This is a genomic window from Cellvibrio sp. UBA7671, from assembly GCA_002483145.1.
Classification (GTDB): Bacteria; Pseudomonadota; Gammaproteobacteria; order Pseudomonadales; family Cellvibrionaceae; genus Cellvibrio; species Cellvibrio fibrivorans.
Genome location: DLHJ01000018.1, coordinates 1 through 57,671, shown reverse-complemented (window position 1 = coordinate 57,671; position 57,671 = coordinate 1). Strand labels below are relative to the sequence as shown.

Annotated in this window: 52 protein-coding genes (1 of these 52 running past the window's edge); 23 read left to right on the top strand and 29 right to left on the bottom strand. The window is 49.3% G+C overall.

Annotation, left to right across the window (positions count from 1 at the left end):
* The 6 genes from B4E62_RS18900 to B4E62_RS18875 all read right to left on the bottom strand — a co-directional run.
* A protein-coding gene (locus B4E62_RS18900; protein WP_331353160.1) for a YebC/PmpR family DNA-binding transcriptional regulator crosses the window boundary here: on the bottom strand, nt 1-29 show its beginning. 715 nt of this gene lie to the left of the window's left edge; the window shows 29 of its 744 coding nt (coding positions 1-29); it begins with the start codon at nt 27-29; its stop codon lies off the left edge, out of view.
* A gap of 84 nt (nt 30-113) precedes the next feature.
* Nucleotides 114-1,919 carry an aspartate--tRNA ligase gene (gene aspS / locus B4E62_RS18895; protein ID WP_331353159.1) on the bottom strand — a complete coding sequence of 602 codons (1,806 nt, stop codon included), beginning with the start codon at nt 1,917-1,919 and terminating at the stop codon, nt 114-116.
* A gap of 77 nt (nt 1,920-1,996) precedes the next feature.
* Nucleotides 1,997-2,263: a zinc ribbon domain-containing protein gene (locus tag B4E62_RS18890; protein ID WP_331353158.1), complete on the bottom strand. Its 267-nt coding sequence runs from the start codon at nt 2,261-2,263 to the stop codon at nt 1,997-1,999.
* A gap of 172 nt (nt 2,264-2,435) precedes the next feature.
* On the bottom strand, nt 2,436-3,128 hold the full coding sequence (gene mtgA / locus B4E62_RS18885) for a monofunctional biosynthetic peptidoglycan transglycosylase (protein ID WP_310075784.1): 693 nt from the start codon (nt 3,126-3,128) through the stop codon (nt 2,436-2,438).
* 7 nt (nt 3,129-3,135) lie between these two features.
* Nucleotides 3,136-3,618 carry a DUF4124 domain-containing protein gene (locus B4E62_RS18880; RefSeq protein ID WP_331353157.1) on the bottom strand — a complete coding sequence of 161 codons (483 nt, stop codon included), beginning with the start codon at nt 3,616-3,618 and terminating at the stop codon, nt 3,136-3,138.
* 28 nt (nt 3,619-3,646) lie between these two features.
* Nucleotides 3,647-3,955, bottom strand: a complete 309-nt coding sequence (locus B4E62_RS18875; RefSeq protein WP_310075787.1) for a Rieske (2Fe-2S) protein — start codon at nt 3,953-3,955, stop codon at nt 3,647-3,649.
* Nucleotides 3,956-4,197: 242 nt separating this feature from the next.
* Between B4E62_RS18875 and B4E62_RS18870 the strand changes: the two genes are divergently transcribed.
* Both B4E62_RS18870 and B4E62_RS18865 read left to right on the top strand, forming a co-directional pair.
* Nucleotides 4,198-5,532 (top strand): flavohemoglobin expression-modulating QEGLA motif protein, encoded by a 1,335-nt coding sequence (locus B4E62_RS18870; protein WP_310075790.1) that lies wholly within the window; start codon nt 4,198-4,200, stop codon nt 5,530-5,532.
* A 15-nt stretch (nt 5,533-5,547) separates the two neighbouring features.
* Nucleotides 5,548-5,943 carry a hypothetical protein gene (locus tag B4E62_RS18865; RefSeq protein ID WP_310075793.1) on the top strand — a complete coding sequence of 132 codons (396 nt, stop codon included), beginning with the start codon at nt 5,548-5,550 and terminating at the stop codon, nt 5,941-5,943.
* Nucleotides 5,944-5,960: 17 nt separating this feature from the next.
* Here the strand turns inward: B4E62_RS18865 and B4E62_RS18860 are convergent, their stop codons facing one another.
* The gene (locus B4E62_RS18860; RefSeq protein WP_310075794.1) at nt 5,961-6,344 is read right to left on the bottom strand and encodes a hypothetical protein; all 384 of its coding nucleotides are present in this window, start codon (nt 6,342-6,344) and stop codon (nt 5,961-5,963) included.
* A 428-nt stretch (nt 6,345-6,772) separates the two neighbouring features.
* Between B4E62_RS18860 and B4E62_RS18855 the strand changes: the two genes are divergently transcribed.
* Both B4E62_RS18855 and B4E62_RS18850 read left to right on the top strand, forming a co-directional pair.
* Entirely contained in the window at nt 6,773-8,704 is a 1,932-nt protein-coding gene (locus B4E62_RS18855) for a di-heme-cytochrome C peroxidase (RefSeq protein ID WP_331353156.1), read from the top strand.
* 291 nt (nt 8,705-8,995) lie between these two features.
* Nucleotides 8,996-11,254, top strand: coding sequence for a hypothetical protein (locus tag B4E62_RS18850; protein WP_331353155.1), 2,259 nt, complete (start codon nt 8,996-8,998; stop codon nt 11,252-11,254).
* A gap of 87 nt (nt 11,255-11,341) precedes the next feature.
* Here the strand turns inward: B4E62_RS18850 and tilS are convergent, their stop codons facing one another.
* Complete coding sequence (tilS, locus tag B4E62_RS18845) at nt 11,342-12,610, bottom strand: tRNA lysidine(34) synthetase TilS (protein WP_331353154.1); 1,269 nt, start codon at nt 12,608-12,610, stop codon at nt 11,342-11,344.
* Nucleotides 12,611-12,752: 142 nt separating this feature from the next.
* Between tilS and B4E62_RS18840 the strand changes: the two genes are divergently transcribed.
* The gene (locus tag B4E62_RS18840; RefSeq protein WP_331353153.1) at nt 12,753-14,624 is read left to right on the top strand and encodes a S9 family peptidase; all 1,872 of its coding nucleotides are present in this window, start codon (nt 12,753-12,755) and stop codon (nt 14,622-14,624) included.
* A 16-nt stretch (nt 14,625-14,640) separates the two neighbouring features.
* A complete protein-coding gene (gene greB, locus B4E62_RS18835) occupies nt 14,641-15,153 on the top strand; it encodes a transcription elongation factor GreB (RefSeq protein ID WP_331353152.1) in 513 nt (170 codons plus the stop codon).
* Nucleotides 15,154-15,213: 60 nt separating this feature from the next.
* Here greB and B4E62_RS18830 read toward each other — a convergent pair whose 3' ends face one another.
* Nucleotides 15,214-15,588, bottom strand: coding sequence for a DUF4870 domain-containing protein (locus B4E62_RS18830; RefSeq protein ID WP_310075806.1), 375 nt, complete (start codon nt 15,586-15,588; stop codon nt 15,214-15,216).
* Between the two features lie 251 nt (nt 15,589-15,839).
* Between B4E62_RS18830 and metG the strand changes: the two genes are divergently transcribed.
* The 14 genes from metG (at nt 15,840) to B4E62_RS18760 (ending at nt 34,499) form a co-directional block, all read left to right on the top strand.
* Nucleotides 15,840-17,861, top strand: coding sequence for a methionine--tRNA ligase (gene metG / locus B4E62_RS18825; RefSeq protein ID WP_331353151.1), 2,022 nt, complete (start codon nt 15,840-15,842; stop codon nt 17,859-17,861).
* 189 nt (nt 17,862-18,050) lie between these two features.
* Complete coding sequence (rsxA, locus tag B4E62_RS18820; RefSeq protein WP_007644160.1) at nt 18,051-18,641, top strand: electron transport complex subunit RsxA; 591 nt, start codon at nt 18,051-18,053, stop codon at nt 18,639-18,641.
* Between the two features lie 42 nt (nt 18,642-18,683).
* Entirely contained in the window at nt 18,684-19,352 is a 669-nt protein-coding gene (gene rsxB / locus B4E62_RS18815) for an electron transport complex subunit RsxB (RefSeq protein ID WP_331353150.1), read from the top strand.
* A gap of 20 nt (nt 19,353-19,372) precedes the next feature.
* Nucleotides 19,373-21,766: an electron transport complex subunit RsxC gene (gene rsxC, locus B4E62_RS18810; protein ID WP_331353149.1), complete on the top strand. Its 2,394-nt coding sequence runs from the start codon at nt 19,373-19,375 to the stop codon at nt 21,764-21,766.
* 38 nt (nt 21,767-21,804) lie between these two features.
* Entirely contained in the window at nt 21,805-22,881 is a 1,077-nt protein-coding gene (gene rsxD, locus B4E62_RS18805) for an electron transport complex subunit RsxD (RefSeq protein ID WP_331353148.1), read from the top strand.
* A complete protein-coding gene (gene rsxG / locus B4E62_RS18800) occupies nt 22,881-23,546 on the top strand; it encodes an electron transport complex subunit RsxG (RefSeq protein ID WP_331353147.1) in 666 nt (221 codons plus the stop codon). The genes rsxD and rsxG overlap by 1 nt, the downstream gene beginning before the upstream one ends.
* Complete coding sequence (locus tag B4E62_RS18795; RefSeq protein WP_331353146.1) at nt 23,539-24,255, top strand: electron transport complex subunit E; 717 nt, start codon at nt 23,539-23,541, stop codon at nt 24,253-24,255. The genes rsxG and B4E62_RS18795 overlap by 8 nt, the downstream gene beginning before the upstream one ends.
* A 29-nt stretch (nt 24,256-24,284) precedes the next feature.
* A complete protein-coding gene (locus B4E62_RS18790; RefSeq protein ID WP_331353145.1) occupies nt 24,285-25,112 on the top strand; it encodes a mechanosensitive ion channel family protein in 828 nt (275 codons plus the stop codon).
* A gap of 176 nt (nt 25,113-25,288) precedes the next feature.
* Nucleotides 25,289-26,008, top strand: a complete 720-nt coding sequence (locus B4E62_RS18785; protein WP_331353144.1) for a peptidase — start codon at nt 25,289-25,291, stop codon at nt 26,006-26,008.
* A gap of 278 nt (nt 26,009-26,286) precedes the next feature.
* Nucleotides 26,287-29,718 carry a transglutaminase family protein gene (locus B4E62_RS18780; RefSeq protein ID WP_331353143.1) on the top strand — a complete coding sequence of 1,144 codons (3,432 nt, stop codon included), beginning with the start codon at nt 26,287-26,289 and terminating at the stop codon, nt 29,716-29,718.
* Nucleotides 29,719-29,829: 111 nt separating this feature from the next.
* Nucleotides 29,830-32,388 carry a circularly permuted type 2 ATP-grasp protein gene (locus B4E62_RS18775; protein ID WP_331353142.1) on the top strand — a complete coding sequence of 853 codons (2,559 nt, stop codon included), beginning with the start codon at nt 29,830-29,832 and terminating at the stop codon, nt 32,386-32,388.
* A gap of 13 nt (nt 32,389-32,401) precedes the next feature.
* Complete coding sequence (locus tag B4E62_RS18770) at nt 32,402-33,325, top strand: transglutaminase family protein (protein WP_310075836.1); 924 nt, start codon at nt 32,402-32,404, stop codon at nt 33,323-33,325.
* Between the two features lie 36 nt (nt 33,326-33,361).
* Nucleotides 33,362-33,925 (top strand): hypothetical protein, encoded by a 564-nt coding sequence (locus B4E62_RS18765; protein WP_331353141.1) that lies wholly within the window; start codon nt 33,362-33,364, stop codon nt 33,923-33,925.
* Between the two features lies 1 nt (nt 33,926).
* The gene (locus tag B4E62_RS18760; RefSeq protein ID WP_331353140.1) at nt 33,927-34,499 is read left to right on the top strand and encodes a flavin reductase family protein; all 573 of its coding nucleotides are present in this window, start codon (nt 33,927-33,929) and stop codon (nt 34,497-34,499) included.
* Nucleotides 34,500-34,518: 19 nt separating this feature from the next.
* On the opposite strand, the gene B4E62_RS18755 is transcribed toward B4E62_RS18760, so the two are convergent.
* The 6 genes from B4E62_RS18755 to B4E62_RS18730 all read right to left on the bottom strand — a co-directional run bounded on the left by B4E62_RS18755 (nt 34,519) and on the right by B4E62_RS18730 (nt 40,424).
* A complete protein-coding gene (locus B4E62_RS18755) occupies nt 34,519-35,277 on the bottom strand; it encodes a hypothetical protein (RefSeq protein WP_331353139.1) in 759 nt (252 codons plus the stop codon).
* Nucleotides 35,274-36,260 (bottom strand): hypothetical protein, encoded by a 987-nt coding sequence (locus B4E62_RS18750; RefSeq protein WP_331353138.1) that lies wholly within the window; start codon nt 36,258-36,260, stop codon nt 35,274-35,276. Before B4E62_RS18750 ends, B4E62_RS18755 begins: the two co-directional genes overlap by 4 nt.
* 8 nt (nt 36,261-36,268) lie before the next feature.
* A complete protein-coding gene (locus tag B4E62_RS18745) occupies nt 36,269-36,928 on the bottom strand; it encodes a hypothetical protein (RefSeq protein WP_331353137.1) in 660 nt (219 codons plus the stop codon).
* 133 nt (nt 36,929-37,061) lie between these two features.
* Nucleotides 37,062-38,036 (bottom strand): alpha-E domain-containing protein, encoded by a 975-nt coding sequence (locus B4E62_RS18740; protein ID WP_331353136.1) that lies wholly within the window; start codon nt 38,034-38,036, stop codon nt 37,062-37,064.
* Nucleotides 38,037-38,039: 3 nt separating this feature from the next.
* Nucleotides 38,040-39,485, bottom strand: coding sequence for a circularly permuted type 2 ATP-grasp protein (locus tag B4E62_RS18735; protein ID WP_310075980.1), 1,446 nt, complete (start codon nt 39,483-39,485; stop codon nt 38,040-38,042).
* A gap of 315 nt (nt 39,486-39,800) precedes the next feature.
* On the bottom strand, nt 39,801-40,424 hold the full coding sequence (locus B4E62_RS18730) for a 2OG-Fe(II) oxygenase (protein ID WP_331353135.1): 624 nt from the start codon (nt 40,422-40,424) through the stop codon (nt 39,801-39,803).
* A 109-nt stretch (nt 40,425-40,533) separates the two neighbouring features.
* On the opposite strand from B4E62_RS18730, the gene hemN reads away from it, so the two are divergent.
* Entirely contained in the window at nt 40,534-41,937 is a 1,404-nt protein-coding gene (hemN, locus tag B4E62_RS18725; RefSeq protein ID WP_331353134.1) for an oxygen-independent coproporphyrinogen III oxidase, read from the top strand.
* 84 nt (nt 41,938-42,021) lie between these two features.
* Here the strand turns inward: hemN and B4E62_RS18720 are convergent, their stop codons facing one another.
* From B4E62_RS18720 to B4E62_RS18710, 3 genes are all read right to left on the bottom strand, one after another.
* A complete protein-coding gene (locus B4E62_RS18720) occupies nt 42,022-42,951 on the bottom strand; it encodes an ROK family protein (RefSeq protein WP_331353133.1) in 930 nt (309 codons plus the stop codon).
* 351 nt (nt 42,952-43,302) lie between these two features.
* Nucleotides 43,303-44,280, bottom strand: a complete 978-nt coding sequence (locus B4E62_RS18715; RefSeq protein ID WP_331353132.1) for a family 43 glycosylhydrolase — start codon at nt 44,278-44,280, stop codon at nt 43,303-43,305.
* A 36-nt stretch (nt 44,281-44,316) separates the two neighbouring features.
* Nucleotides 44,317-45,516: an ROK family transcriptional regulator gene (locus B4E62_RS18710; RefSeq protein ID WP_331353131.1), complete on the bottom strand. Its 1,200-nt coding sequence runs from the start codon at nt 45,514-45,516 to the stop codon at nt 44,317-44,319.
* Between the two features lie 195 nt (nt 45,517-45,711).
* Between B4E62_RS18710 and B4E62_RS18705 the strand changes: the two genes are divergently transcribed.
* On the top strand, nt 45,712-46,950 hold the full coding sequence (locus B4E62_RS18705; protein ID WP_331353130.1) for an MFS transporter: 1,239 nt from the start codon (nt 45,712-45,714) through the stop codon (nt 46,948-46,950).
* Here B4E62_RS18705 and B4E62_RS18700 read toward each other — a convergent pair.
* From B4E62_RS18700 to B4E62_RS18680, 5 genes are all read right to left on the bottom strand, one after another.
* Nucleotides 46,927-47,745 (bottom strand): class I SAM-dependent methyltransferase, encoded by an 819-nt coding sequence (locus B4E62_RS18700; protein WP_331353129.1) that lies wholly within the window; start codon nt 47,743-47,745, stop codon nt 46,927-46,929. The genes B4E62_RS18705 and B4E62_RS18700 overlap by 24 nt on opposite strands.
* Nucleotides 47,746-47,820: 75 nt before the next feature.
* On the bottom strand, nt 47,821-48,474 hold the full coding sequence (locus B4E62_RS18695; RefSeq protein ID WP_331353128.1) for a TonB family protein: 654 nt from the start codon (nt 48,472-48,474) through the stop codon (nt 47,821-47,823).
* A gap of 104 nt (nt 48,475-48,578) precedes the next feature.
* A complete protein-coding gene (locus B4E62_RS18690) occupies nt 48,579-50,168 on the bottom strand; it encodes a TonB family protein (RefSeq protein ID WP_331353127.1) in 1,590 nt (529 codons plus the stop codon).
* A gap of 16 nt (nt 50,169-50,184) precedes the next feature.
* Nucleotides 50,185-50,604, bottom strand: a complete 420-nt coding sequence (locus B4E62_RS18685; RefSeq protein ID WP_310075882.1) for a BlaI/MecI/CopY family transcriptional regulator — start codon at nt 50,602-50,604, stop codon at nt 50,185-50,187.
* A 194-nt stretch (nt 50,605-50,798) separates the two neighbouring features.
* The gene (locus B4E62_RS18680; RefSeq protein ID WP_310075884.1) at nt 50,799-51,452 is read right to left on the bottom strand and encodes an OmpA family protein; all 654 of its coding nucleotides are present in this window, start codon (nt 51,450-51,452) and stop codon (nt 50,799-50,801) included.
* A gap of 194 nt (nt 51,453-51,646) precedes the next feature.
* On the opposite strand from B4E62_RS18680, the gene B4E62_RS18675 reads away from it, so the two are divergent.
* A complete protein-coding gene (locus tag B4E62_RS18675) occupies nt 51,647-52,168 on the top strand; it encodes a leucine-rich repeat domain-containing protein (protein ID WP_331353126.1) in 522 nt (173 codons plus the stop codon).
* 24 nt (nt 52,169-52,192) lie between these two features.
* Here B4E62_RS18675 and B4E62_RS18670 read toward each other — a convergent pair whose 3' ends face one another.
* From B4E62_RS18670 to nadA, 6 genes are all read right to left on the bottom strand, one after another.
* A complete protein-coding gene (locus tag B4E62_RS18670; protein WP_310075891.1) occupies nt 52,193-52,468 on the bottom strand; it encodes a PilZ domain-containing protein in 276 nt (91 codons plus the stop codon).
* Between the two features lie 137 nt (nt 52,469-52,605).
* Complete coding sequence (gene purC, locus B4E62_RS18665) at nt 52,606-53,316, bottom strand: phosphoribosylaminoimidazolesuccinocarboxamide synthase (RefSeq protein WP_310075894.1); 711 nt, start codon at nt 53,314-53,316, stop codon at nt 52,606-52,608.
* 64 nt (nt 53,317-53,380) lie between these two features.
* A complete protein-coding gene (locus tag B4E62_RS18660) occupies nt 53,381-54,151 on the bottom strand; it encodes an MBL fold metallo-hydrolase (protein WP_310075897.1) in 771 nt (256 codons plus the stop codon).
* Nucleotides 54,151-55,365: an outer membrane protein assembly factor BamC gene (gene bamC, locus B4E62_RS18655; protein ID WP_310075899.1), complete on the bottom strand. Its 1,215-nt coding sequence runs from the start codon at nt 55,363-55,365 to the stop codon at nt 54,151-54,153. The genes B4E62_RS18660 and bamC overlap by 1 nt, the downstream gene beginning before the upstream one ends.
* Nucleotides 55,366-55,402: 37 nt before the next feature.
* The gene (gene dapA, locus B4E62_RS18650; protein WP_310075902.1) at nt 55,403-56,275 is read right to left on the bottom strand and encodes a 4-hydroxy-tetrahydrodipicolinate synthase; all 873 of its coding nucleotides are present in this window, start codon (nt 56,273-56,275) and stop codon (nt 55,403-55,405) included.
* Nucleotides 56,276-56,412: 137 nt separating this feature from the next.
* Nucleotides 56,413-57,468, bottom strand: coding sequence for a quinolinate synthase NadA (gene nadA / locus B4E62_RS18645; RefSeq protein ID WP_310075904.1), 1,056 nt, complete (start codon nt 57,466-57,468; stop codon nt 56,413-56,415).
* Nucleotides 57,469-57,671 lie beyond the last annotated feature (203 nt).

Here is a 57,671-nt window from a genome sequence, read left to right as displayed (position 1 = left end):
ATGTTTGCCCATTTGGAATGTCCGGCCATTGCACAGCTCCAACTTGCAGATTATTAACGTGGGGGTAATAAAAAAGGGCGGGCAATTGCCCACCCTTTCCAGATCAACAAAAATTACATGCCATATTCAGGGGTATCTTCTGCAACAACAGCTTTTTCTTTCTTGCGCAAACGAATATGCAGGTCGCGCAATTGCAATTCATCTACAGTGCCCGGTGCATCAGTCATCACACAGGCAGCGCTTTGGGTTTTCGGGAAAGCGATCACGTCGCGGATTGAGCTTGCGCCCACCATCAGCATAATCAAACGATCCAAACCAAACGCCAAACCGCCGTGTGGCGGAGCGCCGTAGGCAAGTGCGTCGAGCAGGAAGCCGAATTTTTCGCGTTGCTCTTCCGGTGAAATTCCGAGGATTTTAAATACGGCTTGCTGCATGGTCGAAGAATGGATACGCACCGAACCACCGCCCAATTCAGTACCGTTAAGTACCAGATCGTATGCGCGGGACAATGCATCACCCGGGCTGGCAACCAGTTCGTCCGGTGTACAGCTTGGTGAAGTGAATGGGTGGTGGATTGACGTCCAGCCGCCCTTGTCGTCTTCTTCAAACATCGGGAAATCTACTACCCAGAGCGGTGCCCATTGCGTGGTGTATAGGTCAAGGTCTGCGCCCAGTTTGCAACGCAGTGCACCCAAGGCTTCGGTTACGACTTTGTGTTTGTCTGCGCCGAAGAAAATCAGGTCGCCGTTTTCTGCACCAACGCGATCCAAAATGGCCGCGCGTACTGGCACTGGCAAGTTTTTCACGATCGGTGATTGCAAACCTTCTTCCAGATCAGACTTATCGTTGACCTTGATGTACGCCAAACCTTTCGCACCGTAAATACCAACAAACTTGGTGTAGTCGTCGATTTGTTTACGGGTCAACTTCTCATTACCACCGGGCACTTTCAATGCGGTAACGCGAGATTTTGGATCATTAGCCGGGCCAGCGAATACTTTGAAATCCACTTCGGTTACCAGGTCTTTGATATCAACCAATTCCAGGGGGATACGCATGTCCGGCTTGTCTGAACCGTATTTGGCAATTGCTTCCGAGAACGGCATGTGATTGATTTCAGCAAACTCAACACCGAGCAAATCTTTGAACAATTCGCGGAACATACCTTCGGTAATTTGCATGATCTGGTCTTGCGACATGAATGAAGTTTCGATGTCGATCTGGGTAAATTCCGGCTGACGATCAGCACGCAAGTCTTCGTCGCGGAAGCACTTGGCGATTTGGTAGTAACGGTCGTAACCAGCCACCATCAGCAATTGCTTAAACAATTGCGGAGACTGTGGCAATGCAAAGAATTTACCGTCGTGGGTACGCGATGGAACCAGATAATCGCGCGCGCCTTCCGGAGTAGCGCGAGTCAGGATTGGAGTCTCAACATCGAGGAAGCCATTGCGGTCCAGATAGTTGCGGATCACGCTGGTCACTTTGCTGCGGAAACGCAGATTTTTCTGCATTTCGGTGCGGCGCAAATCGAGGAAGCGATACTTCAAACGGGTCTCTTCACCCACGTTGGAATAGGAATCCAAGGGGAAAGGCATGGTTTCCGCTTCGTTCAGAATAGTCAGCGCAGTACCGTAAACTTCGATTTCACCAGTGGCCATATTTGGGTTAACGGTGGAAGGTGCACGAGCGCGCACTTTTCCGGTCAGCTGCAGCACGTATTCGCCACGCACTTTATCAGCTAAGGCAAAATTCTCTTTTGCATCTGGATCGAACACCACTTGCACAATACCTTCGCGGTCGCGCAGGTCGATAAAGATCACACCACCGTGATCACGACGACGATCAACCCATCCACAGAGGGTCACTTCTTGATCGATAAACGAGGCATTTAAAGCGCCACAGTATTGGCTGCGCATAGCGAGTTCCTGATGTTTTAAGAAAATATTTATAAGAAAGTATGTGTAAATTGTTATCTAACAAATGGCCAGCTTGTTTAACTGGCCGTTGTTGTAGTGCTTGAAGTAGCACTTGACACGCTGCTGGACGATCCGGCATCGCCCGCGAGATTCTTTCTCTTGCCCGATTTGAAATCGGTCTCATACCAGCCGCCGCCCGACAAGCGGAAACCCGCTGCTGAAATTTGCTTTTTGAGGCTGGCTTTGCCACATGCAGGACAATCCACCAAAGGAGAGTCACTTAACTTTTGTAAAGCCTCCAGCGCATGGTTACAGGATTCACATTGGTATTCGTAAATAGGCATGCAACTACCCCGGATTAACAGATTAACGTCTAAACATCTAAAAGGATGCGGACACCCTAAAAGAAGGGTCGCGATTGTATCGTAAAAGCCATGGCGCGAGAACCACGCCTGCAGGATATGGGCACACCGACCAGAATTTAAAGTCGTACTCACCTAAAAGTGATTGCTTGAATCACGGAATCTGTGAATGACGCATACGCGCTTGCACTCGCGATGCATGGCGCACCACCCAAGCTGGCATTGCGTTCTCGTATTTACGCGGATTGGGCAGCATCACGGCCATGCGCGCTGCTGCTGATGGACCTATCTGCGCTGCCGGAACGCGATAGTAATGCCGCGCCGCCGCTTCCACACCGAAGACACCATTGCCCCACTCCACTACGTTCAGATACACCTCTAATATGCGGCGTTTATCCCAGAGCAGTTCGATCATCAGTGCGACTACCGCCTCTTCCGCCTTGCGAATATAGGAGCGGGAGGGCGACAGAAACAGGTTTTTGGCAAGCTGCTGAGTGATGGATGAACCACCGGCGACGGATTTGCCTTTGCGCTGGTTCTTTTTTAAGGCCTGTTCAATACCGCGCAAATCAAACCCTTGGTGCTGCATAAAACGGTCGTCCTCCGCTGCCACCACGGCGCGTTTCAAATGGGATGAAATCTGCGCATAGTCCACCCATTGGTGCTTCAACTCTGCTTTCGGGTTTTTCTCGCGCAGTTCATCCAGCCGGATCGACATAAAACTCGTTTCATCCGGATTCACCCATTTCCACACCAGAATATGGGCGAACAGCCACAGTTGGTAGGCAAGCAATAGCAGCAGTAGCCATTTGAGCATTCGCCCGGTAGTGCGCCAGAATGTTTTCATGGCTGGATCACTGAATTTGCTCTTGTTGCTGTACGCGTTGTTTCATGGCTTCAGCCGCCGCACGGGCTTTATCGAGGGCAGATTCCTGAACAGTTGCGGGCGCTACATCTTGCTGATCGGCAATAGGGGCAGATTCTTCCGGCGCGGAAATAGCATTGCGAACATCGACTTCAATTTCTTCAGCATCGCGGGCAACTGGCTTATCACCAAAATGCACCTGACCATTGGCATCCGTCCATTTATAGACTTTGGTGGAGGCAACTGGCTCAGGCTCAGAAACCTTATCCGATACACTTTTCACCGCTTGTTTAGCATCGGCGGCCAACTGGTCAGGTGAAAACAACTCCCGTAAATCGACCAGCCAATCATCACCCATTCGTTCACGCATATCGCGCAGCGGCATCTGCCCGGTTTTGAGATAGACGAGGTAATTGCCAATAAAAAATACCAGCAACAGCACAACCACGGATTTAAATAGCAGACGAAACATAAAACTCCTTAATTAAGTAATCCAATTGTTAACGGAGATCAATACCAATGCTGCTGCCTTCATAGATAAGCTGAAAAAATTGCAGCGCATTAGCACAAACAGGGCTGCGCGAGCGCCCAGTGGTTAAATCAAACTCTATCCCGTGCATAGGACAGCGCAGGACATTATCGCTACAGGTTGCATGCGTTAACGGTGCCCCCGCGTGCGGACACTGGTTTCTGATCAAACAGGTTTTGCCATTTTCGTGTAGCAATAGAAAATCCTGGCCGACAAGTTTGACCGGTTTGCGATAACCATCGTGGAGCTGGTGTATTTTTTCCAGAGCGACAAACGGCATGACACATCCTCATTTGTACAACTTATCAGGCGGCACCCATTCTGGCGATTTATCCGGCAAGACACCAGAGCTGCAGACTTATCCGACAAATTCTAGCCACAAATGCCGTGCAAACAGATAGAATGGCGCCATCTACTTGCATAAATACCCAGCATCGTTTGCCTGTGCTTTATTGTGCTTGAGTACACGATTACCAGAGAGCTATTCGGTAAGTTTTTGCACCTTTATGCGGCAGCCTTGTTATGACTGATCCACTCTACCTGGAGCGTTTAAAACAGTTATCGACGCGCCTGGTATCTCTGCAAAAGCCCATTCGTATTCTCGATGCCATCAAATGGCCACAGGGAATTGAGCAGCGTTTTCGCGAGCAACAAGGTAGAGAGTTACCGGCATTGGGCGCTGATTTTTATCAGCAACAAAAACTCGGGTTTGAGCCGGATACGGTTAGCCAATTATTAAAAGAATTAAAAAGTGATGTGCGGCGCCAATTGGGGCGCGACGATGCGCTGGGTAAAATCCTGCAAGCTACCATCGACCAGTACCAAATCGTAATCGAATTATTGCGCTACCGCGGCACTGGCCAGTTTGGCCATTTCAGTCGTCAACTCTATGGTTCAGCGAGCGATAATTTGCGCGGTGATCGCAAAACCCTGCGTCAGATGGGCGAGCGCTTGTGCCATATTTTTTCGCTGCCGGCGGTGGAGCATTTAAATCGCCCTTATACCAATCACATTAGTTCGGAAGAAGCAGTCACCATTTTACGCGCGCGAATGACCGATTATTTCGGTGCAGGTGAAGTACGGGTACAGATTAGCGACGATATTGTGTCGGACGCTTCCGCTGGTGGTGACTGTATTAAAGTGAATCGCCGCGCCTCATTTTCTGAACTGGACTTGCAGGTATTGGAGGTACACGAAGGCTGGGTGCATATAGGCACTACACTCAATGGCCGAGAGCAGCCATGGGCAACCTGGTTGAGTGTTGGATCACCGAGGATTACTGCGATTCAAGAAGGAATGGCAGTATTATTGGAAACGCTAACCTTCAGCTCTTTTCCACAGCGCGCGCGGCGCATCAGCGACCGGGTTGTCGCTGTGGATTTGGCAGAGCAAGGCGCTGATTTTTGCCAAGTGTATCGCCACTTTATAGACAGAGGCGTGAGTGAGCACGACAGCTATCGCGTAACCCAACGTGTTTTTCGTGGAGGAACACTGACAGGCGGCTCAGTGTTCACCAAAGATATTTCTTACGTAAAAGGATTTGTCGAAAATGTTAATTTTATTCGCAGTGCAATTCAATCCGGCGTACCGGAAGTTATACCTATGCTGTTTGTCGGCAAGGTGACGCTGGATGATTTGCCACTGCTCTACGAGCGTCATTTGGAGGGCGTAATTGCTGCACCTAAATATCTGCCGCCCATGTTTAAAAATTTAAATGGTCTATATGTGTGGTTTGGATTTTCGAGCGGCATGTCAGTGATGAATATCGCGCGCGTACAGCAGCATTTCAGCAAGCTGTTCGATAAAATGCCAACCCCTGCCCCCCAAGCCGCCGACACAGATGCCGAAATCGATTGAGTTTGATTGTAAATTATGACGTATTACAAAGTTGTACTCTCAGGTGAGAATATTTTTTTTGAAAACGCGAGCCGCATGGATAGCGATGCGCCGGAGCCGGTTATTGGTTTTATTGCCTGCAAGCTAATAAAAACTGATAGTGAAGAATTGGCGGTTGCTATCGCCAAGCGAGATCTGCTAGTACATTGGAACCACAGCTTCAATTCAGACCGAAAATTAGGTATGCCCAAGCTGGCAGTGGAATATATCGGCGAAGTGCGCGGCTGGTTTAAACCCAAAAGCACCAATGACTACTACTGGTTTACCGATAACGACCACAAACAAACGCAGCTGGAAAAATTCACTCAGCCCCCGCGTCAGTGGTTTTGGCGCAGTGCAACGCAAAAATCCACAGAACAAAACGACGAGTGAAATAACAACAAGTAAAATCAGGCTGTCGCAGCAACCACTTGGGCAGGATCAATCAGCTGCAAGAGTGTTGCGCGCAGACCAGGAGAATTGATTTCTTCACTTCGCGCAGAAAGCGGTGAATTACCCACCCACTCAAAACGCCAACGCAATAAATGTGTTGCACCATCCACGTCACGCACTTCAACCAACTCAAAGCGGCGTGCGTCCAGAGCAAATTTTTCGCGCAACTGGAAGGCAAAAGGTTCGGCATTTTTGCCGACAAAACTGGAGGCTTGCTGGGTAGGTGCGGCGACGAATACGTAATCGCGCCCCTGATATTGCGAGTGACAGACACCGAGGCGGACTTCTTGCCCAAGACGATTGTTTAACGAAGTATCCACAAATAAAGGATTCATCAACATACAAGGTTCCGCTGCGCTTTTTATTGTTGAGTTGATGCCCAATCGCTACACCACTCACTGGTTGATTTTTCGCCACCCGGTTCCAAAAAGTCCCTCTGCTGCGGCGAGGCGGCAGTCTACGCACAATTTATGACAGTTCAAGCAAAAGCTATGATTGACACTTTGGCGATAGGATCGGGAATAACTTTGTTACTTTATTGCCAAGCGAAGGAAACACCAGTGACAAATCCTCCGGTTTGCTATGTATCTGCGCAAAGGCAATCTGCTAAAGTTGAATACTAAGGCTGTAAGCAATCTGAATAGTTCCTTAATTCATCTTGCTCAGGGTAAATTATTTTTGCTTATTTTTAGCCGTATATTTTTCCATCGACACGTACCAGCCCTAATCACAATCGCACCACAGCCATACAGATCAGAAAGGAATAATCATGACACTAACGCGCCTGCGCACTGCATTACGCTCACTATTCTCCTGTGCTTCCCTAATAGTTCTCATCACCATTTCCGGCTGTACTTATGTTTCCCAGGGTGTGCTGGTCGACAGCGATCGCCACGCAAAAGTGGCCGAACACGACAGCTTTGGCGATAGCGCCGAGCGCGTGGTCTACCCGGAGCAAAATTGGAGTGGCGCAGATAGCTTGTGGTTTTACAACGTAACCCAAGGTTCCAACCTGCTTCCCTACGAACTTTTTTTACATCTCGAAACCGCCGACAGTGAATTGCTATTCCGCAGCGACGAGAACATGAATCGCCTGCGCTACCTGCCGCAAAAAGAGAGCTTTGCAAACCCGGACGGTTTACCCGTGGGCTGGGTAAAAGATGAGCATAAAGGTCAAGAGTTTATTGGTTTTACCTGCGCAGCCTGCCATACCAGCCAAATCAATTATCAAGGTGTTGCCATCCGCATTGACGGCGGTGCAACGCTCGCGGATATGGAACAAATGCTGAAAAGTTTGGCAATGGCACTACAGGCGAGCCTCGAGCAGCCGGAAAAATTTGATCGCCTCGCACAAAGAGTTCTCAAAACAAAATACCCGGATGATAAAGAAGCCTTCCGCGTACAACTTGCGGAGGCGGCGCAGCAAATCGCCAGTTACAACCAGATTAACGACCCACGCCACGGCGACCAATCTGTTGCTTACGGTTATGGCCGGCTGGATGCGTTTGGCCGCATCTACAACCGTGTACTCGCCCATCTCACACCTAAAGAACCTAACTTTAATCCTGCCTGCGCACCCGTGAGCTACCCCTACCTGTGGGACACTCCGCAGCACGACTTTGTGCAGTGGAATGGTGTGGGCGACAACGAATTGGCTGGCCCTCTGGGGCGCAATACCGGCGAAGCGCTTGGTGTGTTTGCGCAATTTGACCTAGATAAAAAGAAAGGTGATATCGGCTATCGCTCATCGGTGGCGGTACGCAACCTTACGCGGATGGAGCGCCATCTGGAGAGCCTCTGGTCACCGAGCTGGGAAGAGTTGGCAAAACAAAATGTATTGCCACCAATCAATCAGGCGCTCGCCGAGCAAGGGCAGCAGGTGTTTATTGAGTACCAGTGCCATACCTGCCATGAAGCCATCGACCGCACTGACCCCAATCGTCGCATTATTTCGCAGTTTGCGAGCCTGCAGACCATAGGCACCGATCCTTATATGGCGATGAATGCACTCAAATACAGTGGCAAGATGGGCTACTTCGAGGGCGGACGAATCAATCCATTCAAGCCCGACCCGCGCTTCCAACCGTCAGGAGCCGTATTGCCAGCCTTGAGTGGCGCAGTGGAGGGTGTGTTAGTCGAACCCGATCACGACAAGCTGTTTATCCGCCGCTGGGCGGAAAAGCTCTACGATTTGATCGCCTCTATTTCCGATAACCCCATCAAAAAGACCGAGCGCCATCTGGATTTTGAGGTGGTCAATAAAAACAATCCAGCCACGCTCGTCGCCTACAAAGCACGCCCACTCAATGGTATCTGGGCAACAGCGCCCTATCTGCACAACGGCTCGGTGCCCAGTTTGTACGAGCTGTTTATGCCAAGCTGTAGCGATGCTGAAATTGCCAGCGGTAAAACCTGTCGCCCCAATCGCTTCACTGTGGGCGCGCGCGAGCTGGATGCCGTCAATGTCGGTGTAGTGCAACGCGACCCGGCGCAATATCCGGAGTTGTTTGTGTTTGATACCAGCCTGCCCAGCAACTCTAATAAGGGACATGAATACGCAGCCGGTGTTACTCCCGTGTTTGTTCTGGATGCCAACGGCCGCCCGGTTAAGGATGCGCAGGGCAAGCCCAAAATGCGGACATTGCAGCCGATTAGTAATCATCAACGCTTGGCCTTGGTGGAATATTTAAAGACCCTCTAATCTTCCTCAACCTCATCGCCCTCTCTAATGAGGGCGATGAGGTTCGTGATAAACAGCTCCAGCCTTCACAATTGCTCACAACTTCTTTCACGTAATTCCACTAAATTACCCGCGCTGATCAAAATCACTGAACCAATCCTCTGCTTTGACGGTCTTTAAGCCACCTCACTATGAGCGAGAACAAAACACCCGTGCCTGGTCTGTGCCCGAATAATGCTGGCGATTTGATTGACACCAAGCGCCGCGACACACAGAATCACCGACCAGTTTTAAACCTCAGGAACCTGCTGAATGAATATTGATCGTTTCTCACCGCTGCTAAAGCGCACCTCCCTGCTTCTTTCACTGATGGCAGGCTCTTTTTTACTCGCCGCCTGCGGCGGTGGCAGCGACAAAAAATCCTCGGCAAGCTCGTCATCTATCAACAGTTCATCCTCACTGCGCAGCAGCTTCGCCGCTGCGTCGGTGCCAGCCAACGGCTCAGGCATCTGGCCAAGCGTAAAAGTAGAAGCGCAAAACCCTAAAGTACTCACCTTTCAATGGAGTGCTGTCGAAGGGGCAACCTCCTATAAACTTTATAAACGTGATGCGGCGACGGGTGGTGTAACGCAAATCGGCGGCGACCTGACCAACACCCAGGCAACCGATGAGATAGGTGTGCATGTTCACGACTGGGTCAACAACTATTATTACGTTGAAGCCTGTAATGCAGGGGGTTGTGCACAACAATCCGGCCTGGTCTTTACTGCTACAGAAATGATTAAAGCGATTGGCTATCTCAAAGCCTCCAATACCGATGCCAACGATTTATTCGGATGGAGCATTGCACTCTCAGCGGATGGTAAAACACTTGCAGTAGGTGCCCCTGCTGAAGACAGCAAAGCCATTGGCGCTAACGGTGAACAGGCAGATAACGACAGCACCAACGCTGGCGCTGTCTATGTATTTATTAAGGAAAATGGTGTTTGGGTACAACAGGCTTACCTGAAAGCCTCCAACACCGAACAACCAAATATAAACACCGCGCGCATGCTGCCCAATGACCGTTTTGGATTCAGGGTGTCCTTATCAGATGATGGGAATACCCTCGCTGTTTCGTCGCTTCTGGAAGACAGCCCTTCGACCGGTATTAACTGCAATCAAGACAATTATGAAGTAACCAGTTATGCCTCTTCGTCCGACCCATCTGACGACTTGATTTTAGCGAATGATTACAACACCGGCGCAGTCTATGTCTTTACGCGCAGCGCTAGCGAGTGGACTCAGGATGCCTACGTAAAATCCAGTTATTTCAAATCTGAATTGCGTTTTGGCGAGACTATCGCTCTCTCCGGTGACGGTAAGACCCTCGCCGTGGGTGCCACCAGCGACAGCCTTGCGATAAGCGGCATTCTGAAATACGCGGCATCTTCTATGCCAGAGTGTTTTGAATACTACCCATCGAGCAGCTCATCAATTAGCAGCACCAGCTCATCCAGCACCTCAAAGTCAAGCTCATCCTCTTCATCCAGTACTTCAAGCTCCAGCTCAACCAGCTCTTACAAAGGCGGCACCAACTCGGGCTCGGTACATATCTTTGTTCGCCGTGCGGATGGCTGGATGCAAGAGTCATTTGTTAAAAACTCCAACGCTCAACAGGGCGATGCATTCGGCACCAGTATTGCGCTGTCAACTGACGGCAACACTATGGTAGTTGGCGCTATTGGGGAGGACAGCCAAGCCAAAGGCATTAATGGCAACCAGGCTGACAACTCCTGCTACTACCCTGACAGAGAGTCGCTCTATGTACTGGATCTCACTTGCGCCGACGCCTTCTACGAAACTTACGGCATAAACAACGGCGCAGCCTATGTATTTACACGCAGCTCGGGTGACTGGGTACAAGAAGCCTACCTCAAACCGGCCTCGACCTTCTTCACCACCCTGTTCGGTTCGAGTGTCGATATTTCGGGTGATGGCAACACCCTTGCGGTGGGAGCTAAAGGCGACAGCGGCGTAGTGATCAATACCGACGACCCCAAAAATATTGATAAGGCCGCAGTGCAAGAGGCAGCCAAATTGCTGGGTTCCGGCTCAACGTATGTATTTTCGCGCAGCGGCACAACCTGGACGCAACAGGCGTACCTCAAACCATCAACTGTTAGTGTTGCCAGCGAGTTTGGTGGCGACGTGAGTTTGTCGAACGACGGTAACACTCTTGCTGTTGGCGCCTTCCGCGAGGCTAGCAATGCCAAAGGTATCAATGGCGACGAAGGGGATACCAGTGCTGCGCGCGCCGGTGCTGTGTTTGTATTCACTCGCGACAACACGGTGTGGACACAGAAGAGCTACGTCAAAGCCAGCAACACCGATACCGATGATCGATTTGGCTTGAATGTAGATTTGTCAGCCGATGGTAAAACAATGGCTGTTGGTGCGCATCGCGAATCTGGCCGCGGTTATGCAGCTGCATCCAGTGGTGCCAGCACTAGCTCAACCGCGAGCAGTAGTGGGGCATTAGATCAAAACGACAATTCCGCTGAAGCAGCCGGTGCGGTCTATTTGTTCTAAAGCTTAACAAGCGATTAAAAAAAACGGGATGCAATTGCATCCCGTTTTTTTTGGCCGCTTTTTAATTGGCGCGCAATTTTTACCGCACTAATGTTGCCAGATTAGCGTATATCCGGTTTCATTTTCTGCTGCAACAAACTCTGCGCACACCCATAAATCCCCCACTGCTACCAACTTATCGCCGCTAAATACCAGCGGTACTTTGTCGCGCAACCAGGGCTCAAGCTCGTACTCCTGCAACAATTTTTTTAATGTTTGCGAATGCATTCGGTCTGCTGGCTTGCAGCGCTCGCCGCCCTCACGATAGCCGATGCGCATATTCGGCAATCCGGTTTTCAAACGCGGTTTTATATCGCGCTCAACCAATTGCATGTGCAATTCCAATTCCGGCAATTGCAGCGGCAAGGCATATAAACGTTCGCGATAGGTTTGCAGCGCAACATTGCCCCAAGCCACACGAGTTTGTGCATCCTCGCGGCCACCAAAAATTTGCTGTTCGATCTGCTGCCAATGCAATTGTTCAGGGGTAGTGTGGTTAATCAAGCGCAGCCAGTAACGCAATACATTTTGCTTGCGTGCGGGCGATAACCCCAGCAGCGCATTTAGTTCAATGCTCTGCCCCACACGCTCCGCCAAGGGTTCAGCGCGCACCAAATCCTCGCGCGCAATTTCTTCCATCACACTTTCTTGCTGCGCGCACAATTCAGCGGTCTGCTGCCATTTACGTTTAAATTCCGGCCAGCGGCTATGCAACAACGGCATAACTTGATTGCGTAAAAAATTGCGGTCGTAATCGTCATCCAGATTACTTTCATCATCCACCCAACGGAGTTGATGAGTCAGCGCATAGGCCTCTAATTCCGCGCGCGTAAAATGCAGCAGCGGCCTTGCCAACCATCCTGCGCCGAGTGCGCGCACCTGCGCCATAGCCGCCAAACCGCGCGGGCCAGTGCCGCGCATTAAGCGCAGCAAAAGTGTCTCGGCCTGATCATTGGCGTGATGTGCTGTTAACAGGTAATCATTAGGTGCGATATTTTTTTCAAATACTGAATAGCGAGCCATACGCGCCGCATCCTCAATACCTTTGCCGGTATTTTCCACGCGGACTTTTTCGGCGTGAAAAGCAATTGAGAGCTGCGCACAGAAATCCGCGCACTGTGTTTGCCATGCATCAGCGTTGGGGGAAATCTGGTGATTGATATGCAGCGCGCGCAATTGCACCGGCAAGTGCAATTGCGCCAAGGCATGGAGTAACACGGTAGAATCCAGACCGCCGCTAAACCCTATCCACCAGATAGCGGACGGTGAAGTAAGGATGGGTAGATAAGTGCGCAATTGTTCAGAGGTAAAAGCCATAACAACAGCTGCCCATAAATAAATCAGTGAATGCACACATTAAAGCGGAAAGCATAACAAATAAAAACCCTGCCTTGCCCCTGCTTCCCACTGAGAGGCAAAATACCACTCTATTTGTTATTGACTCAGGCGCAGCCAACACATGACAAGCATCCCCTTCGGCCGCTGGCCATCGCCCATTACTGCCGAATTGCTCACCGCCCAGGGTGTACGCATCAGCGAGCCGCAAGCCGTTGGCGATTGTATTTACTGGCTGGAATCACGCCCGCAAGAAAAAGGCCGCACGGCACTGGTGTGCAAATCTGACGGAGTAAGCACAGATTTACTGCCCACGCCGCACAGCGTTCGCTCCCGTGCACATGAATACGGTGGCGCGCCCTACCTCGCCACAACCGACGCAATTTTTTATGTATTGGATAGCGACCAGCGTATTTATCGCTACGACTTCGCCTGCAAAGAAACGCACGCGATTACGCCAGAAGGCGCATTTCGCTATGCCGATTTTTGTTACGACCCTGCACGCGCGCGTTTAATTGTTGTACGTGAGGATTGCACCCTGGACACACACCACCCCACGAGCGCTATTGTGGCATTGAAGTTAAACAACCGTGAGAGCCAGATTCTCGCACAAGGTGCCGATTTTTATTCCAACCCGCGTTTATCTTCCAACGGTAAACAACTCAGTTTTTTGCGTTGGGATCACCCGAATATGCCCTGGGATAATACTGAATGTGTACTCGCACAATTAAATCCGGATGGCGATATTGTTAGCAGCACCGTTATTGGTGGCAACGTAGAGGAATCAATTTTTCAACCGCAATGGTCGCCTGCAGGTGAATTATTTTTTGTGTCAGACCGCAGCAACTGGTGGAATATTTATCGCTGGCGCGATGGAAAAGCAGAAGCCGTATACGCACTCAATGCCGAATTTGCCACACCCCAGTGGGTGTTTGGCATGAGCACTTATGGATTTTTATCACACCAAGAAATTTTCTGCTGTTTTAGCCAAAACGGTTTTTGGCAACTGGGCGTCATTAACACAACAACTAACACATTGGCAAAAATATCAGCAAATTTTCGCGATATATCTAACATCCATTGCAGCAACGGTAAGTGTTATTTTATCGCCGCCAGTGACGCACAAAGCGCGCAGCTCTGGTGTTATGACAGTGGAGAAATTAAGGCGCTGACAAATACTACACAATCTATTGATACGCGATTTTTTTCTGTTCCCCAAGCAGTGGAGTTTCCCACCCGTGATGGCGAAATCGCCCATGGATTTTTTTATGCACCGAAAAATCCAGAAGTGATTCAATTAGCAGGCCAATTACCACCACTACTGGTTATGTGCCACGGTGGCCCAACCGGTGCCACAGAAAGTTCACTCAATTTAAAAATCCAATTCTGGACTAGCCGTGGTTTCGCTGTGCTGGATGTAAATTATCGCGGCAGCACCGGTTACGGCAGACAATACCGGGATCGATTGAAAAATAATTGGGGCATCACCGATGTGATTGATGTGTGCAGCGGTGTAGATTATTTAGCAGCGCAACAACTCATCGATAAAAACAAAGTCGCCATTCGCGGCTCTAGTGCCGGCGGTTACACGGTGCTCGCTGCGTTGACGTTTAGCGATGTGTTCAAAGCCGGAGCCAGTTTATATGGCATTGGCGATTTGGAAGCGCTTGCGCGCGACACCCATAAATTTGAAGCACATTATTTGGATTCGTTAGTGGGTGAATATCCTGCACAGAAAAATATTTATCAGGAACGATCGCCAATTCATCACATAGAACAACTCAATTGCCCGGTAATTTTTTTACAGGGGCTGCAAGACAAAGTCGTGCCGCCTGCGCAGGCAGAGGCTATGGTCACTGCCCTGCAGGAAAAAGGCATAATGACAAAATATGTAACCTTTGAAGAAGAAGGGCACGGCTTCCGGCAAGCGCACAATATCCAGCGCGCACTCAATGAAGAGCTGGAATTTTATTTAACTGTATTTAGCAAACACTAATGGTTGGAGATCACTGATGGGACGTTGGCGACCACCCAGCGAAAAAGGTTCGGCCTATATTACTGCTGCCGGTTTTAAACGCATGAAAGATGAAGTCACCCAACTGTGGAAAATCGAACGCCCGCAAGTGACACAAGTCGTGCACGAAGCAGCAAAAAATGGCGACCGCAGCGAGAACGGGGACTACATCTACGGCAAGCGCCGTCTGCGCGAAATTGATTCGCGCGTGCGGTTTTTATCCAAACGAATGGAAGCCGTAACTGTTGTTGATCGTTTACCCGAAGACCAAAGCAAGGTTTTTTTTGGCGCTTGGGTGACACTGGAAGATGACGACGGCAATGAAAAAACCTACCAGATTGTCGGCCCCGACGAGTTTGATGTTGCACGGCATAAATTAAGTATGGATGCGCCCTTAGCACGAGCAATGATGGGAAAACGTGTTGACGATGATATAGTGCTGAAAAAACCGGAGGGTGAGGAATTTTTTTATATCACCCGCATTGAATACAAACCTTATGATCAGGATTAATTAAAACAATTTATCTCAACAAAAAGGGCAGAAATTTCTGCCCTTTTATCTGCGCAAAAATTATTTAATCAACCGCAACGCATAGGGAACACGGAAAGGTTTACCGCTCGATGCAGCGATCACCCCCAAAATGCAGAACACCAAATGGCAGATACCCACTGCGAACATCACAAATACACCAATCACAATAATCGCCAAAATCATCCCGGCGACATAACCGATCAACGCGGTGATTGACCAGTTGAGCGCTTCTTTACTCTGGTCAAGGATATAGGCGTCGTCCTTTTTAACCAGATACATTACCAAGCCGGGAATAAACCCGAAAAAGATGGTGCCCAACCACAATAATAACGCGAGGTTTTTTGAATCCTGTGAAACGCTGAGCGATACATCGGTAGTTGATGTCTGTTGATTTGAGTCTTGGTTATTGTCCATCGCATTCCCCTTCAAAGATGTGATTTGTAAATTGAGCGGCAGTACCCGGTACGCCGGAAAGCGCTGCGCGCTCCATGCTCCCAATACCGCTTGCCGATTATGCAGCAGCCATCGCTCAAGAAATAGCCATCACTGAAAAATAGCCGCTATAGTTCCGGCCTGATTGCGTGCGCGAAAAATGCTATAGTGCGCCCCATTTTTTCGGCTGGCCGCTACCGGCCATAGACTCCAGCTTTGACAGGTTTTAATCCATGACTCAATCACCCCGCAAGATCCTGGTTACCAGCGCCCTGCCTTACGCCAATGGTTCGATTCACCTCGGCCATCTGGTGGAATATATCCAGACCGATATTTGGGTGCGCTTCCAAAAACTGCGCGGTGTGGATTGCACTTACGTGTGTGCGGACGATGCGCACGGTACGGCGATCATGCTCAAAGCTGAGCAGTTGGGTCATTCGGCGGAACAGCAAATCGCCAATGTGAAAGCCGAGCACGAGGCTGACTTTGCCGCATTTAATATCGGCTTTGATAATTACCACTCAACTCATTCGGATGAAAATCGCGAGTTGTCGAACATGATTTATGGCCGTCTGAAGGCCAACGGCCATATCGCCAGCAAGAGCATTACCCAAGCTTATGATCCGGAAAAGCAACTATTTCTCGCTGACCGCTACATCAAAGGCACTTGCCCGAAATGTAAAACCGAAGACCAATATGGCGATAACTGCGAAAAATGCGGTGCAACCTATTCACCAATGGATTTGATCAACCCCAAATCCGCCATTTCTGGCGCAACACCGGTTGCCAAAGATTCCGAGCACTTCTTTTTTACCCTGCCCGAATTCAGCGACTTTTTGAAAGGCTGGACCCGCGCCGGTCATTTACAGGATGAAGTGGCAAACAAAATGGCGGAGTGGCTCGACGCCGGGTTGCAGTCTTGGGATATATCCCGCGATGCGCCCTACTTCGGTTTTGAAATTCCCGGCGAGCCGGGCAAATATTTTTATGTCTGGCTGGATGCACCCATCGGCTATATCGCCAGCTTGAAAAACTTGCTCGATAAAAAAGGCGAAGATTGGTATGAGTACTGGAAGCCGGACTCCACCGCTGAGGTGTATCACTTTATTGGTAAGGACATCGTCAACTTCCACGCCCTCTTCTGGCCAGCAATGCTGTATTCAGCCAATTTGCGCACACCAACCAAAATCTGTGTGCACGGATTCCTGACCGTGAACGGCACCAAGATGAGCAAATCGCGCGGCACCTTTATTAATGCGCGCACTTACCTCGATCATTTGAATCCGGAATACCTGCGCTACTACTTCGCGGCCAAACTGACCAGCAATGTGGACGATATCGACCTCAATTTGGAAGACTTCATTCAGCGAGTGAATTCGGATTTGGTGGGCAAGGTAGTGAACATCGCCAGCCGTACTGCCAAATTTATCAATAACGCCGGTGGTGTGCTGACAAGCGAGATTGCCGATGCTGACTTGTGGCAAAAGTTTGTGGATGGCGGCGAGACTATCGCCAATTACTATGAAACTCGTGACTACAGCAAAGCCATGCGCGAAATCATGGCGCTGGCCGATGCCGCCAACGAATATATCGCCACGCAAGAGCCTTGGAAATTAGCCAAGCAACCGGGCGCAGAAGCGCAAACCCAAGCGGTTTGTACCCTCGGAATTAATATGTTCCGTGCGCTGCTGACGTACCTTAAACCGGTATTACCTGCGCTGACTGCCGATGCTGAAGCCTTTTTGGGTGAAACACTTAACTGGGATGCGCCAATCAGTTTCCGCGCGGGCGAGAAAATCAACGAGTTCAAGCCACTGCTCACCCGCGTTGAAAAAGATAAGGTGGATGCAATGATCGATGCCAGCAAAGAAGCGCTCGCCACTGCTGCTCCCGCAGCAAAAGCGGAATCAGCCGCAGAACCTATTGCGGCAGAAATCGACTTTACTGATTTTGCCAAGGTGGATTTACGTATAGCCCTGATCGCCAATGCTGAACACGTGGAAGGCTCCGACAAGCTGCTGCGTTTGACGCTGGATTTGGGCGGCGAAACCCGCAACGTATTCTCGGGGATTAAAAGTGCTTACGATCCGAAAGACCTGGTCGGCAAGCTCACCGTGGTAGTTGCCAATCTCAAGCCGCGCAAAATGAAGTTCGGTATGAGCGAAGGCATGGTGCTGGCTGCAGGCCCAGGCGATAAAGAGATTTATTTGTTGGAACCACATGCGGGAGCAAAACCCGGCCAACGCGTGATGTAAAAATCCTACGGACACAAACACCTCCCCTGTTGAGGGGAGGCGTCAATCAGGGGAATAGAATAAGGATATAGATAAAGCCAATAAGGCTTTATGTCATTTTTATTGAGAATGCTTTTCTACTTGCCGATAATACGCCGCCCTCTCAATCGGGTTTTCACTTACGCGGCCTTCCTTCATTGGACAATCATCATGAGTTTCAGCGAGTTAGCGATCATTTTGCTCAGTACGGTGCTGGTGAATAACTTCGTATTGGCCCAGTTCCTCGGCCTTTGCCCATTTATGGGCGTATCCAACAAGCTTGAGAGCGCTATTGGAATGGCAGGCGCAACAACGTTTGTGATGACCCTCGCCTCCATCTGTACCTATCTGGTCGATACCTGGGTGCTGGCGCCGCTGGAACTGCAATATTTACGCACTATCGCCTTTATTCTGGTGATTGCGGCGGTGGTTCAGTTCGTAAAAATGTTTATGGAAAAAACCAGCCCGCTCCTCTATCGCGTACTTGGCGTGTTCTTGCCACTGATTACCGTGAACTGCGCTGTGCTCGGTGTTGCCCTGCTCAATACGCAAAAGGCACACAGCTTTTTTGAATCCACTATGTATGGTTTTGGCGGCGCCCTCGGTTTTGCGATGGTGTTGGTATTGTTCTCTGCGATGCGCGAGCGTTTGGCCGTCGCCGATGTCCCTGTGCCATTCAAAGGCGCGGCGATTGGCATGATCACCGCCGGTTTAATGGCGCTGGCGTTTATGGGCTTTGGTGGGCTGGTCAGCCTGCAATAACGGACAACCTTTGGCACTTACACCAATAACTCTGGTACTGGCATGATCGAATTTATTCTCCAGAATCCCATCCTTAGCGCCCTGCTTGCGCTCGGTGGCCTGTCGGCGGCATTTGGCGCGGTGCTGGGTTTTGCGGCGGTGAAATTCAAAGTCGAAGGCGATCCTATCGTCGATCAAATCGATGCGCTCCTTCCGCAAACCCAATGTGGCCAATGTGGCCACCCCGGCTGCCGCCCCTATGCGCAAGCCATCGCTGCGGGTGAAGAGATCAACAAATGCCCGCCCGGTGGCCAGGCGACTATTAATGCCTTGGCAGATTTACTCGATGTAGAAGCGCCTAGTCTGGACGCCGAACACGGTGAACATCTGGATGTAAAACGCGTCGCTTATATCCGAGAAGACGAGTGCATCGGGTGCACCAAGTGCATTCAGGCCTGTCCGATGGATGCGATTCTCGGCGCCGCCAAACATATGCACACGGTGATCGCCGATGAATGTACCGGCTGCGACCTCTGTGTCGAACCCTGCCCGGTGGATTGTATCGATATGATCCCTGTGGAAACTGACCTCAAAACCTGGAAGTGGGATTTGCCTGCGACCAACCAAACTCCTGTATTCCATGTAGTCGCCCACGAAGTGAATTTGATCGCCTCCGACCTCGGACGCGGCCAGGCCTTTGGCGATCAGCGCGACGGCGACAAAGCCGCGTAAATGACGAGACAGCTGCCGAAATGACAAGCCTGATCAAAGTATGGGAACTGCCCGGCGGCGTGCATCCGCCCGAGCACAAACACCAATCCCTGCAATTGCCGCTGGGCACAGTGCCGCTGCCGCCGGTATTGGTGATTCCGCTCAACCAGCATATGGGCACACCTGCGCAACCAGTGGTGCAAGTAGGCGAACGCGTGCTGGCCGGGCAACTGATCGGCGCCGCGGATGGCACCTTTAGCGCCAACACACATGCTTCAACCTCGGGCACCGTAATTGCCATTGAAGAGCGAGCGATTCCGCATCCATCGGGCATGAACAGTGAATCGGTAGTGATAGAACCGGACGGCAAAAACGAGTGGATCGAACTGACCGCATGCGGGGATTACCGCAGCCTTGATCGTTTAGCGCTGCTCGATAAAATCCGCGCCGCTGGTGTGGCTGGCCTCGGTGGCGCGGGTTTTCCGACCGCGGTGAAACTCGCACCCAAATCGACCCAAGTGATCGATACATTGATCCTCAACGGCGCCGAATGTGAGCCCTACATCACCGCTGACGACATGTTGATGCAAGTGCGCGCCGCCGAATTGGTCGCGGGCACGTTGCTACTGAGCCATATCTTGCATCACCCTAAAAACCTGCTGATCGGTATAGAAGACAACAAACCCAACGCCATAGCCGCCGTAAAAGCCGCTGTGGCGGGTGCCGCCGTCAATGATCCGGAAGCGGCGAATATTCAGGTCGTGGTATTCCCTACCAAATATCCCTCCGGTGGTGCCAAGCAATTAATCCAGATCCTCACCGGACGCGAGATTCCCAGCGGTCATCACTCAGCCGATATAGGCGTTATCTGCGTCAACGTGGGTACTGCCGTCGCTGCTTGGCGCGCGGTGCGTTTCGGTGAGCCGTTGGTGTCACGCGTTGCCACTGTTGTGGGTGAATCGCTCACCACCCAGCGCAATATTGATGTGCTGTTCGGCACCCCTATCAGCTATGTACTTGCCCAGCACGGCTTTAACGCCACCAACGCCTCGCGCGTAGTGATGGGCGGGCCGATGATGGGCTTTACCTTACTGGATTTGGATGCTCCGGTCATCAAGACCACCAACTGCATTCTCGCCCCCAGCAAGCAGGAATTACCCGAGCCACTACCCGCGCAAGCTTGTATCCGCTGCGGTATGTGCGCCGAAGTCTGCCCCGCCAGCCTGCTACCGCAACAGTTGTTCTGGTATGCGCAGGCGGAAGATTTTGACCGGCTCGAATCCCACAACCTGTTCGATTGTATCGAGTGCGGCGCCTGCTCTTATGTGTGCCCGAGTACGATTCCGCTGGTGCAGTACTATCGCGCCGCCAAAGGCAGTATCCGCCTGCATGAAATCGAAAAAGAAAAGTCTGACCGTTCGCGCCAGCGCTTTGAATTCCGCCAGCAGCGCATCGCCAAAGAAGAAGCCGAGAAAGAAGCAAAACGCGTAGCGCGCCAAAAAGCAGCAGAAGAAGCCAAGAAGAAACTGGCTGAAAAAGCGGCTGCACCCGCTCCATCAAGCAATGTCATTAGCGCTGCGGCAGCCGTCTCCAGCGCAGTACAGGTCGCGCCCGATGAGCAAAAAGCCAAGCTTGAACGGCTGGTGGCTGCCGCTAAAAACACCTTGGAGTTCCAGCAAAAACCGCTAGTGCCCAATAAAACCAATCCAGTCATTAGCGACGAGCAGCTGGTCAAACAGCAAGTGCGTATTAAGCAGGCTGAATTAAAGCTTGCCGAAGCCGAGAAAAAGCTCGCCGACTTCTCGGCACAAACAAGTAGCACCGAATCAGCGGCAACTTCAGCTCCGCTTACCGTTGCAGCCGCCGCAGTAGCACCAGCAGTCGATATGAACGACCCGGTTGCCGCCGCTATCGCGCGCGCGCAAGCCAAGTTGACTATGTCACCGGAAGACAAAGCCCGCGCGAATCTGGAGTCCTTGCGTGCGCGCTTGGCCAAAGCGGAAGAGAAAGTCGCCGCTGCTAAAACGGAAGGCAGCGCCAATTTGGATGCGTTACAGCAAGGCGCTGAAAAACTGCAGCAAAAAATTACCGAGGCACTCGCCGAGCTGACGGCATTGGGCATTAAAGATGAGCCTATCGCAGTGCCTGAACCTGTGGCACCAGTTGCACCGGTCGCAGAACCTGTGTCCGCAGAACCTGTGTCCGCAGAACAAAGCGCCGCCCAAGCGGCGATTGAAAAAGCCAAAGCCAAGGCGGCAGCGATGGCAAGCATGAGCGATGAAGAAAAACGCGCGGAGCAGATCCAATCCCTGCAGACCCGTCTGACCAAAGCACGCGAGCGCTTAGCCAAAGCCGAAGCAGAAAACGACGCAAATATAGAAGCCTTCCGCGCAGGTGTGACGAAGCTGGAAGAAAAACTGAATGAGCTGGCATAGTGCAGCTCTGCTGCACAGTGGTTTAACGAGATAACAGCATGGCGTTATTAAATATCACCTCGCCCCATACCCACGGGGCCAATCGCACCGGGCGCATCATGCGACTGGTGGTTTACGCCACTATTCCCGGCATAGTCGCACTCACCCACTTTTTCGGGATTGGCGTGCTGATCAATGTGCTGTTGGCAAGTTTAAGTTGCATCGCATTTGAAGCGCTGGTGATGAAACTGCGCGCGCGCCCGGTTATGTTCTATTTGCGCGACTGCAGCGCACTGGTAACGGGGGTTTTGATTGGTGTTTCCCTACCGCCCTATTGTCCTTGGTGGCTTGTAATCAGCGCGAGTTTTGTCGCCATAGTATTAGCCAAGCAACTCTACGGTGGCATGGGTTTTAACCCCTTTAATCCGGCGATGGTCGCCTATGTATTGCTGTTGATTTCCTTTCCCGTGCAGATGACCCAGTGGGCGACTCCACTGCCGATGTTGGCCGATGGCCAAACCGCACCCAGCCTTGTTGCTGCATTGGATAAAGTCTTTTTCTCTACACCAATCGACGCTTACAGCTCTGCCACTGTCCTCGATGTGATGAAGCAAAACTCCGGTCTGACACTGGATGACCTCTACCAACAGCAACCCGTATTTGCCGAAGGCCACTGGGCGGGCGCTGGCTGGGAGTGGGTGAATATCGCGTTTTTGCTGGGCGGAATTTATCTGCTCTACAAAAAAGTCTTTACCTGGCATGCGCCGATTTCGATGCTGATTGCACTAGTCGTAATGGCTACACTCTTTTACGACAGCGGCAGCTCCAACTCCGGCGGCTCACCGATTTATCACCTGCTCTCGGGCGCGACTATGCTCGGTGCATTTTTTATCGTGACTGATCCAGTCAGCTCAGCAGTAAGTACACGCGGCCGTATCGTTTACGGCGCCTTGATCGGTGTATTGATTTATGTGATCCGTGCTTGGGGCACCAGCTATCCGGACGGCGTAGGTTTCGCAGTCTTGTTGATGAACTTTGCTGCGCCCTTTATCGATTACTACACCACGCCGCGCACCTACGGCCACAAAAAACCGCGGCGCGCGACTGACGCCAGCAAACAAGATGGAGGTCACTGATGCTCTGCCAATCCATTAGCAAGAACAGTTTTATCCTCGCAGCTTTTGCGGTGTTTACAGCTGGCGCGTTGGCGCTGACCAATCTCGGCACCCAAGAACGTATCGCCGCCGCTGAACGCGCTGCACAACAGCGCGCCCTGTTTGAAATAATTCCACTGCAAGATCACGATAACGATTTGCTCAACGACACCATCCCCGTACCCGATAGCGCATGGGAACCTTTAGGTACCGGGGCAGACAGCAAAATTTATCGCGCCCGCCGCGGCAATGAAATCACTGCGCTGATTATTCCCGCCACCGCACACGATGGTTATTCAGGCGATATCAGCATGATTGTCGGCGTGAAGCGCGATGGCAGCATCGCCGGTGTACGCGTGTTGCTGCACAAGGAAACACCCGGTCTGGGGGATAAAATCGAACTCAAAAAACACCAGTGGATTTTAAGTTTCAATGGCAAAAACCTGAACGTGCCGGTGATTGAAGAATGGAAAGTGAAGAAAGATGGCGGTGTTTTTGATCAATTCGCCGGTGCCACTATCACACCACGCGCAGTGGTCGGCCAGGTAAAACGTGTATTGGAATTTGTCGCAGCCAATAAGCAAAATTTGTTTATCGATACCCAGCCACTTGCCCAAACGGTAACTAAAGGTGAAGTCCATGAGTGATGTCAATTACAAAGAGATTACCCAAAAAGGCCTGTGGAGCAACAACGCGGCGCTCGTTCAAGTGCTCGGCCTCTGTCCGCTGCTGGCAGTGAGTTCGACTGTCGTTAACGCACTGGGGTTGGGGTTGGCAACGCTGCTCGTACTCACCACCACTAACTCTGCTGTTTCACTGATCCGCTCTTATGTGAGCGATGCAGTGCGCCTGCCCGCGTTTGTGATGATCATCGCCTCGGCCGTAACCTGTATTGAATTGCTGATGAAAGCCTTCACCTACGAGCTGTATCAAATTCTCGGTTTATTTATCCCACTGATCGTGACCAACTGCGCCGTACTCGGCCGCGCTGATGCCTTTGCCAGTAAAAACAAATTAATTCCTTCTGCCGTTGACGGTTTTATGATGGGAATGGGTTTCTTGCTGGTACTGGTCTGTGTCGGTGCGGTGCGCGAATTGCTCGGTACCGGCCATTTATTTGCCGACATGCAACTCTTGTTTGGCGAATCAGCCCGCAGTTGGCAACTCAATGTGTTTGGTGAAAGTTTTCCCAATGTGATTTTCGCGCTGCTACCGCCCGGTGCATTTATTGTGGTGGGTTTTTTAATCGCCGGAAAAAATGTGATCGATGCAAAATTAAAAGCGCGTGCCGATGCCGTTAAAGAGCAGGCAGCCAAAGGCAGTAAACGCGTGCGTACTACCGGCAGTGTCGCTTGATAAATATTGCCCGATAAAGGAAAAGAAGAATGTTTGAGATTGATAAAGCTGAATTAATCACGTTTTACTCCAAATTTATTGCGCCCTGGAGTATTAAAATCCTGATTGCACTGCTGATTTTTTTCATCGGGCAATTGGTTGCCAAATTCATCGCACGCATACTCGGCAAAGTACTTGGCCGCACCAAGCTGGATAGAATTCTGGTGGAATTTATCCAGTCGCTGGTGAATGCCCTACTGTTGGTGTTTGTGATTGTCGCCGCACTCGATCAATTGGGCGTGAACACTAATTCCGTTATTGCCGTGTTAGGTGCAGCCGGATTGGCCATCGGATTGGCACTACAAGGCTCACTGCAAAACTTTGCTGCCGGTTTCATGTTGTTAATCTTCCGCCCATTCAAAGGTGGCGATTTTGTCGAGGCAGCGGGCACCGCCGGTGTTATCGAAAAAATTGGTATTTTTTCAACGACTCTGCACACCGGCGATAACAAAGAAGTGATTATTCCCAACAGTGCCATCTACAGCAGCAATATCGTTAACTACTCAAAGCGTCCTACCCGTCGCATCGATATGGTTTTCAGCATTGGCTATGAAGACGACCTGCGCGCTGCGCGCGATATTATCGCCGCTATTATCAAAGATGAGCCGCGCATATTACCGGAGCCGGACACCCTGATTGCCGTGGGCGAGCTGGCTACCAACAGCGTGAATTTTTTTGTGCGCCCCTGGGTAAAAACGGAAGACTATTGGGACGTAAAATTCGCCCTCACCGAAAAAATCAAACTCGCCTTCGATGCCAATGGCATCACTATCCCTTTCCCGCCCATCCATATCCACAGTAGCAAAGCCCCTGCTTAGCTATCCAAATCAGTACCCAAGGTTGAGGCGACCTATCATCATGAGTGTCGTCTGGCTTTGGGGCGGATTGAAGGGTGAATTAGAACTCTTTGTTTAATGCGCCAAATTAGCCTTGACGCATCCCCCCCCTGCTCTTAACCTAAGCGCCCTTTTTTTCCTGAGCCTTGGTTGCTGTTATGACCTACTGCGTTGCGATCAAAGTTGATGCCGGCCTGATCTTTTGCTCAGACTCGCGCACCAATGCGGGTGTTGATCAGGTCAGCACCTATAGCAAGATGTATCACTTCGGCATTGAGGGCGATCGCCAGATCGTGATCAACTCGGCCGGTAATCTTGCTACCACCCAATCCGTGATCGCGAAAATTCGCAAGGACATCAAAGACGGCGCCGATATTAGCCTCGCCACACTCGATAGCATCCATGATGCCGCCGACTACGTGGGCGAAATCAGCATTGCCATTCAGGAAAAGCACGCCCAGCACAACAGTAATGTCAGTTTCGAAGCGAGTTTCCTGTTGGGCGGGCAAATTAACGGCGATTCACCAGCGGTTATGTTGATTTACCCGCAGGGCAATCACATCACCACCTCCAAACAAACACCTTATTTACAGATTGGCGAGAGCAAATACGGCAAGCCGATCCTCGATCGTATCCTAAAACCCGAAACCGGCCTGGATACCGCAGCGCTTTGCGCCTTGGTCTCCATGGATTCCACTATGAAGTCCAACCTTACCGTTGGCCCACCCATTGAGCTGATGACCTACGCCACTAACAGCGGCTACATGAAGCACTCTGTGTTTGAGGCGGATAACCAGTACCTGCGCGAGCTGACCAAATCCTGGGATTGCCTGATCGTAGAAGCTTTTTTGCAGTTACCGCCACCGCCGCAAAACTAATTGCTCATCACTGAATACCCTGAAAGCGCCAGTATCCAACCGATACTGGCGCTTTTTTGTTTCTGTCAGACCCATTTTTTACCTTAGGGCACTTATGGTGCAGTTATTGCCTTACTAATAGCAGCAAAAATAGTAGGCAAGTTAAGCGGCCATCACCGCGACCTAAATAGCGTAACAACCGACGGGGATGATAATAACTTGCCCTTTTCCCAGCCTGGTGCACACTTGAGTGCACCAGCATGATCCATAAACCGCACTTTGAAGGAAGGAATTAATTTATGGCTATCCGCGTTGCCATTCATCACAAGACAAAATATGAATTTGATCGCCTGACTTCACTCTTTCCCCATGTACTACGTTTACGCCCAGCGCCCCATAGCCGCACCAAAATTCACAGCTACTCCCTCAAAATCGAACCCGCTGATCATTTTATTAATTGGCAGCAAGATCCTTTTGGCAACTTTCAAGCGCGTCTGGTATTTCCCGAGCAGACCAAAACCCTGTCGATTGAAGTCGAAGTCGTCGCCGATATGACCTCCATCAATCCCTTCGATTTTTTTGTGGAGGACTACGCGCAACACATCCCATTTGATTACGACGAGCAATTGCAGCGCGAATTAATTCCCTATCTCGAAATCAGCGAAAACGGACCGCAATTGATGGAGATAGTAAATAAGATCAAAGCCGATATCCGCCACCGCCAGCTGAGTGAAAAACCCTGGGCGGTGAACGACTTTATGGTGAGTATCAACCAGCTGGTTCAGCAAGCGATTGGTTATGGGGTGCGCCTTGAGCCCGGTATCCAAACCTGTGAAGAAACCCTGACACTCGCTAAAGGCTCCTGTCGCGACAGTGCCTGGTTACTCGTACAAATTTTCCGCCGTTTAGGTTACGCCGCGCGTTTCGCTTCAGGTTATTTAGTGCAGCTCACTGCCGATATCAAAGCGCTCGATGGCCCCAGCGGCCCGGAAAAAGATTTCACTGACTTGCATGCATGGACTGAAATTTATATTCCCGGCGCTGGCTGGATTGGTCTCGACCCAACTTCCGGTCTGCTCGCGACCGAAGGCCACATCCCACTCGCCTGCACTCCCGATCCGATTTCTGCTGCACCTATCACCGGTGCTACCAGTAAATGTGAAGTGGAGTTTTCGTACAGCAACGAAGTGTTCCGCATCCTTGAAGACCCGCGTGTAACCAAACCCTACACCGAAGACCAATGGCAAACTATCAACGCACTTGGTGCTGCCGTTGATAAAGAATTAATTGAACAGGATGTGCGCTTGACCACCGGCGGTGAACCCACGTTTGTGTCAATTGACGATATGGAATCCGAGCAGTGGAATACGGGTGCACTGGGCGCCGATAAATTGCGTCTCGCAAAAGATTTGTTGCTCCGGATGCGCGAAACGTTCGCACCGAATGGTTTACTGCACTATGGCCAAGGCAAATGGTACCCTGGTGAAGAAGTACCGCGTTGGGCGCTCGGCTGTTTCTGGCGCACAGATGGCCAAGCCCTCTGGAATAATCCGCATTTACTGGCGCGCGCTGATAAAAGTTATGGCCTCACCCATATCGATGCAAAAAAATTCGCGCAACTCTTGTGTGAAAAAATCCACGTCAATAGCGATCATTTAATTCCTGCATATGAAGATGTGCTCTACTACCTCTGGGCGGAGCAAACACTACCGCCAGATATCAATCCACTCGAAGCCGATTTAAAAGATGACCTGGAGCGTCGTCGTATCGCAAAATTATTATCGCGCGGATTAAATACTGAAAGTGGCTATGTATTACCGATTGAATGGAACTATAGCCAGAACCAAAACTATACCAATCAAAGCTGGCTGACCGGTCGCTGGAAATTACGCACCGGCGAACTCATGTTAGTACCGGGTGATTCTCCTCTCGGTTTACGTTTACCATTAAATTCACTCGAATTCCCCAAACATGAATACGAGCGTTACCAACCGGAAAGTGATCCACTCGGCCCGCGTGAACCACTTGCAACCAAAGGCCAGCAGGCAACGGCGCTAACGGCAGAAAAAAGCGGTGCGGTCAAAAATACCATCGCACAAAAAATTGCCGAACAAAAAGCTGCACTGGGCGGCGCACCAAAGCCGAATTATATTGAAGCGGGATATGTGATTCGCACCGCCATGTGTTTTGAAGCACGCGATGGTCGTTTGCATTTATTTTTGCCGCCGCTGACTTATCTTGAACATTACGTCGCGTTAATCGAAGCGATTGAAGATACCGCCGCGACCTTGAATATGCCAGTAGTATTGGAAGGTTATGAACCACCAAAAGATTATCGCTTGAAGAAATTTTTAATTACGCCCGACCCAGGTGTAATTGAAGTGAATATTCATCCGGTAGAAACCTGGGCGGATTTAGTCAACAACACTGAAGCACTCTACGAAGACGCGCGTCAGTGCCGCTTGGGCACCGAAAAATTTATGCTTGATGGGCGCCACTCAGGCACCGGTGGCGGCAACCATGTCACCTTCGGCGGCTCAACACCTGCGAACAGTCCATTTTTACGGCGCCCTGATTTATTGCGCAGCCTTGTCACTTATTGGCAACATCACCCCGGCTTGTCGTATTTATTTTCCGGTTTATTTATCGGGCCAACCAGCCAATCGCCACGCGCCGATGAAGGCCGCGCCGAAATGTTGTACGAATTGGAAATCGCGTTTCAACAAATGCCGGAAGGCATAGTCGATCAACCCTGGCTGGTAGATCGCTTGATGCGCAATTTACTAATCGACATCACCGGTAATACCCATCGCGCCGAATTTTGTATAGACAAATTATATGCGCCCGGCACCGCCAGCGGACGCCAAGGAATTTTGGAATTCCGCGGTTTTGAGATGCCTCCCCATGCGCGTATGTCGCTAGTGCAAATTTTATTATTGCGCTGCTTGATCAGTCGCTTCTGGAAAGAACCCTACAAAAAACCGTTGGTACGTTGGGGTACGCTGCTGCACGACAAATTTATGTTGCCGCATTATGTGTGGGAAGATTTGCGCGATGTAGTAAACGATTTAAATGAACACGGCTATCCCTTCCAACTTGAATGGCTGGCAGCATTTGAAGAATTCCGCTTCCCGCATTATGGTCGCGTGCAGTTGGATGATATTGAAATCGAATTGCGCTGGGCGATAGAACCCTGGCATGTGCTGGGTGAAGAAGTCAGCAGCTTTGGTACATCGCGCTATGTGGATTCATCGCTCGAACGTTTGCAAGTCAAAGTCAGCGGCTTAACACCAGGGCGTTATATACTCGCGTGTAATGGTCGCCGCGTGTGTTTGAATGCAACGGGGAAACACGGTGAATTTGTTGGCGGCGTGCGTTATCGCGCCTGGCAGCCACCATCAGCTTTGCATCCAACCATCGGCATTCACTCACCGCTGGTGTTTGATTTGATTGATACCTGGAACGGCAAAAGCATTGGCGGTTGCACCTACCACGTCAGCCATCCCGGTGGCCGCAGTTATGATCGCTTCCCGGTCAATGCCAATGAAGCGGAATCGCGCCGTGGCAACCGCTTCTTTGATATCAACCATACACCCGGAGCCTTGCCGATTACACCGGCAGGAAAAATCTTGCGTGAGTTTTTTGAACACAAACATCCGCCCAGACCTATGGCACCACCGCCAGAAGAACCGGCCGATGAATATCCGCACACATTGGATTTGCGCAAGTAATTAATGCTTGACACACCTTACTCCCAAGCCCTGCTTGGGAGTGTATAGGTTGAGCACAACAAAATCGGGTTACAATGGGCGTCATACGTATAACAATGACAAATTATTTTTATGAATCCTTATTCCACGCTTATGGAAAATCCGGTCGATCCAGCCAACATTAAGGACTTTATCTATCCCGCGCCGCAACTTGGTGTGGACGAAGCCTATGACAGCGAAGGCAGGATTCGCCCCCATTGGCGGTATTTGCTCCACAGCTTGCAAAGCCTGGGGCATGATGCGATTGAAGAGCGCCAGAAAAAAACCCGCCGCATTTTGCGCGACGATGGCGCCACCTACAAAATTTACGACGAGCCGGATGCAAACCAAAGCTGGCAACTCAACCCCATTCCGCTGCTGATCAATAGCGATGAATGGAACCAGATAGAAACTTCGCTGGTTGAACGCGCCGAGTTATTTAATTTGTTGTTGCAAGATATTTACGGCGAACGCAAGCTGGTACGCCAAGGCATAATCCCGCCCGATTTATTATTTTCCCATCATGGTTTTTTGCGCCCTTGCCAAAATATAAAATTGCAAGGCAGCCATCAACTCATTTTGCACGGCGCCGATCTGGTACGCGCGCCCGATGGCAGCATGCAGGTAATGGCCGACCGCACCCAGGCACCGTCAGGTGCGGGCTATGCATTGGAAAATCGCACGGTGATGAACCGCGTGTTCCCCAGTTTATTCCGCGATAGCCATGTGCATCGCCTGTCATTATTTTTTTCGCGCCTGCGTCAGCGTTTGCATGAATTAAATCCCAACGGCGGCATTGCACGCATTGTGGTGCTCACTCCCGGTATTTATAACGAAGCCTATTTTGAACACGCCTATCTCGCCAATTATTTGGGTTTCCAATTAGTGCAAGGTAGTGACTTGAGTGTGCGCAACGGCTATGTGTGGATGAAGGCACTCGACGGTCTAAAACGCGTCGATGTAATCTTGCGCCGCGTGGACGATATTTATTGCGACCCGGTAGAATTAAAAGGCGATTCGCGTTTGGGTGTACCGGGTCTATTGGAAGTCGCGCGGCTCGGCCATGTTGCCATCGCCAATCCGCTCGGTTCGAGCGTATTGGAAAATCCGGCGCTGCTGCGTTATTTGCCGGAAATTTCGCAGGCGCTTTTAGGGCGCGACTTGCAAATGCCTTCCGTGAAAACCTGGTGGTGTGGCAATAGCGATGATTTGGAATACGTGTGCAAAAATTTAAAACACTTATTAATTAAACCCACTTATCGTCGCCCCGGTTTGTATGAAGTCTACGGCGCAGATTTGGACGATAAAAAATTACAAGCCTGGCAAAACCGCATCCGCAAAAACCCGCTGCAATTTGTCGCGCAGGAATATGTTGTGGGTGCACAAACACCAACCTGGCATCAAGGGCTTATCCAGCCCCGCGCCTCGGTCTTGCGCACCTTTGCGGTTGCGAGCGAAAGCTCCTATTCGGTGATGCCCGGCGGCCTTACCCGTGTGAATCTCGATGTTGATAAAAAAATTATTTCCAACCAACGCGGCTCTGTTTCCAAAGACACTTGGGTATTGGCGTCGGAACCGGAAAAACAAATCAGCCTGCGCCCGCTCGATACACAACCCGCAGCCGAAAGCAGCAACGCATTACCCAGCCGGGTGGTGGAAAATTTATTTTGGATGGGGCGCTACGCAGAACGCGCCGAATCGGCAATGCGTTTATTACGCACGGTATTTATCCAATTAAATAAAACCGAAAAGTTACCCGACGCAGTGTGCCGCACACTATTAAGTGCCATCACCCATGTCACCGCGACCTACCCCGGCTTTACCAGTTTGCACACAGCACTGCTGAAAAATCCGGAACCGGAAATGATTTCTATTATTTTGGATCAACAGCGGCTCGGCAGCGTTGCCAATAATTTAATGGCAATGGTTCACTCAGCAGAGCAAGTCAAAGAACAATTATCCAGTGATACGCAACGCGTCATTAACGATATTGGCGATGAGCTTGAGCAATTAAAAATTGCACTGGAACCCGATGCACTCTCCGCACCGGAAGAAGCATTGGCGCCACTCATTACCACTCTGCTCGCCTTTGCCGGATTAATCCATGAAAGCATGACGCGCGGCAGTGGCTGGCACTTTATGGAGATGGGGCGCCGTTTGGAGCGCGCGCTGCAAATCGTCAACACTCTGCGCTCACTGCTGGTCACCAGTTTTGATGAAGTCGAACAGGAAACATTAATTGAATCCAGCCTGCTCTGCGGTGAAGCGTTAATTCCTTATCGCCGCCGCTATCAAAACGGCATTCGCATCGACCAGGGATTGGAAATGATTATGCTCAACAGTAAAAATCCGCGCTCGTTGATTTATCAGCTGACACAATTGGAACATCACTTTGCCGATCTACCCGATAACCGCGATGAATTCAGTACTGAACATAAATTACTGCTGGAAGCGACTACCGCGTTAAAGTTAAGCGATATTAAAACGCTCGCCAAAACCGCTAATGGTATTCGCGGCGAATTGGATCAATTGCTTTCGCGCCTGCAATATTTAATCGGCACCGCCGCCAAAGCCATTGGCCAGCGCTATTTTGATCACGCTGAGGGGCCGCAATTATTGGTCAAAAATAGTGAATGGCAGGATCACTTATGAGACAGGTGTTTGTATGAAATACAGGATTATACACAGCACTCGCTACCGCTATGCGCTATCCGTAAGCAATTGCTATAACCTTGCTTATGTACTGCCGCGCTACACGGAAAAACAGCGTATCGATTCAATCGAGGTAAAAGTCTCGCCGCTTGCCACAACACGCAATATGCGCACGGATTATTTTGGCAATCAATTCCTGCAGTTTTCAATAGAAAAAGACCACACCGAATTGGATGTCAGCATCACCAGCGAAATTACCATTAAAGATACCGCAATCAATATCAACCTGGATTTCGGTAATCCCTGCACCTACGTGAAATATTTACTGAAGCACAGTAAAGATTGGGAAACCCTGTGCGCACGCGAATTTATGCTGGACTCCCCGATGGTACAGCAGCATCCTGATCTGGCGGAATACGCAGCCGCATCCTTCCCGGATGACCGCCCATTTTTATCGGCAGTGATGGAGTTAACCCAGCGGATTTTTACCGATTTTATTTATGACCCGGAATTTTCCGATGTCGCTACCCCACTCGCCGATGTGCTCAAATACAAACGCGGTGTATGCCAGGACTTTGCCCATTTTGCGATTGGCTGTTTGCGTTCCTTAGGCTATCCCGCGCGCTACGTCAGCGGCTATCTGGAAACACTGCCGGCACCGGGGCAAGAGAAATTAATCGGCGCCGACGCTACACACGCCTGGTTTGCTGTTTATTCCCCCGGCGAAGGCTGGTATGAATTTGACCCCACCAACAATAAAATTACCGGCGAACAACACATCACCACCGCATGGGGGCGCGACTACTCCGATGTAGCACCACTCAAAGGTGTAATCTTCGGCGGCGGGCATTCACCACAATTATTTGTATCGGTTGATGTGCGAAGAATAGAAGACGACTTTATTCCCACACAAAGTCAGAGCCAGAGCCAAAACTAACATCTACCCGTATACCCTTTCATAAAGGAAAACATTATGAAGCAGATGATTGCTTGCATTTTATTTTCGCTGTTTACACATGCCACGCTTGCACAAAATGATGCACCCTTTGTACTGCAACTCAAATATTCCCCGCTAGGCATTATCGACGCCGATGAGGATGAATTTGATCGCGGCGACCGCAGTTATGAAAAATACGATATGGAATTTGAAAGAACCCTGGGCGCTAAAATTATATTTTCTCCCATTCCCATTTACCTCGGCGTGCAACAAAGTATTACCAATCTCGACAATTCCATGCCCGATGCCAAAGTAGAGACACTTGCCGTTGGCTTTGGCGGTTTGACTTACGACGAATTTGCCTATGACTCAGGAATTTATTTAATGGGGAGCGTAGGTGCAGGGGCAGGCCGATTTAAATTCAAACAACCGGAACTCGATGATTGGGAAGCACTTGTTGAAGGGAATGCTGAAATCGGTTTACGCATACACGAGCATATGTTGTTAGGTGTGGGCGTGGATTATCAACACTTTGGTGAGCCGGGCGAAAGCAAAGCCAACTTCTGGAATTTATATGTCGGAACAGGGTTAACCTTTTAACATGACAAAACACATTTCTATCCCGCTCAAAGACAGCTACAAATTATTTAACCATGGCCCCGTCAGCATCGTCACGAGCGCGTACGGAAACCAGCGCAATATTATGGCCGCGTCATGGACAATGCCGGTAGATTTTTCACCGGCTAAAGTTGCAGTGGTGATCGACAAAAATACCTACACACGAGAATTGGTTGATGCCAGTGGTGAATTTGCGTTGCAATTTCCCATGCGAAAAATTGCAAAACTGACGTTAGATGTTGGCGATATATCTGGCCGCGATACAGATAAATTTGCACGCTACGCGATAAAGACCTTTCCCGCCGCACAGATTAGCGCACCCTTGATTGAAGACTGCATCGGCTGGCTGGAATGCAAAGTGATCAAGCAAGGCGCTGAGTCAATGGATGTCATCGTCGGCGAAGTTGTTGCCGCTTACGCAGACGCCGAACAATTTATTGATGGCCGCTGGCATTTTTCCGCCGATCCGCAAAAACGCAGTATCCATTATATGGCGGGTGGGGAGTTTTATATGACGGGCGAGGCGTTTAGAACAGAGAGTAGTTACTCTGAATAGAATACTCAAACGCAAATCATCACGGCCGGTAAAAATACGCAGGCAAAATACCCGTTGTAATCAACGACTCCAGATTTTTACCTTGCAGGGATGATTTTTCAATCAACCCCGCCAAATAACCACTCACACCGGGCAACACAATAATGAGTTTTAATTGTTGATCTTGTTCGAGCAATCCAATCTGGTTGGGGAACCAACTATCACCACCTTTTACCCACACTGACAGCAATTCATTATTCTGCCCCGATTGCTGCCGGGGTTTGCCCCATATTTTTGTAAGCGCAGCAACGGAGTTTGCTTTGGGCAAATCAGCCAAATGGCTGACGTAAAGCTGTAACGTTTCTGTTAACCAACGGTCACTCACCGGCTTTATCGATTTTGTTTCCGCATTAAATTCACGCCATTTGCTTTCGGTAAGCACAATTGCATTTGATGGTTCACCATCACACGCCACTTCACCATACTGAATAAATTCCTGCCGCCCGATATTGACGTTATTGCCTGCGATGGGCACATACATATCAAAATTCAGGACTTGTTTTTTGTTATACAAAACCTGAAACCCACCGGGGCATAAATGCCCGGCGGTGGTGTTCCAGTAGGTTTCGGCGAGTTTTGCGTGTTTGAGGTAATACTCGATGCGGTAGTGATTTTCGCCTGCGGGAACTACCACGTAACCTTGGCCGTTTTTTAGGGGGCGTTGGGTTGGGGTGCAGGCGATTAGTGATAGAAAAAACACCAGTAAAGAAATTACTTTAAATGTGGCCAATATTTTCACAGCAACATTTGCCAATCACGAGTTTTCGCAGCATTAATCACTGCATCAAAATCCGGAATTACCTCACGCGTTTTTTTCATAACTTGATGGAGTTCATCTGGAAGCTCAATTGTTTCGATAGGTTCGGGAAGCCTATCAAATGGCGGTTCTGTTAACCGGTGTTTTATTTCCGGATTGGCAAGCCCACGCCACTCGCGCAAGCGCATAATAAAATGTAAATCGATTGGATACTGTTCGGCGTGAGCCGCAAAATCCCTACTACCGTCTTTATTGTTGCGGCTTGCAGTGAAGGTATGGCGGTTGGCAAGCTGAATAAGTAGAGAATGAATCAGCTCCATATCTTCCGTATCCCAGTGTTGCCACAATTCAGCAAATAAAGGTTCTTCGGTAAATAAATTAACTGACCATGGCTTATTTTCAACCTCCCAATCTCGCGGTGATATTCCGATAAATTTTTCAGCAAGCCGGATCATAAACAGAGGGGCGAGCGGCTTTTCAGTGCCGCTGACCGCACCAATATCAAACTGATCTAAAACAAATTTTACACAGTTATGAAAAAAATTTTGGTTAGCAAATACCGCTACAAAAGCGACCAATTGACCTGAGAAAAAAATAGTGGTTGGTCGCATTCGATTATCTTCACCACTCTGAGATATGAACCCTTGCCGTTCAAAATTGAAAAAACTCACTTGAGCAGATAAAAAATATTTCATCAACGCGAGATGAATTTCCTCCGTCTTCAATTTTTCATCAGACAAACTGACTGCAAACTGATACCGCAAATCAGCCAACGTCAAAGTATACAATCTACCAACTATACCTAGAACGTCATAAAGCGTCCCACCTTTTGAAATTAATTGCTTAATAAGCATTTCATGTCTAGAGTGTTCTCCTCTAGAAGCAATGTTAGCGGCCTCTTTCTGCCACTCGTTTATATAAGCCCGTCTTGATCGAAACCTTGGTGCCACTTCGTTGTAGTTCATAAGGTCATTTACCATACATTAACAATCGCATTAAGCTGCTGAACGCCAGAAGAATCCAATTTAGGAACCTCAACCTGAATCCAAATGCCTTTAACTGGAGCAGTTAGGTCTTGGCGTAACGTTTTCAACTCTTGAAATGTATCAAGAGCTTCCGAGCCCGCATTTGCATATTTACCCGCCTCATAATCAGCAATCCATTTATCCAATCTTGCCGTTGCAGAGCCTGTGGGCGCTTTCGCTGCATCTGCGCCATTGATGGATGATTTGGCTTCAGCTAAAAAAATTGTGGCTGGATTAGTGGATTTATCAATATATACACCATCTGGGCCATGGCCACTGAGATTTTGCATTGGCGTAAATTTTTTCCCTGTAGTCCCTTCAAGCACATCTAACATCACCGCTTCGCCAAGTTTTCCATCATTGTACTTTATAAAATCGCCCTCTTTGTAATTGTGAAACTTGCCCATTACAGAGATTCGGACTGGAGCTGACTTTAAGTCATTATAAAGAGCATCAAGCGAAGGCCAGAAATGATGGGTGCGACCAAATTCATGATGAATATTATTGCCATGCTGATTTCCATTTACGTAGATACTATTGGAAGTATTGGTTCCTTTTGCACCGGGCAACCCTATAACGTTTGAAGCCAGCCAGGTTAAACCATCCACCCACTCGTTTACGTCATAAGCTAAATCAGGATTATTCGCCGGATTATCATAGGCATCCTTAGGACAAAAAAAGACCCGCTGGGCGGGTCAGAGGTCTCAGAGAGACAACATGCAAGACAAATCAATAAAGAGTTTATGCAGACTTTTGCTCCTGGGATTGCGCCATGACTACGGGCAGGAACCAGGTTTCGGCGATTTTGAAATGCAGGTTGCCGATTTCCAGCTGCAGCTCATCGATATATTCATGCAGGCCGGACTTTAATAACTCATCCAGATCCGCCTCATCCAATTTGTGCTGAATATTGACGATAGAAGCCAACACTTTTTCGCTGTTTGGCAATGCCCACAAGCACTGCTCCAATTGTTTTAAGCAGTGTGCAACGGCGCGAGGGAAATCTTCGTTTTGCAATAAGAAAGTCACTACTGCATTGGCGTTGACACGGTCGCGCACATGTTGGCGATACATTTGGTAAGCACTCAACGAGCGCAGTACGCTCATCCACAAAATATTGTCGTAGGGTTCCAATACTTCTGTACCGCCCGCCGATAAGTGCGGCAAAAGATTGACCAAGCCCGCATCCACAATGCGCGTACTCATATCGGCACGTTCAAGATTGCGGCCAATACGAATTAAATCGTAGGCGTTATTGTGGCTCATACAACCAGCAAGCAAACCGGTAAACTGCTGCACACTGCTGATCACGTGGAGCAAAATAATGCTACGGTCGCGGCGCGAGGTGACTTTGTCGGCGCGGTCGCGGATGTAGTGATACAAATCGTTAATTAATTCCCAGGCTTCCATCGGCATGGTCTCACGGGTGATGCGGGAATTTTCGCGCGCAAAACTGAGTGAGTTAATTAAGGATGCCGGATTCTTTTTGTCCGCCAGAATAAAGTTAACAACGGTTTTTTCGTCGGCGAGTTGAGTATCGCGCTCAAAGTAACTGCCGGTACCGCTGATATCGATCAGCGAACCCCAACCGACACGCACACCGGCGGGCAGATCCAACAATAAATTTGAGTTCACATTCACAAGGCGCGCAATATTTTCACTGCGCTCCATATAGCGACCTAACCAATAAATTCGTTCAGCTACGCGTGACAACATGCTTTAGTCCTCCACCACAATCCAGGTATCTTTACTACCACCACCTTGCGATGAATTCACCACATAGGAACCTTTGCGCATAGCAACACGCGTCAACCCACCGGGTGTTACGCAGTGATCTTTACCCTGCAACACAAAAGGACGCAAATCAATATGGCGCGGCTCGGCATTACCGTTAGTGAGAATTGGTGCGGTCGATAACGAAATTAACGGCTGCGCCATGTAATTACGCGGATCAGCTTTAATGCGCAGCGCAAATTCGTCCAATTCTTTTTTGCTCGCTTGCGGGCCGATAATCATGCCGTAGCCACCGGATTCGTTGGCTGGTTTTACGACAAGTTTGTCGAGATTAGCGAGTACATAGTCGCACTGCTTTTTATCCACACACAAATAACTCGGCACATTCGGCAGGATTGGCTCTTCACCTAAATAGTATTTGATCATTGCCGGTACAAAGGTATAAATCACTTTGTCATCGGCCACACCGGCACCCGGCGCGTTGGCGAGTGCGACGTTTCCTTTTAACCAGGCGCGCATCAAGCCGCGCACACCGAGTACTGAATCCGGATTAAACATATCCGGGTCCAAAAATAAATCGTCGATGCGGCGATAAATAACATCAACACGCTTTAATCCATCAATGCTGCGCATATACACGCAGTCATCGCTGTCCACTACCAAATCACTACCCTCAACCAATTCCACACCCATTTGTTGCGCGAGATAGGAATGCTCGAAATACGCAGAGTTATAAATACCGGGAGTAAGCACGACTATTTCAGGGCGATCCGCTTTGCGTGGTGATAATGATGCGAGCGTATCAAACAATTGGTTGGGGTAATCGGTGACCGGGACAATGTTGTGGTTTTCAAATAATTCAGGGAATACACGCTTGGTCACTTTACGGTTTTCCAGCATGTAGGAAACACCTGAAGGTACACGCAAATTATCTTCCAGCACAAAAAATTCGCCTTTGTCATCGCGAATTAAATCGCTGCCGCAAATATGCGACCAAACACCGTAGGCCGGTTTCATGCCAATGCATTCTTTGCGGAAATTCACTGAGTCTTCGAATAAGTACGCGGGCACAACTTTGTCTTTGATAATTTTGCGGTCGTTGTAAATATCGTTAATAAATAAATTCAGTGCCGTTAAACGCTGGATTAAACCGCGCTCGGTTTTTTGCCACTCACGCTGCGGAATAATGCGCGGAATAATATCGAACGGCCATTCACGATCAATGTTGCCTGCGTCGCTGTAAACCGTGAACGAGATGCCCATGGTTTTAATGGCTAATTCTGCAGAGAGTTTTCGGTCTTGAAGTTCCTGCCCGGACAAAGAGGCGAGATATTGGGCGAGGTGTCGTGTTTCTGGGCGGGGTTGGCCTGGCGCGCTGATCAATTCATCGTAGAAGTGGCCAGAATGATAATTCTGCCAATCTATTTTCATTTCACTCATGGTGACTTCCTTCAGCATCGCGGCCTCACTTTGATATGCATTCTTAGCATTGTTATAGCGCCTGCTGAAAACGCATCCCTGGTTTCCATTTCTCCCGTCCCAGAAGAATTTCAGCAAGCTACATCCAACTACTTGCAAATTCGTTGCCAACAGCCGCGATTCTTTTGCCGGCAACAACGCTCACAGGCGAACGCCATGTGTATTGGCTCCCTCAAGCGCTGGCGGGTACTGTTATGGTGATACAGACCGCCACCGTGAAGGCATTTTCCTCAGATAAAAGAGAGTTATGACAATTTCGCAGACTATCTACAGGGCCTTGATGCGAAACCACCCTGCGATGCTCTGCCGGAACTGTTTGGCGGGCAACACTTCGTGTGGGAAATCCTCACTCAAAAAAATCACCAACCTGCCACATTGTGGTGCAAGACGAATCAATTCATTCTCACCCGCTTCATCATAGAGCACCAATTCGCCGCCAGCCATTAAATCCCAATCGGGGTTCAAATATAAAACGGTGGAAAGTTTGCGCCCCGGCTGCCCTCTGAAGGCGTCGCGGTGTTTTTGGTAAAAGGCACCCGGGGCATAAACAGCATAGTGGCTCTCGTAATCAAACAGTCCGAGAAATAACCGCTGGTTGATCCCCAACCTCAGTTTATCCATCCATGATAAAAATTCTGTGACAGCAAGATCGCCCGGCTCGAGCCATTGAATAGCGTCGCCGCGAATATCCAGATTGCGCTGGTAATCGCCCTGACGCCCAACGCCAGCCGGCGCCAGTGCCGCTTGCTGTGCGCGCAAATGTTCAATCAAGCCTTGAATCAGGGATGCGGGCAGCGGCTGATCGAGAACCATAAAACCCGGCCCCGTAAGAGCGTCTGCTATTTGATCCAGCAGGAGTTCTGAAGGATATGCGCTTGTTGTGTCCATCATAAAAAACCACAGGCTATCAACGAGCCGCCATTATAGGCTTGATCCACATCAATTCAGCGCGGCGCGCAAATTTTTACCATAGGCAGACACGCCAAGAGGAAGCCCGCCTATGTCAGCATTCACACAACAGATTGAATGGGATAATAACCTGATCAACCGCTATGACTTGGCCGGACCCCGTTATACATCCTACCCTACTGCCCCGCAATTTCAGGAGTCGTTTACGGAGACCACGCTACTCCATGCAATCACCCGCAGCAATCAAGCGCAGCGCCCTTTGTCACTCTATTTTCACATTCCGTTTTGCGACAGCCTTTGTTATTACTGCGGCTGCAACAAAATTGTGACCAACAACAAAAGCCGTTCACTACCTTACATCCACCGCATGATTCAGGAACTTTCGCTCTATGCGGATGTATTTGACAACCGCCGTCAGGTAAAACAATTGCATTGGGGTGGTGGCACGCCCACGTTTATTAGCGATGACGAAATGTCGCTGCTAATGCATGCGACGCGCCGACTATTTCGCTTGGCTGATGATTCCGAGGGTGAGTTTTCGATTGAAATTCACCCGGGGCGGGTCAGCATAGATACAATGAAGCATTTGCGTGACTTGGGTTTTAATCGCGTGAGCATGGGCGTGCAGGATTTTGATCCACGCGTGCAGAAAGCGGTAAATCGCTACAACACATTTGAGCAAGTTAGCGAATTAATGCAAGGGTTGCGCGCGCAACATTATCAATCGGTGAGCATGGATTTCATTTACGGCCTGCCACTGCAAACCCTTTCCAGTATTAAAGAGACACTGACAAAAATTATCGATTTAAATCCGGATCGCTTGTCGCTTTTTAATTACGCGCATATGCCCCATCTTTTTAAAAGCCAAATGCTTATCAGCGATAAGGAACTACCCAGCGCAGCTGAAAAATTGGATATTTTACACTTTGCGATTCAAACGTTGGAAGCGGCGGGCTATATCTACATCGGCATGGATCACTTTGCCAAACCGGAAGATGAACTGGTGCGCGCACAGCAAGCAAGAAAATTACAGCGCAATTTCCAGGGCTATTCTACTCATAAAGACTGCGATCTAATTGCAGTGGGCGTTTCCTCCATCAGCATGATTGACAATATCTACGTTCAAAATGCGAAAGACCTCAATGCCTATCAACAAAAATTGGATTTGGGTTTACTGCCTATCGCACGCGGTTTTACCTTGAATGACGAGGATCAGCTGCGGCGTTTTGTTATCAACAGTTTGATTTGCCACTTACGGTTAGATTTTGCCGAACTGGAGCAGGCATTTTCCATCAACCCCAGAGACTATTTCGCCACAGAAATTGCGCAGCTTGCCCCCATGATTGAGGATGGTTTAATCACAGTTGATGACAGCGGTATTCGCGTGCACAACAAAGGACGCTTATTAATTCGCCGTGTGTGTATGGTGTTTGATGAATATTTGCAAAGGCCAGTGCAGAGCGGTAATCAGATCCGTTACTCTAAAATCATTTGAAAAAAAGCCCGCCGGAACCCGGCGGGCGAAAATCTGGCGAGTTTTTGCCAGATGCTTGCGGAAAAATAACAACCCGTTGAAATCTTATCTGCCAGAAGACTCTTCTGCGCGTTGCGACAATGCTAGCTCTGCAATGCCCAAAATAGCGGCCATACCATTCAAGTTAGTTTTCACTATGTAGCTCTCAGTTTGCTCCAGAACGACAGCGGGACCATAGCCATTGAGGCACACCAAAAAGTATTCGCGGATCATCTGCAACAATTGCGGCTGCTCCATCACACCGCCACCCAAAATAATTTTTTGTGGTGCCAATAACTGCGTCAGATTGGCACACATCAGCGCGAGATATTGCGCCTCTAACAGCCAGGCAGGATGATCCGTTTTCAAAAATTTTCCGGATACTCCCCAGCGCGATTCAATCGATTTTCCGGATGCCAAGCCTTCAAGACAGCCCAAATGAAACGGACAGCAACCCGCATAGTTATCCATTAGCTGATCACGCGGCATCAACATGTGACCCACTTCTGGATGTCTTATGCCATGCACCAGCTCGTTGTTAACTACTATGCCCGCACCGATTCCCGTGCCCACGGTGACATAAATAAAATCGCTCAGGTCGCGTGCCGAGCCCGCTACTTTTTCACCCCAGGCCGCACCATTAACATCGGTATCAAAAGTAATGGGAACATTTAATTCGCGCGCAAAATAGCCGCAAATATCGGTGTTTGACCAATCAGGTTTGGGCGTATTGGTGATGTATCCATAAGTCGGAGAATCTGCCATCAAATCGACCGGACCAAAACTTGCGATACCCATCGCAACCAACTGCACATCGTGCGCCGCAACACTCTGACAAAAAAAATCGCGCACAGCGGCAAGAGTGTGTGCAGGTGTTGTAGTCTCAAATGCTGCCTGCGCAATCAGATTGAGTTCAGTATCAAGCAATGCGCAATTGAATTTTGTCCCGCCCGCTTCAAGTGCAGCAATTACATTGGCGTTGGATGGGCTTTGCATAAAAATTCCACCAGCAACTACCCCCAAATCATCAGGGGCAGATGAGTTAATCAAAAAATAAAAAGAGCCGGGAAAATTCCCCGGCGATAAGCACTGCTAGAACGTAGAACGCAATGTCTTTCCGATGCTAGTGATTAATTGTTTTGTTATCTAATCGCTCAGGCTCAATTAATTAAATCACTGTGAATTAATAATATCAAGAAAATTAATTGATCTTTTTTTCATCCTATTGTGGCTCCATAGATCTTTTAGGATTAAGAAGAGTGGTCACAAAGTGCGTAAAGCAGCAAAAAGCCCCTCTCGGGAGCTTTTCGACGGTGATTCTGCTACGCGGGAGAACAGTGAGGAGCGTTAATCTGCGAGGGACAAACTGCCATCATCAGCCTGACGGACAGGAATGGGGTCGATAATTACTCCCTGAAACACGCCCTGATCATCGTTACCCAGAAACGCCATGAAGTACCAGTTGGCGTCCGGCCCTTGAATAATACGGCCAGCATAAAGGCCATCCTGTTCAGGGCGAGTGAGGAACCCATTTCCAATGACGTCATACGGCCCCATGGGTTGTGCAGATGAAAAATATTTAACGCCGGTTTGCGGCACAACACCTTGCTGCGCTTTGTGCGCGGCCGAGTGGAATCGGGTGGAGACAGAGCAAAATAAATAATAGCGCTCACCGATTTTTTGTATTTGCGGTACCTCCATTTCACCAAACCAACCGGGCGCTAAAAAGGCATCGCCCACTTGCCAATCAATTAAATTGGCGGAACTTGCGTAGCCGATCGCACCGCGCCCATCCGGTTCACCGCGATTGACACGGCAGGTTACCAGCATATGGTAGAGCGGATCGCCCGCCGAATTTTTATCGACAATTATCCAGGGATCACGCCAGGAAGCATCGTGCCAATACTCCAGTTTTAATCCGTCATACCAGCGTTCATCCAATTCCACGATGGGATTCTTATCGTGTTTTATCCAATGAATTAAATCGGCAGAGCGCGCCAGGCAGACACGCTGCACCAAACCTTTTTCAGCGCGCTTGGTGCCAGTGTAAAACATCAACCACTCGTCGCCATGGCGAATAACACTCCCCGTCCAGGTAGTGAAAGAATCAGCTGCATTATCATCGCCACTCGTAGGTGCTATAGCATCAGGCAGAATTGTCCAGTTTTTTAAATCACGGGAACAAGCGTGCCCAACCGACACATTCCAATGGCGCAAATCCGGATTACCCAGCGATTTATTCGCTTGCAGATAAAACAAATGGTAGTCATCACCATCAACTGCAAACCAAAAATCCCATACCCACTTGTCAGTTAACTGCAGCATAGAGCCTCAAATCCCCTCACGGGTTAACGTAAAAATTTAATCGCCGGATAACATCACATTTTTATCAGGCGAAAAGTTCGCGTAAAACGGCAATATCGCACCACCAATGGCGCGCGCATCCTGCCCGATACTTCCGATTAACACCTGCGGCGCCAGCACACCGGTGGGTGTTAATAAATTGACTCGCTCTGCCAACTTATCCACCAGAACCTGCACCAGATCGCGCGGTAAATTCGCATCCAGAACAATCGCCTCCAAATCCAACACGCCGGTGGCAGAAAAGATAACAAACGAGAAAGCATCAACCGCATCCTCAATCCACTCATCCAATGCAGCCTGTGCAGCGGGCAACAGCGACGGCAACTGGGAGATATTATTAATCGGAAATCCGCGCGCATTCAGATGGCGGCGCAATGCATAAATCGATACACGATTAGCAAGAGTTTCAAAGGGCCCCGTAACCAGTGGCACCGTATCCAGCGACGACGAAGTTACCGGCATGGACGCCAGAGCGCCTGCGTTGCCATGTACGCCGGATTCAAGTTCGCCATGCAAAATCACACCGCCACCTACAAAAGTGCCGATAAAAATATACAAAAAATTATTGATGCTATTCCCACAACCTAATTTTAATTCTGCCGCAGCAGCGGCAGAGCAATCATTCTCCACAAATACCGGGAGATGAATTTTCCCTATCAATTGTTCGCGCGGATTAAATGCATTCCACCGCTGGGCGAGCTCATCATCCATATTTAACTCGCGCTGCCAAGCGCCCATAAACCAGGGCATCGCCAAACCTACACCCACAATACGCGGCTGTAACTCCGGCGCTAAACTACCCTGCAAATAATTCACGCCCTGAACCACTTTATCGATCAAAAAATCCGGATCAGGTAACGTAAATTCGTGGGCGACTTTACTCATTACATTGCCGCAAAAATCCATCAGCAAAATTTGGATATCGTTGCGCCCAGCATTAACGCCAATTGAAAATGCGCCTTTAGGATTTAACGCATACATTGTGGACGGCTGGCCTAACCCACGTTGCACTTTGCCACGCTGCACAACCAAATCGGCCTGCTCCAGGTCGTCAATAATACGTGTCACTGCCTGAGGCGTGAGGTTGGCAAGCTTGGCCAGCTCAAATTTGGAGGCCAAGCCAAGGCGGCGCAGCTCGCTGATGAGCACCCGCTCGTTATAGCGACGCAATCCACTGGAATTACTACCTTTACTCATGAAACCCTCTGATTTTGCCCCACACAACCGCAGCGGGAGGCGTAAATTGCAGCTCGACAGTTGACTTAATTAAACCACTGTGAATAAATAAGTCAACCGGTTTTCGTGATCCTAATCATTTGAGCGCCAAAATGAAATAGGGATCTGCCGGTACTAACGGGTTTCATAACAACAATTTCCCCCGAGGGCAGCACCATGTCCAATGTGCACGAGACTCACAATCTGCGGCTGATCCGTTGGTTGACCTTTTTAATGTTCACCATGTTTGCCATGACCACCGACGCGGTCGGCGTCATCATTCCGGAAATCATTAAAGATTTCGGGCTGAGCCTCACGCAGGCCAGCGCTTTTCACTACGCCCCTATGATCGCCATCGCATTTAGTGGTATCGCATTTGGTTTTCTCGCGGACAAACTCGGGCGTAAATACACAATTCTGATTGGCCTTGGAATTTTTGCTGTTGCTTGTTTTTTGTTTTCATTCGGCAAGCAATTTGAATTTTTCGTCGCGCTATTGTTGATATCGGGATGTGCGATAGGGATTTTTAAAACCGGTGCGTTGGCATTGATTGGCGATATTTCGGCAAACACCCACGAACACACACGCACTATGAATACCGTGGAAGGTTTTTTTGGAGTGGGCGCAATTATCGGCCCTGCACTCGTTGCCTATTTATTAGCGGCGCAAGTGTCCTGGACCTATTTGTATTTGGTTGCTGGCGGCGTTTGTGTGTTGCTGATGTTGATTGCGGGTCGCGTGCAGTATCCGCACACTCAGGTTAATGCATCTAGCCAAAAAATTAATGTACGACGCACACTGACTATGCTGCGCAACCCCTACGCGACGGGCTTCTCACTCATGATCGCGCTCTATGTTGCCACCGAAGTTGCTATTTATGTTTGGATGCCGACCTTCTTAAAAGACTATAGCGGCGACTGGCAATGGCTCGCTACTTATGCGCTCACCATTTTTTTTGTTTTGCGGGCGGGCGGGCGTTTTCTCGGCGCCTGGATTTTATTGCACTGTGAATGGTCATTAGTGATGGCCATCTTTAGTGGCGCGATTTTTTTATGTTTTCTTGGCAGCGCAATCGGAGGACCCGAACTGGCGGTGTTTCTGTTTCCCTTGTCCGGCTTGTTTATGTCAATGATTTATCCAACACTCAATTCAAAAGGCATCAGCTGCTTTGATAAACATGAACACGGTTCTGTCGCTGGCGTTATTTTATTTTTTACTGCCGTTGCCGCAGCGCTTGGCCCATTATTGATGGGGTTCACTGGCGATCTTTTAGGTCATGTCAAATATGGCTTTTATTTGGCAACTGGATTTGCAGCATTACTGTGTATCGCACTCTGTTACAACTTGCTCTACAAACCCGCAGAAGCAAGATTGAACCGCACACAGCTATCATCAACTGACGAGATGGTCAGGTAATTTCTTTACCGTGTAAATATCAAACCGGCTGGACTTACCTTCCAGCTGATAAGAGGGAACTTGACCATTGAGGAAGGGCGCTTTGCGAGGACGCTTAACAACCACGCGATAATGGACATGCGCAAGCGCCAGAGGCAAGAGCGCGTCGGCATCTTCATCTTTACCAACAATTGAATGGAAGGCTGCCATTTCTTTTTTGACATCAGCCGTTTTTTGTCGCTCGGGAAACATAGGGTCCAGATAAATAACATCGGGAAACTCTTCTGCGGTGAGCGATTCCAAATAAGTGCGACTATCCTGCGAGCGCAATTGCATCCGCTGAATCACTTGAAGCAATTCAGCATCTTGTTCGCGAGCAAAAATTTGCGCGCGCAGCAAACCATCTTGCAATAACAGATGCACAAGCGGCGAACGCTCAATCATGGTGAGCTGACAACCCAGGGTTGCGAGCACAAAACTGTCTTTGCCCATGCCTGCCGTCGCATCCAATACTCGCGGATAAACACCGGCCTTAACACCAACCGCCTTGGCAATCATCTGACCTTTGCCACCACCGAACTTACGCCTGTGATCTACAGCGCCCTCAGTAAATTCGACCAAAATCGGCCCTGGTGCTTTACGCCCGGTTTGTTGCAATGCAATATCAGCCGGGGAAAACATCACCACAAAGCCATAATCGACAACAGTTTCCGGAGCCTGATCGTTTAACAAAGGCAATTGTAAACGGGCAGCAAGCTGCTCTGCTTGTGCAAAGCGCTCCGGATCATTACAAAGAACAGCAAGAATATCGGGCATAAAAAATACTGGGCAAAAATAGATGTAGCATTATCTATTCGTTACCCAGTGCTAGCAATCTTTTGTTATCTGGTTTTATTTTTCCATGGTGAAGCGAATGCGGTCTTTCACATCAACGGTTCTCACCGCAACACCATCAACTTCATTGGGTTTGTATTTCCAACCTTTCACCGCTTTAATCACACTTTTATTAAACACAGCAGAAGGCACGTAGCCAATAATGCGAATGTTATCGGTAGCGCCTGATTCAGTAACATCAAACATCACATCCACATAACCTTCAACACCTTTACTGGCTGCAGCAACCGGATATTGCGGTGCAATTTTAATAAACGGAACCATTTGGCCACCCATGCCAAAAGCACCTTTAATCGGCGGTTTGACAATATCAACGGGGCCACCAAAATGCATACCATCACCATCAATACTCACTTCCGGCGGATCAAACCGATTTACCGGTGGAGGTGATTGTTGTTCTACCGGGCGAGCGGGCGGCTCATCTTCTCTTGTCACTATGGGTGGTGGTGTATCCATAATAAATTGAGGAATTGGCGCAACGGGATCATCGTCTAAGACCGGATAGTCATTGTGTATTAAATAATGCATCGCATAGAGCAATGATATGGTCATTAATAATGCCGCGGGAATCGCACTCATCGTGCGCACGGCAGGTGACCCGCCATTGGTATCGACATAATTGTTTTTATCGGAAACGATTAATTTATTCATAGCGAATTCCTCAAATAACATTTTCCAGGCAATAAGGGGCCCCGCCCGGTAGAGGGTCATTTACAACAGGGATTTAACGCGTGAAACTTAGAGAGAGACGAGATTTATCGTCGGTGTTTATCGATGACAACTTCTTGTGGATTGGTGGAGAGAGTGAAGCGGAATAATTCAGTGACGCCTTGCACAACTACCGGTTCACCATTTAATAATTGTGGGCGGTAGCGCGATTTTTTTAACGCAGTTAACACTGCTCGATCAAATATGCGCGAGGGCGAATGGCCAATAATGGTCGGCTGTATGATGGCGCCATTGGTATCTATCGTAAATTCCACTTGTACCCATCCTTCTATGCCCTTATGCAAAGCGGCAGCGGGATATTCAGGTGTTGCCATTTCAATCGGTAAAAAACCTTCAACACGAATATCGGGAACCAGTTGTGTGTTTTCATTAAGGAAATTGTTTGTGTCTTGTAGCACCGCTAGTTGTTTGAGCTCAACGGCGGTCGGTTTGTTAACCTGTATACTCAGAGCTTCAACACCCACGGGTAAATCAATGTGCGATGGCTGTGTATAAGCGGCTGGTTTTAATTGTTGTAATAATTCCCAACTGAATTGTTCGGTACGCGGCGCACTTTGAGCTGGCGAGGGCGTATTTGGCTGAGGGAATTCGATGTGTAAAAACTGGATTTTTTGACTGCGCCATTGTTGCTGCAACGGCATCAATTGCACACCCGCAACTAACACCAATAAAAATCCACCGCAGATTAACCAGTATTGTGCCGCTTCCATTGGTACAGATTGATGCGGGCGCTGTTGGTCCAATATCGCCATAATACGCTGACCAATTGGCGATTGACCGCGCATTTGCAAACCCTGATTTGCGTGTTTATGACTCGTTTCGCTACTGGCAATTGCTAACAAATTTTGCGCATAGGTTACTTGTTTATTGTGCAATTTATAAATGTAATCATCGCAAGCCAACTCTGCTTGCTGATAAATTTTTTGCGCCATCCACCACAGCGGCAGCAAAAACCAAAAGCAGGCGCAGGTAATTTTTACTAATAAGGTAGTCAACCAATCCCAACGGGCGATATGGCCTAACTCATGGATAAGTACACTGAGTTGCTTATCTTGATCCCACAACAATGCGTCGTGCGGCAGCATGATTACCGGGCGCAATAAACCCCAGGTTTGCGGTGACGACACTGAGCGCGAACTGACAAGATCAATCTTGCGAGAGACATCTACCAATTCACGCAATTCATCCAGCTGAGAGATTAACCCGGGTGAACTCACCTTCTGTGCGCGACAGGTTTGCAATGCAAGCCCAATAATTCCAAGCAATAAATAAAATAATAGCCACGTAGTAACCAGTAGATATATTCCAGCTACCATCAGGAAGTTTTTCTGGTTGATATGATTCTGTAACCAGATGTTAATTTCTTCAAACCAACTGACGGGAACCAGCATAATGTTTGCCAGCGATGGAAATCTCGCCCATTCAATGTGAGGCAATGCTCCCGCGCAGAATGGCAACAATAGAATACTGACAACCCCCAGACTTAATACGAAGTGTTGCAAAGCAGCTGATTTTTTACGCAACAATATCCAGAGCACACTCATCACCAACAAGATCATTAGTGGTTTGAGCAAACCGGTAACAATCACACTGATAAAAATAGACGCGCTCATCATACCGCCTCGATTGTTATTATTTCTGTCTCGCTGAAGCGTCAGCTTGTGCTGCCTCATCGATTGCCTGCTGCAGCTGATTTATTTCTTCTGCACTCAGCTTTTCTTTATTCATTCCCAATAATGCATTCACTGCTGCAGCAGTTGATCCGCCAAAAAATGTTTTGAGCATTTTTTGCAGTGCAGAAGTTCGCGCCTCTTCCTGTGCTACTACCGGAAAATAAATATAGCGCGGGCCGTCTTCGCGAAAATCGACGATCTTTTTTTCCACCAATTTTGCAAGCAAGGCGCGCACAGCTGAATAGCCAGGCGCATCGGGAATAGCGGCACGCACATCCTGAGCCGATAACTCACCAGCCTCAAACAAGGCATCCATAATTTGCCGCTCACGTCGGCTGAGTTGCGCAGCAGCAGTTTTATCCACATCATTCAAAGTCATACGCTTTACCTACATCAAATTTACTTCAATGCTGTTTTTTTAGCATCATGCTAATAATTTAGCACCAGCCTCACTTTCGTCAAGCGTTAAATGCTAAAAAATAGCACATAAGCTCAAATCTTTGATTTTTAATATTTTTTTCAATAAAAAAGCCGCTGCGGTAAACCGAGCGGCTTTCGTGAACACGAGAATACTTATTCGTTAGGCACCAGCTCCAATTCTACGCGACGGTTTGCTTCACGCCCGGCCGCTGTATCGTTGCTGGCCACCGGGTAGCGCGAGCCGTAACCATACGACTGGATACGTGCACTGCTAACCTTCTGGCTGCGCAGGTACATAGCAACACTATCGGCGCGGCGCTCACTGAGCGGTTGGTTGATAGAATCGCTGCCGGTAGAGTCAGTATGTCCACTCACTTTGATTGAGGTTTGGTTAAACTCAGCCAAAACCTTGGCAACTGAATTTAGCACATCGAAAAAATCTGAGCGGATGTCGGCATTACCCGTGCTGAAAGTGATATTACCTGGCATCACCAGATACAGGTTATTACCTTCACGTCTCACCTGCACACCAGTGCCCTGCAACTCCTGGCGCAACTTGGCCTCTTGACGGTCCATATAGTTACCTGCGCCACCGCCGATTACACCACCCAGTACAGCACCTTTTAATGCGCGGTCGCGGCGATCTTTTTTATCGTCGCCCGTCGCTGCGCCTAGGACGGCACCCGCAATTGCGCCTATGCCTGCGCCTTTAGCGGTCTTACTGGTTTTTTGTTCGCCAGTATAGGGATCGGTTGTGGTACAACCAACAATGGCAAATGACAACAAAATAGCGAGGATATATTTCATACTAAGACTCTCCAATAAAACAAAAAAAACGAGGGATAAAGAAATAAACATGTTGTGTGGTGATTGTTGAATAGCGGAACTGAATAAATACTGAATTCTATGATTGCTGCCGAACAGATATCTGATTACAGTGAATGCATTATTCGCATGAATTATGCGAGACGATTTTCCGCCCCAACCTAGGGAAACTCCATATGCACAGTAAATCTTTGTTACTTTTTTGTGGGCTAGTCACCAGTTTATTGACTGCTGGGTGTAAAAATTATTCCGTAAGCGTCAACGAAAATATTGTCTACACGCCGCCATCGATATTTAAGGATTATCAAATCACCGATGCAAAATTGCGCGACTGCGTGGAGCAAACTATTTACGATTTGCATATTACCAGCGCGGAGGATTTAACACGGCTGAACTGCAGTAATGCAGGTATTAAATCCCTTGCTGGATTGGATAAATTTTTTGCGTTAAAAGAACTTAATTTGGCGGACAATCAAATAGCGGATATTAGCGAAATCGAGCAATTAGGACGCTTGGAAAGATTGGTGCTGACAAATAATACCATTAAAAATCCTGCACCACTTTTACACTTGTTGCACCTGACACAATTGCATCTTGCCAAGAACCCGCTGATGACATGTAAAGATTTAAAACAATTGCAACAAAACCTGAACAATCAAAAACTGGATTTTATATCACCAGAACAGTGCATCAACTAACGTGAATTAACCTCGGGGCGCTGATTACACCGCGCCCCGCACAAACATTAACCCAATAGTGTTACGCAACTGGTGCACCACTCGCATACGCACAGGCTCTGCATTAATCGCGCCTACTGCTTTTTTAAATTTGACTGAAACTTCTGTGCCTACAGGTGGGCATACCTGATTTTCAATTTGCACCTGTGCACCACCGTCAGAAATATCCCGGGCAAAACCGATAATCGTACCGAAACTCGGGTGGGACATTTCAACACGCACCGAGGTGGAGGTGCGCTCAAACACGCGGCGTTCGTTCACTATAGATTCCCCATGATTTTAGTAGCCATTTTTGGCTCTGCCAGAGATGTATTGCTTGAGTATAGATACTAATTGTTAAAATTCACCTGCAATAAAAAAGGGGCCTAAGCCCCTCTCTGCCTGCGCAGGGCACTTTATTAGAAAGTTAACCCGAGGCGCTGACCGACCATTTCGTAAGACTCAACAACATTGCCGAGGTTTTGACGGAAACGGTCTTTATCCAATTTCTCACGGGTGTCTTTATCCCACAAACGGCATCCATCTGGTGAGAACTCGTCCCCAAGAATCACTTCGCCTTTATGCAGACCAAATTCCACTTTGAAATCCACCAGCAACATATTGCCTGAGGCAAACAAATCCTTAAGTATCGCATTGATTTTGAAGGTCAATTCTTTCATGCGCGCCAACTGCTCGGGCGTTGCCCAACCGAACGATTGCACGTGCGATTCATTGACCATCGGATCGCCAAGCGCATCGTTTTTCAAGAAGAGTTCAAAGGTGGGTGGATTCAATTCAATGCCTTCCTGCACACCCAGGCGACGCACTAGTGAACCAGCTGCAAGGTTGCGCACTACGCACTCAACGGGAATCATCTGCATGGTTTTTACCAATACTTCGGTGTCCGACAGCAACTTCACAAAGTGTGTGGGGATGCCTGCTTCCTGCAATTTGGTCATGATGAACGCATTGAATTTGTTGTTTACCATGCCTTTGCGATCAAGTTGCTCGATACGCTTGCCGTCAAAAGCGGATGTATCATTGCGGAATAACATAATTACATGATCAGGGTCATCAGTTTTGTAGATGGATTTGGCTTTGCCAGCGTAGAGTTGTTCGCGCTTTTCCATTGATAGGCCTGCTATTCAAAAGTATGTATTGAAAAATAAAAAAACAGAAAGTAAAAAACGGTATTTAAGAAACCGACAACCAGTCAAATCCCTGGTTTTGACACGCAAAAGTCACCTGCTTGACCTCCGCCGTGACGGGTGCCAAAGCAGCTTGTGCCAACTCCAGAGAATTATTTTGTTGGCTGATATGCGCCACTACTAAATGCTGCAACCTTGCGCAGTTAAGGCGCTGTAAAAATCCTGCCGCCTGTTGGTTGCTCAAATGCCCCCACAACCCTCCTACCCGCTGCTTCAACGAAGGGGGATAGGAGCCTGATGCGAGCATTGCCGGATCGTGGTTTGCCTCCAGCACCATGGCATCAAGATCTTGGTAATGGGCCTCAACATGGGCGGTGATGCTACCCAGATCAGTCAATATCCCCAACCGTAACCCCGCAAATTCAAACACAAACTGGGTTGGCTCACGCGCGTCATGGGGTACTGCCACTGGTGTAACGTGCAAATCATTCAACACAAACGGAGTATAGGCTTCTATCAAGCGCAGATCCGGCAATTCACCCAGATTGCGGCTGTGATAGGTACCCGGGGTCATGTACACCGGCAGATCATAGCGTCTGGCCAGAGTGGCAACTCCTTTGATGTGATCTGCATGCTCATGGGTGACCAGTATGGCCATCAGATCTTCAGCGCGCTTGCCCAAGCGCTCAAGCCGCTGGTTGGCTTCCTTGACACTAAATCCACAATCAATCAGAAGGGTACCAGCGCTCCACTCCACCAAGGTAGAGTTGCCGCGGCTACCGCTACCGAGTGATGCAAAGCGCAACGGAGCCAGCACTAGATCAGATTTCTCCGCAATATAGTCAGTAACTCACGCGCTTCGTGTGGGGTTAAACGCTTGCCATAAGGATCGCGAACACGCACAACAAAGTTACCCTCAGTACCCGTCACGACAATCAGGTAACCGGGCGCATCAGGCAATACTTTTTCTTCATCACGATCCGAGCGCGGCGCTTTTTCAAACGCATCACCTGTCAACATATTGGTTTTGACTTGCGCCAGAGTATAAGGTGATGTTGGCGGCTTGGGATTCAAACCTATACGGAAAGTACGTTTGAACCAACCCGGCTTGGCTTCTTCAGGATCTATGTAGTGCACGTAGAAAAGGCCAGCATCGGCATCTGCATCAAACGTCGTAAAACCATCGCGCTTGGCGGCGTATGTCAGGGTCGCAAATGCCCGCTGGCGATCCAGCTTGATTGTCATGATCGGCTCGCTGCGGGATACCCCCAAATTGGCTTTTACCGCGCCACCAATTGCCTGGGCCAACAGAGAAGTACCACCCTCAGCCGTTTCACTCGCCAGCGTTGCCGCCAACTCGTCGAGCATCCACTTTTCACGCTCGGCATTCACCGAGCGTCGCGGCCAGCCCATATCAGGTGCTGGCTTTTCCGCAACGGGAACACTCATGTGGGTAATATGAATTTCAGTGGTTTCCGGTTGCACACCTTGGTCGATCTGCAGGCGATAGCGATCGTAGGTTGTTAAATCCGTTTTGAATTGCAACCAGCTGGTTTCGATGATGCCCTTGCCGATATCAGCTTTGCTTACCGCCAGGGTATTCACATTGAGGAAGTTGCGGATACGCGGCCAGACTTCACCCGGCGCTGCATTCAATAGAATCCAGCTCTCACTGCCAACGCGCTGGATCTTGACATTTTCCTGCTCCAGATTTGCCGACAAAGGCATAGGGCGCGGAATTTCATAATCATCGGCGGTTGGGTCGTAACCAAAGTCAGTCGCGGTAATCGGCGGGATAGGATAAAGCTCGCCCATGGTTTCCGATTTTTTACCCGCCGGTAATACCAACGGGGGAATATTGTCGGCCTTAACGTAATCGCCTGCGCGATTGCGGAATACACCCTCATCGCCAAAAAACATGCCGCAGCCAGAAAGGGAAACCGTCAAGCTGGCAACCATTAACGCCAAAAGCGGGCGCTTGATCGACAATAGAGAAGTTGTTGTTATGGTCATTGCTTTAATTGAACTCATGAATCATCTCGTCGACAACCTGCAAGCAGGGATTAGCTTAAATCCCGGCAGCCTGCATGGCTGTTTTAACCTGTTGGTGATACTGCTCTGACAGACGTGTCAGCGGCAGGCGAATACCCGATTGGATCAAACCCAATTGTTCAACCGCCCATTTAACAGGAATCGGGTTGGACTCAACAAACATGGCCGTATGCAAAGGCAGCAAACGATCATTAATCGCGCGCGCTTCTTTAGCATTACCGGCCAAGGCCAATTCACACATACGCGCGATGGCCGCAGGTACGACATTCGCCGTGACAGAAATATCCCCTTTGCCACCTAAAAGAATTAAATCGACCGCCGTTGCATCGTCGCCCGAGATAATCGCAAAACCGGAGGGAGCCTGTTCGATCAATAATTTGGCGCGATCAAGGTCGCCAGTCGCTTCTTTAATGCCGATGATATTGGGTAATTTGGCCAAGCGCAGCGCCGTTTCCGGTTTCATATCCACACCGGTGCGGCCGGGTACATTGTAGAGAAACTGCGGAATGGCAACCGCTTGCGCGATATGGGCGTGATGCAGGAACAGCCCCTCTTGCGTTGGCTTGTTGTAGTAAGGTGTTACCAACAAACAGGCATCAACTCCCGCATCCTTAGCGGCTTGGGTTAGCTCGACAGCTTCAGATGTGGAGTTAGCGCCAGTACCGGCGATCACAGGGATGCGACCGTTCACTTGATCAACTATTTTTTTAATAACTGCTAGATGCTCGTTCACATTCAGCGTCGCCGACTCGCCAGTCGTGCCTACTGCTACTATCGCGTGGGTACCCTGCTCCAGATGCCAGTCCACCAATTTATGCAGGCTCGCCCAATCAAGGGAATTGTCTGCATTCATCGGGGTTACCAGGGCAACCATACTGCCTTGAATCATCGGGAGCTCCGTTAGCTAGCGAAATAAAGTAGCGAAAAAAGTTAGGGAATCAGGGTGACGAAATAACGAAAGGCGCCATGGTACTGAGTGGGGCCAGACGAAACAAGCAAAACACCATCAAGAGAGAGAGTGAAACCTTATTTTTTAAAATCCAGCATGCGCTGCAGCGGAATCATCGCCAACCTTCCGAGCTCTGGATCAACATGGATTTCATTGTCGCTGCGCTCAAACACCGTCGCCAGATTGTCTAATACATTCATTGCCATCCAAGGGCAATTGGCGCAGGAGCGGCAGCTTGCACCGCTGCCAGCAGTAGGTGCGATATGGAAAACCTTATCGGGATTAAGCTGCTGCATTTTGTAGAAAATGCCTTGGTCAGTCGCAACAATAAATTCGCGGTTAGGCAGGGTTTGTGCCGCTTTAATCAATTGCGATGTCGAGCCAACTACATCAGCCAGATCCACCACTGCTTTGGGCGATTCAGGGTGAACCAACACTGCAGCATCGGGATACAGGATTTTGAGATCCTCAACACCTTTGGCTTTGAATTCTTCGTGAACGATACAGGCACCATCCCACAACAGAACATCGGCACCGGTTTTTTGCTGCACATAAGCGCCGAGGTGTTTGTCCGGCGCCCAGAGGATTTTTTTACCTTGGCGATCCAGATAATCCACTACATCCAACGCAATACTCGAAGTCACCACCCAATCGGCACGCGCTTTTACGGCGGCAGAGGTATTGGCATAGACAACTACAGTGCGGTCGGGATGCTGGTCGCAAAAGGCAGAGAACTCATCGATAGGGCAGCCAAGGTCGAGCGAACAAGTCGCCTCCAACGTGGGCATAAGTACACGCTTTTCCGGTGTGAGGATTTTGGCGGTCTCACCCATAAACTTCACGCCGGCAACGATCAAAGTATCAGCCGAATGATTCTTACCAAAACGCGCCATCTCCAGCGAATCGGATACACAACCGCCAGTCTCCTCGGCGAGAGCCTGAATTAACGGGTCGGTGTAGTAATGGGCGACCAACACAGCATTGTGTTGCTTAAGCAGAGCTTTGATGCGGAGTTTATAGGCAGCTTCTTGCTCAGGTGTGTACTGGGGCGCACTCCACACACGGGCGAGATGTTGTTTTACCAGATCTTCAGCGGCGACATCGCGCACGGCCAGATTCAAAAACTCAGACATGTAATCGCCTCACTTAAGCTTACCCGCATTAACGGGCAGTAAATTTGCGTGCAATTTTATCACAGAGCAGCAGATTGATTGGCGGTTAAATATCAGCGCACAGTAACCAACCGACTCGCTTTTCGCCCAATAAAAAAGGGCGCTTTGCTAAGCGCCCTTTTAGATTTTTACTTCAAAAAATGGTGGGTCGTGCTGGATTCGAA

What these genes read in the sequence shown, in the direction of transcription:
- aspS (WP_331353159.1), bottom strand. Translation starts at nt 1,919, where the DNA reads ATGCGCAGCCAATACTGTGGCGCTTTAAATGCCTCGTTTATCGATCAA.
- B4E62_RS18890 (WP_331353158.1), bottom strand. Translation starts at nt 2,263, where the DNA reads ATGCCTATTTACGAATACCAATGTGAATCCTGTAACCATGCGCTGGAG.
- mtgA (WP_310075784.1), bottom strand. Translation starts at nt 3,128, where the DNA reads ATGAAAACATTCTGGCGCACTACCGGGCGAATGCTCAAATGGCTACTG.
- B4E62_RS18880 (WP_331353157.1), bottom strand. Translation starts at nt 3,618, where the DNA reads ATGTTTCGTCTGCTATTTAAATCCGTGGTTGTGCTGTTGCTGGTATTT.
- B4E62_RS18875 (WP_310075787.1), bottom strand. Translation starts at nt 3,955, where the DNA reads ATGCCGTTTGTCGCTCTGGAAAAAATACACCAGCTCCACGATGGTTAT.
- B4E62_RS18870 (WP_310075790.1), top strand. Translation starts at nt 4,198, where the DNA reads ATGACTGATCCACTCTACCTGGAGCGTTTAAAACAGTTATCGACGCGC.
- B4E62_RS18865 (WP_310075793.1), top strand. Translation starts at nt 5,548, where the DNA reads ATGACGTATTACAAAGTTGTACTCTCAGGTGAGAATATTTTTTTTGAA.
- B4E62_RS18860 (WP_310075794.1), bottom strand. Translation starts at nt 6,344, where the DNA reads ATGTTGATGAATCCTTTATTTGTGGATACTTCGTTAAACAATCGTCTT.
- B4E62_RS18855 (WP_331353156.1), top strand. Translation starts at nt 6,773, where the DNA reads ATGACACTAACGCGCCTGCGCACTGCATTACGCTCACTATTCTCCTGT.
- B4E62_RS18850 (WP_331353155.1), top strand. Translation starts at nt 8,996, where the DNA reads ATGAATATTGATCGTTTCTCACCGCTGCTAAAGCGCACCTCCCTGCTT.
- tilS (WP_331353154.1), bottom strand. Translation starts at nt 12,610, where the DNA reads ATGGCTTTTACCTCTGAACAATTGCGCACTTATCTACCCATCCTTACT.
- B4E62_RS18840 (WP_331353153.1), top strand. Translation starts at nt 12,753, where the DNA reads ATGACAAGCATCCCCTTCGGCCGCTGGCCATCGCCCATTACTGCCGAA.
- greB (WP_331353152.1), top strand. Translation starts at nt 14,641, where the DNA reads ATGGGACGTTGGCGACCACCCAGCGAAAAAGGTTCGGCCTATATTACT.
- B4E62_RS18830 (WP_310075806.1), bottom strand. Translation starts at nt 15,588, where the DNA reads ATGGACAATAACCAAGACTCAAATCAACAGACATCAACTACCGATGTA.
- metG (WP_331353151.1), top strand. Translation starts at nt 15,840, where the DNA reads ATGACTCAATCACCCCGCAAGATCCTGGTTACCAGCGCCCTGCCTTAC.
- rsxA (WP_007644160.1), top strand. Translation starts at nt 18,051, where the DNA reads ATGAGTTTCAGCGAGTTAGCGATCATTTTGCTCAGTACGGTGCTGGTG.
- rsxB (WP_331353150.1), top strand. Translation starts at nt 18,684, where the DNA reads ATGATCGAATTTATTCTCCAGAATCCCATCCTTAGCGCCCTGCTTGCG.
- rsxC (WP_331353149.1), top strand. Translation starts at nt 19,373, where the DNA reads ATGACAAGCCTGATCAAAGTATGGGAACTGCCCGGCGGCGTGCATCCG.
- rsxD (WP_331353148.1), top strand. Translation starts at nt 21,805, where the DNA reads ATGGCGTTATTAAATATCACCTCGCCCCATACCCACGGGGCCAATCGC.
- rsxG (WP_331353147.1), top strand. Translation starts at nt 22,881, where the DNA reads ATGCTCTGCCAATCCATTAGCAAGAACAGTTTTATCCTCGCAGCTTTT.
- B4E62_RS18795 (WP_331353146.1), top strand. Translation starts at nt 23,539, where the DNA reads ATGAGTGATGTCAATTACAAAGAGATTACCCAAAAAGGCCTGTGGAGC.
- B4E62_RS18790 (WP_331353145.1), top strand. Translation starts at nt 24,285, where the DNA reads ATGTTTGAGATTGATAAAGCTGAATTAATCACGTTTTACTCCAAATTT.
- B4E62_RS18785 (WP_331353144.1), top strand. Translation starts at nt 25,289, where the DNA reads ATGACCTACTGCGTTGCGATCAAAGTTGATGCCGGCCTGATCTTTTGC.
- B4E62_RS18780 (WP_331353143.1), top strand. Translation starts at nt 26,287, where the DNA reads ATGGCTATCCGCGTTGCCATTCATCACAAGACAAAATATGAATTTGAT.
- B4E62_RS18775 (WP_331353142.1), top strand. Translation starts at nt 29,830, where the DNA reads ATGAATCCTTATTCCACGCTTATGGAAAATCCGGTCGATCCAGCCAAC.
- B4E62_RS18770 (WP_310075836.1), top strand. Translation starts at nt 32,402, where the DNA reads ATGAAATACAGGATTATACACAGCACTCGCTACCGCTATGCGCTATCC.
- B4E62_RS18765 (WP_331353141.1), top strand. Translation starts at nt 33,362, where the DNA reads ATGAAGCAGATGATTGCTTGCATTTTATTTTCGCTGTTTACACATGCC.
- B4E62_RS18760 (WP_331353140.1), top strand. Translation starts at nt 33,927, where the DNA reads ATGACAAAACACATTTCTATCCCGCTCAAAGACAGCTACAAATTATTT.
- B4E62_RS18750 (WP_331353138.1), bottom strand. Translation starts at nt 36,260, where the DNA reads ATGAACTACAACGAAGTGGCACCAAGGTTTCGATCAAGACGGGCTTAT.
- B4E62_RS18740 (WP_331353136.1), bottom strand. Translation starts at nt 38,036, where the DNA reads ATGTTGTCACGCGTAGCTGAACGAATTTATTGGTTAGGTCGCTATATG.
- B4E62_RS18735 (WP_310075980.1), bottom strand. Translation starts at nt 39,485, where the DNA reads ATGAAAATAGATTGGCAGAATTATCATTCTGGCCACTTCTACGATGAA.
- B4E62_RS18730 (WP_331353135.1), bottom strand. Translation starts at nt 40,424, where the DNA reads ATGATGGACACAACAAGCGCATATCCTTCAGAACTCCTGCTGGATCAA.
- hemN (WP_331353134.1), top strand. Translation starts at nt 40,534, where the DNA reads ATGTCAGCATTCACACAACAGATTGAATGGGATAATAACCTGATCAAC.
- B4E62_RS18720 (WP_331353133.1), bottom strand. Translation starts at nt 42,951, where the DNA reads ATGCAAAGCCCATCCAACGCCAATGTAATTGCTGCACTTGAAGCGGGC.
- B4E62_RS18715 (WP_331353132.1), bottom strand. Translation starts at nt 44,280, where the DNA reads ATGCTGCAGTTAACTGACAAGTGGGTATGGGATTTTTGGTTTGCAGTT.
- B4E62_RS18710 (WP_331353131.1), bottom strand. Translation starts at nt 45,516, where the DNA reads ATGAGTAAAGGTAGTAATTCCAGTGGATTGCGTCGCTATAACGAGCGG.
- B4E62_RS18705 (WP_331353130.1), top strand. Translation starts at nt 45,712, where the DNA reads ATGTCCAATGTGCACGAGACTCACAATCTGCGGCTGATCCGTTGGTTG.
- B4E62_RS18700 (WP_331353129.1), bottom strand. Translation starts at nt 47,745, where the DNA reads ATGCCCGATATTCTTGCTGTTCTTTGTAATGATCCGGAGCGCTTTGCA.
- B4E62_RS18695 (WP_331353128.1), bottom strand. Translation starts at nt 48,474, where the DNA reads ATGAATAAATTAATCGTTTCCGATAAAAACAATTATGTCGATACCAAT.
- B4E62_RS18690 (WP_331353127.1), bottom strand. Translation starts at nt 50,168, where the DNA reads ATGATGAGCGCGTCTATTTTTATCAGTGTGATTGTTACCGGTTTGCTC.
- B4E62_RS18685 (WP_310075882.1), bottom strand. Translation starts at nt 50,604, where the DNA reads ATGACTTTGAATGATGTGGATAAAACTGCTGCTGCGCAACTCAGCCGA.
- B4E62_RS18680 (WP_310075884.1), bottom strand. Translation starts at nt 51,452, where the DNA reads ATGAAATATATCCTCGCTATTTTGTTGTCATTTGCCATTGTTGGTTGT.
- B4E62_RS18675 (WP_331353126.1), top strand. Translation starts at nt 51,647, where the DNA reads ATGCACAGTAAATCTTTGTTACTTTTTTGTGGGCTAGTCACCAGTTTA.
- purC (WP_310075894.1), bottom strand. Translation starts at nt 53,316, where the DNA reads ATGGAAAAGCGCGAACAACTCTACGCTGGCAAAGCCAAATCCATCTAC.
- bamC (WP_310075899.1), bottom strand. Translation starts at nt 55,365, where the DNA reads ATGAGTTCAATTAAAGCAATGACCATAACAACAACTTCTCTATTGTCG.
- dapA (WP_310075902.1), bottom strand. Translation starts at nt 56,275, where the DNA reads ATGATTCAAGGCAGTATGGTTGCCCTGGTAACCCCGATGAATGCAGAC.
- nadA (WP_310075904.1), bottom strand. Translation starts at nt 57,468, where the DNA reads ATGTCTGAGTTTTTGAATCTGGCCGTGCGCGATGTCGCCGCTGAAGAT.